Source organism: Microtetraspora sp. NBRC 13810 (genome assembly GCF_030268685.1).
In the GTDB taxonomy this organism is placed as follows: domain Bacteria; phylum Actinomycetota; class Actinomycetes; order Streptosporangiales; family Streptosporangiaceae; genus BSRQ01.
In genome coordinates this window covers 109745-165383 of record NZ_BSRQ01000021.1, presented here as the reverse complement: position 1 = coordinate 165383, position 55639 = coordinate 109745, and the positions used below count along the sequence as shown (strand labels likewise).

57 protein-coding genes and 4 pseudogenes (1 of these 61 only partly in view) are annotated in these 55639 nt (G+C 68.7%); 22 read left to right on the top strand and 39 right to left on the bottom strand.

Annotation, left to right across the window (positions count from 1 at the left end; all coding sequences use genetic code 11):
- The first annotated feature begins 83 nt into the window (after positions 1 to 83).
- From QSK26_RS33135 to QSK26_RS41975, 3 genes and pseudogenes are all read left to right on the top strand, one after another.
- Positions 84 to 368 (top strand): transposase, encoded by a 285-nt coding sequence (locus tag QSK26_RS33135; protein WP_285779255.1) that lies wholly within the window; start codon positions 84 to 86, stop codon positions 366 to 368.
- A gap of 52 nt (positions 369 to 420) precedes the next feature.
- Positions 421 to 657, top strand: coding sequence for a DDE-type integrase/transposase/recombinase (locus QSK26_RS41980; RefSeq protein WP_352244445.1), 237 nt, complete (start codon positions 421 to 423; stop codon positions 655 to 657).
- Positions 582 to 914, top strand: a pseudogene (locus tag QSK26_RS41975) (HD domain-containing protein); the annotation flags it as partial. The gene QSK26_RS41980 and the pseudogene QSK26_RS41975, both read left to right, overlap by 76 nt.
- Positions 915 to 1170: 256 nt before the next feature.
- Here QSK26_RS41975 and QSK26_RS33130 read toward each other — a convergent pair.
- The 5 genes from QSK26_RS33130 to QSK26_RS33110 all read right to left on the bottom strand — a co-directional run bounded on the left by QSK26_RS33130 (position 1171) and on the right by QSK26_RS33110 (position 3513).
- On the bottom strand, positions 1171 to 1524 hold the full coding sequence (locus QSK26_RS33130; protein ID WP_285779254.1) for a DUF3703 domain-containing protein: 354 nt from the start codon (positions 1522 to 1524) through the stop codon (positions 1171 to 1173).
- On the bottom strand, positions 1521 to 1748 hold the full coding sequence (locus QSK26_RS33125) for a hypothetical protein (protein ID WP_285779253.1): 228 nt from the start codon (positions 1746 to 1748) through the stop codon (positions 1521 to 1523). The genes QSK26_RS33130 and QSK26_RS33125 overlap by 4 nt, the downstream gene beginning before the upstream one ends.
- Entirely contained in the window at positions 1741 to 2154 is a 414-nt protein-coding gene (locus QSK26_RS33120) for an ArsR/SmtB family transcription factor (protein ID WP_285779252.1), read from the bottom strand. Before QSK26_RS33120 ends, QSK26_RS33125 begins: the two co-directional genes overlap by 8 nt.
- 65 nt (positions 2155 to 2219) lie before the next feature.
- On the bottom strand, positions 2220 to 2852 hold the full coding sequence (locus tag QSK26_RS33115; protein ID WP_502888772.1) for a vitamin K epoxide reductase family protein: 633 nt from the start codon (positions 2850 to 2852) through the stop codon (positions 2220 to 2222).
- Positions 2833 to 3513, bottom strand: coding sequence for a DsbA family protein (locus QSK26_RS33110; protein ID WP_285779250.1), 681 nt, complete (start codon positions 3511 to 3513; stop codon positions 2833 to 2835). Before QSK26_RS33110 ends, QSK26_RS33115 begins: the two co-directional genes overlap by 20 nt.
- A gap of 222 nt (positions 3514 to 3735) precedes the next feature.
- Between QSK26_RS33110 and QSK26_RS33105 the strand changes: the two genes are divergently transcribed.
- Positions 3736 to 4158, top strand: a complete 423-nt coding sequence (locus QSK26_RS33105) for an ArsR/SmtB family transcription factor (RefSeq protein WP_285779249.1) — start codon at positions 3736 to 3738, stop codon at positions 4156 to 4158.
- Positions 4159 to 4508: 350 nt separating this feature from the next.
- A complete protein-coding gene (locus QSK26_RS33100; protein ID WP_285779248.1) occupies positions 4509 to 5099 on the top strand; it encodes a copper resistance protein CopC in 591 nt (196 codons plus the stop codon).
- Between the two features lies 1 nt (position 5100).
- Here QSK26_RS33100 and QSK26_RS33095 read toward each other — a convergent pair whose 3' ends face one another.
- Complete coding sequence (locus QSK26_RS33095; protein ID WP_285779247.1) at positions 5101 to 7068, bottom strand: bifunctional copper resistance protein CopD/cytochrome c oxidase assembly protein; 1968 nt, start codon at positions 7066 to 7068, stop codon at positions 5101 to 5103.
- A 99-nt stretch (positions 7069 to 7167) separates the two neighbouring features.
- Positions 7168 to 7779: a thioredoxin-like domain-containing protein gene (locus tag QSK26_RS33090; protein WP_285779246.1), complete on the bottom strand. Its 612-nt coding sequence runs from the start codon at positions 7777 to 7779 to the stop codon at positions 7168 to 7170.
- Between the two features lie 172 nt (positions 7780 to 7951).
- Here QSK26_RS33090 and QSK26_RS33085 point away from each other — a divergent pair, with 172 nt between their 5' ends.
- Positions 7952 to 8125, top strand: a complete 174-nt coding sequence (locus QSK26_RS33085) for a hypothetical protein (protein ID WP_285779245.1) — start codon at positions 7952 to 7954, stop codon at positions 8123 to 8125.
- Between the two features lie 312 nt (positions 8126 to 8437).
- A complete protein-coding gene (ccsB, locus tag QSK26_RS33080) occupies positions 8438 to 9376 on the top strand; it encodes a c-type cytochrome biogenesis protein CcsB (protein ID WP_285779244.1) in 939 nt (312 codons plus the stop codon).
- Positions 9377 to 9584: 208 nt separating this feature from the next.
- On the opposite strand, the gene QSK26_RS33075 is transcribed toward ccsB, so the two are convergent.
- The 3 genes from QSK26_RS33075 to QSK26_RS33065 all read right to left on the bottom strand — a co-directional run bounded on the left by QSK26_RS33075 (position 9585) and on the right by QSK26_RS33065 (position 12240).
- Positions 9585 to 10586 (bottom strand): C40 family peptidase, encoded by a 1002-nt coding sequence (locus tag QSK26_RS33075; protein WP_285779243.1) that lies wholly within the window; start codon positions 10584 to 10586, stop codon positions 9585 to 9587.
- Positions 10587 to 10921: 335 nt separating this feature from the next.
- Positions 10922 to 11869, bottom strand: a complete 948-nt coding sequence (locus QSK26_RS33070; RefSeq protein WP_285779242.1) for a M56 family metallopeptidase — start codon at positions 11867 to 11869, stop codon at positions 10922 to 10924.
- Positions 11866 to 12240: a BlaI/MecI/CopY family transcriptional regulator gene (locus QSK26_RS33065; RefSeq protein WP_352244439.1), complete on the bottom strand. Its 375-nt coding sequence runs from the start codon at positions 12238 to 12240 to the stop codon at positions 11866 to 11868. The genes QSK26_RS33070 and QSK26_RS33065 overlap by 4 nt, the downstream gene beginning before the upstream one ends.
- 154 nt (positions 12241 to 12394) lie before the next feature.
- On the opposite strand from QSK26_RS33065, the gene QSK26_RS33060 reads away from it, so the two are divergent.
- Together QSK26_RS33060 and QSK26_RS33055 are read left to right on the top strand one after the other, a co-directional pair.
- The gene (locus QSK26_RS33060) at positions 12395 to 12745 is read left to right on the top strand and encodes a BlaI/MecI/CopY family transcriptional regulator (RefSeq protein ID WP_285779241.1); all 351 of its coding nucleotides are present in this window, start codon (positions 12395 to 12397) and stop codon (positions 12743 to 12745) included.
- 49 nt (positions 12746 to 12794) lie between these two features.
- Positions 12795 to 13769 (top strand): M56 family metallopeptidase, encoded by a 975-nt coding sequence (locus tag QSK26_RS33055; protein WP_285779240.1) that lies wholly within the window; start codon positions 12795 to 12797, stop codon positions 13767 to 13769.
- A gap of 140 nt (positions 13770 to 13909) precedes the next feature.
- On the opposite strand, the pseudogene QSK26_RS33050 reads toward QSK26_RS33055, so the two are convergent.
- A pseudogene (locus QSK26_RS33050) lies at positions 13910 to 14251 on the bottom strand (MmyB family transcriptional regulator); the annotation flags it as partial.
- A gap of 734 nt (positions 14252 to 14985) precedes the next feature.
- Here QSK26_RS33050 and QSK26_RS33045 point away from each other — a divergent pair.
- Both QSK26_RS33045 and QSK26_RS33040 read left to right on the top strand, forming a co-directional pair.
- A complete protein-coding gene (locus QSK26_RS33045; RefSeq protein WP_352244438.1) occupies positions 14986 to 16110 on the top strand; it encodes a sporulation protein in 1125 nt (374 codons plus the stop codon).
- A 322-nt stretch (positions 16111 to 16432) separates the two neighbouring features.
- Positions 16433 to 16723, top strand: coding sequence for a hypothetical protein (locus tag QSK26_RS33040; protein ID WP_285779238.1), 291 nt, complete (start codon positions 16433 to 16435; stop codon positions 16721 to 16723).
- Between the two features lie 393 nt (positions 16724 to 17116).
- Here QSK26_RS33040 and QSK26_RS33035 read toward each other — a convergent pair whose 3' ends face one another.
- A complete protein-coding gene (locus tag QSK26_RS33035) occupies positions 17117 to 17320 on the bottom strand; it encodes a GlsB/YeaQ/YmgE family stress response membrane protein (RefSeq protein WP_502888771.1) in 204 nt (67 codons plus the stop codon).
- A 215-nt stretch (positions 17321 to 17535) separates the two neighbouring features.
- Positions 17536 to 17760, bottom strand: a complete 225-nt coding sequence (locus QSK26_RS33030) for a hypothetical protein (protein ID WP_285779237.1) — start codon at positions 17758 to 17760, stop codon at positions 17536 to 17538.
- 539 nt (positions 17761 to 18299) lie between these two features.
- Here QSK26_RS33030 and QSK26_RS33025 point away from each other — a divergent pair.
- Entirely contained in the window at positions 18300 to 19625 is a 1326-nt protein-coding gene (locus QSK26_RS33025; protein ID WP_285779236.1) for a hemolysin family protein, read from the top strand.
- A gap of 156 nt (positions 19626 to 19781) precedes the next feature.
- On the opposite strand, the gene QSK26_RS33020 is transcribed toward QSK26_RS33025, so the two are convergent.
- Positions 19782 to 19931: a hypothetical protein gene (locus QSK26_RS33020; protein WP_285779235.1), complete on the bottom strand. Its 150-nt coding sequence runs from the start codon at positions 19929 to 19931 to the stop codon at positions 19782 to 19784.
- Positions 19932 to 20043: 112 nt separating this feature from the next.
- Between QSK26_RS33020 and QSK26_RS33015 the strand changes: the two are divergent.
- A pseudogene (locus QSK26_RS33015) lies at positions 20044 to 20532 on the top strand (asparagine synthase-related protein); the annotation flags it as partial.
- 56 nt (positions 20533 to 20588) lie between these two features.
- On the top strand, positions 20589 to 21173 hold the full coding sequence (locus tag QSK26_RS33010; protein WP_285779234.1) for a dihydrofolate reductase family protein: 585 nt from the start codon (positions 20589 to 20591) through the stop codon (positions 21171 to 21173).
- A 310-nt stretch (positions 21174 to 21483) separates the two neighbouring features.
- On the opposite strand, the gene QSK26_RS33005 is transcribed toward QSK26_RS33010, so the two are convergent.
- The 3 genes from QSK26_RS33005 to QSK26_RS32995 form a co-directional block, all read right to left on the bottom strand.
- A complete protein-coding gene (locus tag QSK26_RS33005) occupies positions 21484 to 22491 on the bottom strand; it encodes an RNA polymerase subunit sigma-70 (RefSeq protein WP_285779233.1) in 1008 nt (335 codons plus the stop codon).
- A gap of 226 nt (positions 22492 to 22717) precedes the next feature.
- On the bottom strand, positions 22718 to 23506 hold the full coding sequence (locus tag QSK26_RS33000; RefSeq protein ID WP_285779232.1) for an SDR family NAD(P)-dependent oxidoreductase: 789 nt from the start codon (positions 23504 to 23506) through the stop codon (positions 22718 to 22720).
- 35 nt (positions 23507 to 23541) lie between these two features.
- Positions 23542 to 24180, bottom strand: coding sequence for a GntR family transcriptional regulator (locus QSK26_RS32995; protein ID WP_285779231.1), 639 nt, complete (start codon positions 24178 to 24180; stop codon positions 23542 to 23544).
- A gap of 254 nt (positions 24181 to 24434) precedes the next feature.
- Between QSK26_RS32995 and QSK26_RS32990 the strand changes: the two genes are divergently transcribed.
- Entirely contained in the window at positions 24435 to 25034 is a 600-nt protein-coding gene (locus QSK26_RS32990) for an MFS transporter (RefSeq protein ID WP_285779230.1), read from the top strand.
- Between the two features lie 200 nt (positions 25035 to 25234).
- On the opposite strand, the gene QSK26_RS32985 is transcribed toward QSK26_RS32990, so the two are convergent.
- Both QSK26_RS32985 and QSK26_RS32980 read right to left on the bottom strand, forming a co-directional pair.
- Complete coding sequence (locus QSK26_RS32985; RefSeq protein ID WP_285779229.1) at positions 25235 to 26002, bottom strand: sensor histidine kinase; 768 nt, start codon at positions 26000 to 26002, stop codon at positions 25235 to 25237.
- 122 nt (positions 26003 to 26124) lie between these two features.
- Positions 26125 to 27099, bottom strand: a complete 975-nt coding sequence (locus tag QSK26_RS32980; protein ID WP_285779228.1) for an LLM class flavin-dependent oxidoreductase — start codon at positions 27097 to 27099, stop codon at positions 26125 to 26127.
- Between the two features lie 561 nt (positions 27100 to 27660).
- Here QSK26_RS32980 and QSK26_RS32975 point away from each other — a divergent pair.
- Positions 27661 to 29964 (top strand): ATP-binding protein, encoded by a 2304-nt coding sequence (locus tag QSK26_RS32975; protein WP_285779227.1) that lies wholly within the window; start codon positions 27661 to 27663, stop codon positions 29962 to 29964.
- Between the two features lie 22 nt (positions 29965 to 29986).
- Here QSK26_RS32975 and QSK26_RS32970 read toward each other — a convergent pair whose 3' ends face one another.
- The 3 genes from QSK26_RS32970 to QSK26_RS32960 form a co-directional block, all read right to left on the bottom strand.
- Complete coding sequence (locus QSK26_RS32970; RefSeq protein WP_285779226.1) at positions 29987 to 31075, bottom strand: aromatic ring-hydroxylating oxygenase subunit alpha; 1089 nt, start codon at positions 31073 to 31075, stop codon at positions 29987 to 29989.
- Positions 31076 to 31445: 370 nt separating this feature from the next.
- Entirely contained in the window at positions 31446 to 31910 is a 465-nt protein-coding gene (locus QSK26_RS32965; protein WP_285779225.1) for a hypothetical protein, read from the bottom strand.
- Positions 31846 to 32613: a hypothetical protein gene (locus tag QSK26_RS32960; protein ID WP_285779224.1), complete on the bottom strand. Its 768-nt coding sequence runs from the start codon at positions 32611 to 32613 to the stop codon at positions 31846 to 31848. Before QSK26_RS32960 ends, QSK26_RS32965 begins: the two co-directional genes overlap by 65 nt.
- A 301-nt stretch (positions 32614 to 32914) precedes the next feature.
- On the opposite strand from QSK26_RS32960, the pseudogene QSK26_RS32955 reads away from it, so the two are divergent.
- Positions 32915 to 33013 (top strand): annotated as a pseudogene (locus QSK26_RS32955) (TetR family transcriptional regulator); the annotation flags it as partial.
- A gap of 93 nt (positions 33014 to 33106) precedes the next feature.
- Entirely contained in the window at positions 33107 to 33604 is a 498-nt protein-coding gene (locus QSK26_RS32950) for a TetR-like C-terminal domain-containing protein (protein ID WP_285779268.1), read from the top strand.
- Positions 33605 to 34115: 511 nt separating this feature from the next.
- Here QSK26_RS32950 and QSK26_RS32945 read toward each other — a convergent pair.
- From QSK26_RS32945 to QSK26_RS32915, 7 genes are all read right to left on the bottom strand, one after another.
- Positions 34116 to 34856, bottom strand: a complete 741-nt coding sequence (locus QSK26_RS32945; protein ID WP_285779223.1) for a VOC family protein — start codon at positions 34854 to 34856, stop codon at positions 34116 to 34118.
- 184 nt (positions 34857 to 35040) lie between these two features.
- The gene (locus QSK26_RS32940; RefSeq protein WP_285779222.1) at positions 35041 to 35418 is read right to left on the bottom strand and encodes a GntR family transcriptional regulator; all 378 of its coding nucleotides are present in this window, start codon (positions 35416 to 35418) and stop codon (positions 35041 to 35043) included.
- Positions 35415 to 36230, bottom strand: a complete 816-nt coding sequence (locus QSK26_RS32935) for a hypothetical protein (protein WP_285779221.1) — start codon at positions 36228 to 36230, stop codon at positions 35415 to 35417. Before QSK26_RS32935 ends, QSK26_RS32940 begins: the two co-directional genes overlap by 4 nt.
- A gap of 434 nt (positions 36231 to 36664) precedes the next feature.
- Complete coding sequence (locus tag QSK26_RS32930; protein WP_285779220.1) at positions 36665 to 39835, bottom strand: S8 family serine peptidase; 3171 nt, start codon at positions 39833 to 39835, stop codon at positions 36665 to 36667.
- 106 nt (positions 39836 to 39941) lie between these two features.
- Positions 39942 to 40814 (bottom strand): hypothetical protein, encoded by an 873-nt coding sequence (locus QSK26_RS32925; RefSeq protein ID WP_285779219.1) that lies wholly within the window; start codon positions 40812 to 40814, stop codon positions 39942 to 39944.
- A 97-nt stretch (positions 40815 to 40911) separates the two neighbouring features.
- A complete protein-coding gene (locus tag QSK26_RS32920; protein ID WP_285779218.1) occupies positions 40912 to 41970 on the bottom strand; it encodes a CU044_5270 family protein in 1059 nt (352 codons plus the stop codon).
- On the bottom strand, positions 41970 to 42554 hold the full coding sequence (locus QSK26_RS32915) for an RNA polymerase sigma factor (protein ID WP_285779217.1): 585 nt from the start codon (positions 42552 to 42554) through the stop codon (positions 41970 to 41972). The genes QSK26_RS32920 and QSK26_RS32915 overlap by 1 nt, the downstream gene beginning before the upstream one ends.
- 29 nt (positions 42555 to 42583) lie before the next feature.
- Here QSK26_RS32915 and QSK26_RS32910 point away from each other — a divergent pair, with 29 nt between their 5' ends.
- Positions 42584 to 42886 (top strand): DUF1214 domain-containing protein, encoded by a 303-nt coding sequence (locus QSK26_RS32910; protein WP_285779216.1) that lies wholly within the window; start codon positions 42584 to 42586, stop codon positions 42884 to 42886.
- Positions 42887 to 43029: 143 nt separating this feature from the next.
- Here the strand turns inward: QSK26_RS32910 and QSK26_RS32905 are convergent, their stop codons facing one another.
- The 5 genes from QSK26_RS32905 to merB form a co-directional block, all read right to left on the bottom strand.
- Positions 43030 to 43227 (bottom strand): hypothetical protein, encoded by a 198-nt coding sequence (locus tag QSK26_RS32905; protein WP_285779215.1) that lies wholly within the window; start codon positions 43225 to 43227, stop codon positions 43030 to 43032.
- A gap of 104 nt (positions 43228 to 43331) precedes the next feature.
- Positions 43332 to 44465 carry a PLL family lectin gene (locus tag QSK26_RS32900; RefSeq protein WP_285779214.1) on the bottom strand — a complete coding sequence of 378 codons (1134 nt, stop codon included), beginning with the start codon at positions 44463 to 44465 and terminating at the stop codon, positions 43332 to 43334.
- Between the two features lie 260 nt (positions 44466 to 44725).
- A complete protein-coding gene (locus QSK26_RS32895) occupies positions 44726 to 45748 on the bottom strand; it encodes an AraC-like ligand-binding domain-containing protein (protein WP_285779213.1) in 1023 nt (340 codons plus the stop codon).
- 322 nt (positions 45749 to 46070) lie between these two features.
- Entirely contained in the window at positions 46071 to 46868 is a 798-nt protein-coding gene (locus QSK26_RS32890; protein WP_285779212.1) for an ankyrin repeat domain-containing protein, read from the bottom strand.
- Between the two features lie 264 nt (positions 46869 to 47132).
- A complete protein-coding gene (gene merB / locus QSK26_RS32885; protein ID WP_285779211.1) occupies positions 47133 to 47834 on the bottom strand; it encodes an organomercurial lyase in 702 nt (233 codons plus the stop codon).
- Between the two features lie 57 nt (positions 47835 to 47891).
- Between merB and QSK26_RS41970 the strand changes: the two genes are divergently transcribed.
- The 3 genes from QSK26_RS41970 to QSK26_RS32875 all read left to right on the top strand — a co-directional run bounded on the left by QSK26_RS41970 (position 47892) and on the right by QSK26_RS32875 (position 49792).
- Positions 47892 to 47999 carry a group II intron maturase-specific domain-containing protein gene (locus QSK26_RS41970; protein ID WP_352244443.1) on the top strand — a complete coding sequence of 36 codons (108 nt, stop codon included), beginning with the start codon at positions 47892 to 47894 and terminating at the stop codon, positions 47997 to 47999.
- A gap of 63 nt (positions 48000 to 48062) precedes the next feature.
- Entirely contained in the window at positions 48063 to 48680 is a 618-nt protein-coding gene (locus tag QSK26_RS32880; RefSeq protein WP_285779210.1) for a cysteine hydrolase family protein, read from the top strand.
- Positions 48656 to 49792 carry an MFS transporter gene (locus QSK26_RS32875; RefSeq protein ID WP_352244437.1) on the top strand — a complete coding sequence of 379 codons (1137 nt, stop codon included), beginning with the start codon at positions 48656 to 48658 and terminating at the stop codon, positions 49790 to 49792. Before QSK26_RS32880 ends, QSK26_RS32875 begins: the two co-directional genes overlap by 25 nt.
- Here QSK26_RS32875 and QSK26_RS32870 read toward each other — a convergent pair.
- The 5 genes from QSK26_RS32870 to QSK26_RS32850 form a co-directional block, all read right to left on the bottom strand.
- Positions 49780 to 50745 (bottom strand): LacI family DNA-binding transcriptional regulator, encoded by a 966-nt coding sequence (locus QSK26_RS32870; protein ID WP_285779208.1) that lies wholly within the window; start codon positions 50743 to 50745, stop codon positions 49780 to 49782. The two genes, QSK26_RS32875 and QSK26_RS32870, sit on opposite strands and share 13 nt — an antisense overlap.
- Before the next feature lie 69 nt (positions 50746 to 50814).
- A complete protein-coding gene (locus QSK26_RS32865) occupies positions 50815 to 51741 on the bottom strand; it encodes a nucleoside hydrolase (RefSeq protein ID WP_285779207.1) in 927 nt (308 codons plus the stop codon).
- A gap of 66 nt (positions 51742 to 51807) precedes the next feature.
- Positions 51808 to 53085, bottom strand: coding sequence for an ABC transporter permease (locus QSK26_RS32860; protein ID WP_285779206.1), 1278 nt, complete (start codon positions 53083 to 53085; stop codon positions 51808 to 51810).
- A gap of 5 nt (positions 53086 to 53090) precedes the next feature.
- A complete protein-coding gene (locus tag QSK26_RS32855; RefSeq protein WP_285779205.1) occupies positions 53091 to 54314 on the bottom strand; it encodes an ABC transporter permease in 1224 nt (407 codons plus the stop codon).
- On the bottom strand, positions 54311 to 55639 hold the 3' portion of the coding sequence (locus QSK26_RS32850; protein WP_285779204.1) for an ABC transporter ATP-binding protein. It continues 186 nt past the right edge of the window; 1329 of the gene's 1515 nt are visible here — the last part of the coding sequence; its start codon lies off the right edge, out of view; the stop codon is at positions 54311 to 54313. The genes QSK26_RS32855 and QSK26_RS32850 overlap by 4 nt, the downstream gene beginning before the upstream one ends.

The window sequence follows — 55639 nt, the reverse complement described above, 5'->3', positions numbered from 1 at the left end:
TGCTGCGCATGTGTGATGAGGTGCCCCTGATCTTCCGGACACGGTGCCAAGTAAAGTGCTGAGTGTTCTGGAAGGAAGGGTCCGTGGCGGGCAAGAATTATTCAGAGGAGTTCAAGAGCGAGGTCGTTAAGGCCGTCTTGGACGAGCAGTTGACGATTGGTCAGGCGGCGAAGGACTTTGGAGTCTCCCGGGAGACCGTCCGCAACTGGGTCACCAAGGAGAAGCGCCGCCGGTCGGGTAACACCGAGCAGGCTCGAGATGCTGCGGAGCGGGCGCGAATACGCGAGATGGAGCGCCGCATCGTCGAACTTGAGCAGGAGAACGCCTTCTTGAAAAAATGCGCAGCCTTCTTTGCGAGGGAGCAGTAGCCGGCGAGAAATACTCGCTGATCCACGCGGAGAAGGCTAATTTTCTTTGGACGTGCGCTATCCGGCCGGTTTGGTTTGCGCCGCCCTCGACATGGCTGTCATGCGGATTGATATTCCTAGTGGAGCGATATTTCACTCGGACCGGGGCAGTCAATATACGTCTCGCGAATTTGCTGTCACGTTGAACCGGCATGGAATGAGGCATTTACTCCGGTGTCCAGAAAACGCGGGGCATGTCAGTGGCTCGGCCAGTCGCTGGCCCGGCTGGGCTACAACGCCCGCAGTGTGAACGGCGTCGCCTTTCTGGCAGCTCAATTACTCGGCGGCCATCATGGCCGCTTCTACGCGCGGGATCATCGGGAGTGTCGTGATGCTGCGACAGCGATAGTGCCGGAACTGGGGGAGGGGAAATGGGAACAGCAGCGGAAAGTCCTCTTCGACACCGTCGCCGCCATTGTGGACCCGTCACGCCCTCTCGACGCCATCAGCGGTGAAGCCGCGGCCCTGGTGTGCGGGATCGTCATCCTTGCCGACTGGCTGGTAAGCCAAGACGATCACCTGGCCCAGCGTCTGCCCGCCGTCCCCGCGACCGTGGACGGGCTCCAGGCCCACTACGGGCGGTCCTTGCAGGTGGCACCAGCCCTGATCCAGGAGGCCGGACTGTCCCCGGTACGGCTCGGCAGCGCGAGCTTCGCCGAGGAGTTCCCCTCCATCGCAACACTCAGCACTTTACTTGGCACCGTGTCCGGAAGATCAGGGGCACCTCAGGCGGAAGGAGCAGGGCTTATTACACGCTGTACCGTCAGCTGGTGGCCTGCAGCAGTACGGCAAGGTCATCGGGTAGTGGCATGGGCTTGGTCAGGCCGGCGTGGACACGGCCGGTGTTGCCTTCGGGGTAGCGGCCGAGCGCGGAGCCGGGCGCGGCGACGATGATCCGAACGACCTGGCCGATCGCCTCACGCCGGTCGCGCTGGCGTACGGCAAGGGCGAACATGGCGACGTGGTTGGCGGTGTGCGGCCAGGGCCACGGCTGGGAGAGGATATGCGCCCTTTCCAGGTGCCGCCAGCGCGCCATATCGTCGGTGGCAGCGCGGGCGGCGCGCATTTCGAAGCGGTAGGCGGTGCGTACGGGGGCGGGCATCGGGCGACCGATCATCGAGACTCCTTAGCGGCGGGCGAGCAGCAGCCGTCAGTGCAGTCCCTGGTGCTGCCGCCTCTGATCTTGTCGCGATCGCCCGCGCCGGCGCCGGTCGCGATCGGCAGGAGGGTCCTGTTGGCCGGGGCTTGCGGCGCGCCGACCAGTTGCAGGACCGCTGCGGTCTCGGTGTCCGAGGAGGTGGTGGCGGCGGGGGCGTCGGGGGCGCAGCATGCGTCAGACATGGCCTGCCTTTTCCTCCTGGACCGGGTTGTCGTGCTCGGTGCAGGCGTAGTCGCCGGGCGCGCAGGGCTCGCCGGAGGCAGCGGTTCCGGCCTGGTCGACGAGCAGTACGAGGGAGGCCAGCTCGGCCAGAGCGTGCGCCAGCTTGGCGTCGGCCAGCTCGTAGCGTACGCGGCGGCCCACCGGCACGGTGCGCACCAGCCCGCAGCCGCGCAGGCAGGCCAGGTGGTTGGACACATTGCCGCGGGTCATGCCGAGCCGCTCGGCCAGATCGGCGGGGTAGGCGGGTTCTCGCAGCAGCTCAAGCAGTAGCCGGCGCCGGTTCTCGTCGGCCAGCGCGGTGCCCACCCGGGCCAATGCCTCGGCGTCCACGACCACCGCAAAGGTGGGGGAATCGGTCGTTTCCACACCATCGACGGTACAGTCAATCATGAATCAAGTACAGGCTTGATTCATGATTGACTGTATTGAGGTCAGAGCAGAGTGCTCCAGTAGGACCAGAACCGAATGCCGATCGCCGTGATGACGGCCAAGAACCACAGCGTGAGCGGCACTGCGTGGTATCCGATGACACTGTGGGCCGTTCGCAGCCGGCGAAGACTGTGCAGAGTGACGTACCAGAACAGCGGGATCGTGACCGCCCAGACCACCATGCAGTACGGGCACAGCGCGCCGATGACGTACAGGCTCTGGTAGATCAGCCAGTGCACGAATACGACGCCGAACGTCACGCCGGCCTGCAGGCCCATCCAGAACCAGCGGGGGAGCGCCGCGCCCGCGAGCATCGCGACGCCAACCGTGGTCACGATCGCGAAGCCGGCCACTCCCAGCAGCGGATTAGGGAAACCGAACGCCTCGGCCTGCGGTGTGTTCATCACTGAGCCACAGGACAGGACGGGGTTGAGGCTGCAACTCGGCACGTACGCCGGGTTCTTCAGCAGGGCGATCTTCTCGATCGAGAGCGTGAATGCCGCCGCCAGGCCGACTAGGCCGCCGGTCGTCAGCAGCCGGGGCAGCAGTCGCGGGAACGGGACCGCCTCTTCGTCCTCTGCGGACAGGGGTGCGTCGGCGAGCTCGGGCAAGGGCTCAGCTTGCGAGCGCTGCATCGATGGCCGCCTTGAAGTCGTCCACGGACTGGGGTTCGAGCTTCTGGCCGTTGAGGAAGAATGTCGGCGTACCGCTGACGCCCAGGGCCTGCCCGTCGGCTACGTCCTTTTTGATCCGCTCCAACGTCGCGGGATCGTTGTATGCCTTGTCCCAGGCGGCCAGATCCAGGCCGAGGTCCTTGGCGAAGCCGCGGAACACCTCATCTGCCGGAACCTGCTTCTCGCCCCACTGGCTCTGCGTCTGGTACATGCGCTGGTACATCGCGTCGAATTTGTCCTGCCCTGCGGCGGCCTCGACGGCGCGGGCAGCGCGTTCGGCATTGAAGTGGCCGGGCAGCGGGAAGTACCGGGCGACAAAGGTGACCTTGCCGGCGTACTGCTCACGCAGATCCTCCACGATGGGGAAGGCCGCCCGGCACGCCTCGCACTCGAAGTCGAGGAACTCCACCAGCGTCACCTTGCCATCGGCGGCGACCGATAACTTGTGGCTGTCGGCGCGCACGAAGCGGGACTCGCCGGCCGCTACCTCGGCCGACTCGGAGCCGGAGACCCGGTTGACGACGAACACGGCGGCCAGCACGACCGCGAACACGCCGATCACGGTCAGCGAGATGGTGAGATTCTTGTTGCGCCTGCGGGCGCGCTCCTCCTGCTCACGCATCGCGGAGATCTTGGCCCGGCGCGTCTGGCCGCGGTCTCGGGGGTCCGGCATCTCGCCTCTTCTCATTGTGAATGGTCGGAAAGGTCGGAAAGGTCAGGGCTGGTTGCGGCAACGCCTGGAACATCCTCATGGGCGTTGATATGTCGTCGGAGCCTATCGGCGGTGCGCGCGGGTCCCGGCCCGGGCGCGGATCAGCGCCGAGCGGCCTGTTACGGTGACCCGATGGTCGAAGAGGAGCGGTGCTCGCTGTTGTGCCTGGACCTGCCCCACGCTGAAGCCGTGCGTGCCGACCTGCCCGAGAGTCAGGACATCGCCGTGGCCAGCGGACGGGCCAGGGCCCTGGCTGATGCCTCCCGGCTGCGAATCGCGCTGGCCCTTCGGGCGGGCGGTGAAATGTGCGTGTGCGACCTGGCCTGGGTCTGCGGCCTGACCCAGAACCTCGCCTCCCATCACCTGCGTGTGCTGCGCTCGGCCGAGCTTGCCGTCTCCCGCCGCGTCGGCAAGCTCGTCATCTACTCGCTGACCGACGCCGGCCGGACCATGTTGGCCGCCTTGACCGGTGCGGGCCTCCCCGCGATCCACGCTGATCGCCCTGCGGCCGAAGTCTTGCCGGCCGCAGCAGCGGACGCGTCCTACGAGCGCTGAACGCCAACTGGTTCCATCGTCAACCGTCCTGCGTGAGGTCACGTCACCCACAAGTCTCCGTCCCGGCTCTCGAAGCGGGCTCCCTTGTGGCGCCCGCGCACATCTTCGACATAGTGTAGAAGTATCCAGTGTCAGACTTCTGTGAGGTCGCTTCGTGTTCGACGTTGTATCGGCCCTCCTGCCTCCTCTCGTGGTGGGAGGCGCGGTTGTGACCGGCATCGTGTGGCTAGTGCGTAGCGAGGCGCGCGCGAAGGCGGCCGAATCCGCCGATTCCAGTGCCGACGGCGCTACACCGGCAAGTGAGATCTGACTGTGTAGCCCGACGCCCGTCTCGAAAGCGAGCTCACTGCATGTTGTTCCGCGCGGCCTTCGCGCTGTTCGCGGCCCTCACGGTCGCGCTGTTCCACTCGACCGCAGCGCAGGCACACGACATCCTGAAATCCAGCAAGCCGGCCAAGGATGCCAAGGTCACCACCCTCGAAGAGGTGGAGTTGGAGTTCAACAATCCGGTGACCTTTCCGAGGGTGGTGGTGCTCGACGCCTCAGGAGAGCAAGTCCAGGAGGGCGAAGCACAACTACATGGCAAGAAGGTCGTCCAGAGGCTACGCGCGGTGATCTCACCGGGAAAGTACACGATCGGCTTCCGGGTGATCTCCTCCGACGGCCACCCAAGGAGTGGCGAGGTCCCCTTCACTGTTGCCGCCGCCCCTACGCCGACTTCTAGTGAGTCTCCCTCGGAGCAGGCCGGCGGCAGTGCGCCGGCGCAGGCCCCGCCGAGTATTCAGCCGGTGCAGCCCTCGCTGACCCCACAAGCTGAAGCTCGGAACATACCAGCCGGTGGCGGCTCAACCGCCGTTCTCCTCCTGGGAGCAGGAGTCATCGCTGCGCTGACAGCGGGAGTCTTCGTCTTGGTAGGTCGAAGGCGTCGCCCTGATGCCTGAGTCATCGCTCGCCCCCTCGTTGACCGAGCCGCTTGAGGTAGTCGTTGTAGGCGGCCAGGTCCGCATCGGCACGCAGATCAGAGCGGCGGTCCTCGCGCCGGGCTTCGCGGTGGTCACTGATCCCCCATTGCACCGCGATGGTGATGACGACGATCATGGTTGGGATCTCACCGAACGCCCACGCCATGCCGCCGGCTGTCTGCTGATCTGTCAGGGCGGAGACGCCCCAGGTCCGGCCGAGACCCTCATACCAGGAGGAGGCGATCACGGTACCCATGCTCATCATCGCGATGCCGAAGAAGGCGTGAAAGGGCATCGTCATCATCAGGGCCATGAGCCGGCCTATATACGGGAGACGGCGCGGACCGGGGTCCACACCGATGACGGTCCAGAAGAACAGCAGCCCGGACAACAGGAAGTGGACATTCATGAGGATGTGCCCCACGGGCTGGCGCATCGCTGTCTCGAACAGCGACGTGAAGTACAGCGCGTAGGAACCGCTCACGAAGAGTGCGACGGCGACGGCCGGATGTGTCACCACCGTGGAAAACCGGCTGTGCAGTAAGGTGACGATCCACTCGCGCGGCCCCCGGTCTCCGCGCACCGCAGGCTTGATCGCCCGCAGTGCCAGCGTTACCGGCGCCCCGAGCACCACGAAGATCGGCGCCAGCATCGCCAGCCCCATGTGCTGCATCATGTGCATGCTGAACAGCACGGGCGCGTAGACGGCGATCCCGCTTTGAGTGAAGACCACGATAATGGCGAGCCCGAGAATCCAGGCAACCGATCGGCCGACCGGCCACCGGTCGCCTCGGCGGCGCAGCCGTAGCACGCCGAGCAGGTACAGCACCCCGGCCGTTACGACCGCGAGGGCGAAGAACAGGTCGGGACGCCACATCGTGGCCAGCCGGCCAAGTGTGATCTCAGGTGGGAGTGCGTAGCCGAGCAGGTCGCGAGCCGGGTCGGATGGCAGCACCGTCGTTGGAGGCGCGGTACGGGACAGGGCGACGGCAAGCCCGACGACCGCGGCCATGACCAGTAGCTCACCGACGGCGACTCGCTGGAACGCCCGCGGCCTTCCAGCATCCAGATCGGCCAGGGTCCGGCGCCGGTGCAGCCAGCCGATCAATCCGAGGAGAACGAGCGCGGCGGTCTTGGCCAGGAGCATCAGCCCGTACGGGGAGGAGACCACCTGCCCGAAGTCAGTGAGCCTGGCGGCCGCACTGGCCACCCCGCTCACCGCCACGCCGGCGAAGCACCACAACGCCAGCCTGGAGAACCGCCGTGCGGCGATGGCCGGCTGCGAGCTTCCCATCAGGGCGTGGGCGAGCGTGGCGGCCAGGCCGCCGATCCACAGCGTAAGGGTGACGACGTGCAGGCCGAGCCCGATGATCGCCATCGAGTGATTCGGCGAGGAAGCCGAGTGACCGGTCAGCACGGGAGGCAACAGGGCGACCAGGGCGACGACCAGCAGACCGGCCGTGGAGTTGACCGAGTTCACGCCTCCGGCACACAACGCGACACCCGTTACGAGGATCACCACCAGCGACAACGCCTGGCCCTGCGGGAGGGTACTGATGAAACCGATGATCTCCTCCGGGGCAAGGAGGGGCACCGGGGCGGCGAGAAGGTCGGAGAGCGTGAACAGCAGGGTGAGCGTCGCCGCCGCCACCCAGCCAAGTGCTGCCCACGACGCCCCCTGTACGTACCGGCGAGCCTGCTCCCCAAGTAGCCCTCTGTTCGAGGGAAACAACGCCACCGCCGCTACCAGGCAGCCCACGGTCGCCACCGCGAGGAGATTCGCGAGCACTTTGGCTGCGGGCAGACCCCAGCGAGTGATCGCGCCCGCGTCGGGAATCCCGGCGACTGCCGTGGACTGTGCTGCTCCGCCTGCCAACATGCCGATGGAGAGAGCCACACCTGCCGCGATCAGAGTGGCGAAGAGATAACAAACCAGCCGCACAGACATGAGTTACGGTCCTTCGTCCATTGGAGGTGGGCGACGAGGGTCGCTTCACTGATGTACTGCCGACGGGGGTGTCCCAGCGGAAGCAGGCGCTGGAGGCCATCAAAGAACCGGCTCTCCGACGCCTCCGGTGCAGGCCGCACCCTGCTCGGGAGTACCCGGCCCCTGGATGTAGGCGTTGAGGAAGGCGGGCAACCGCGGATCGTCGAGCGTGGCGAACGTCAGTTGACTGCCCCAGGCGCTCGCCACGACCGGAGAGTCCTGACCCGCGAAGGGCGAGAGGACGACGTAATCACGACTGGAGACGAGTTCACGCAGCCTGTCGATGTCGGCCTGCGGAAGCCCGGGCCGGTAGGTGATCCAGACCGCCCCGTGCTCCAACGCGTGCACGACGTTCTCACCGCGGGGTTGCTCGCTGTAGATCCCGCAGTTCTGCCAGGCAGGGTCGTGGTCGCCACCGATCGGAGGGCTCTGCGGATAGGTGACCGCCTCGGTGGTGTGGTTACGGCTGGAGATGGCCACTGTCTGGACGGCGTCCAACGAAGTACGGCTCAGCTCATTGCGGATCATCACTGTCCCGGCGGCCACCACACTGCCCACTCCCAGCAGCACTGTTCCGGCGATCGTGAACGTGCGGATACGCTCCGCCCTGCGCTGCTTCGCCTGGAGCTTCCCCAACCGCTCTTTGATCGTGGTGTTCGCCTCGTCACCCATCCGGACCCCTTCTTCCTTCTACATAGCGTAGAACTTCTACAGTATGTCGGAGATAGGAGCCGCGAGGACATATCTCCGGCCTGGAGGAGGGGGCCGGATCCCCGCCAACCAGACAGATCCCGCCCGGTCAGCGCGACCGGACGGGAGCTCATGGTGCTTTGTGGGTCAGTTGATGGGCGTATCCGTCTTCTCGGTCAGCGTGATGTCGGCCGTGCGGGCCGATGACCTGGCCGGTCACAGCGCGCCGCCGGAGTTACCCGGGTTGATCGCCGCGTCGGTCTGGATCGCACCGCCGATCGTCGTCGGGGTGCTGTCCGCGCAGGCGCGCCTGTTCCCATGGCCGTAGCGGCGAAGGCTCCTGCCACGCCGCCGACCATCGCCATCGCGGCCAGCGCGAGGCCCGTCAGAAGCTTCTGCCTCGAGGTGAATCTGCGCCGCGGGGCGGGGACGGCCTGGTCGAGCGGTTTCGCGAACACGGCCGTGCCGTCACCTGGGTCGGATCGGTGGGCCAAGCGATCGTGCACTACCTTTCTACTATCGTCCATAGTAGAAGTGCGTGGTAATCAGGAACAACCAAGCCGGACATGGAGATCAGCGCACGGAGCGCCAAAGCCCGGCACCTCGCGTGGACGCGTCACTGCATGACACAGGAGCGGAAATGCCCTATCTCAATACAGGTCTCGCCACTTTGAGCGACCAGCTCGTGCTCGCCTGCATACTCCTCTACGTCTTAGCCATGATCGGTTATGCCCTGCAGCTCGGCTTCGGCCACTTGTCAACGGCCAGACCCGTAGGTGCCCTTCTCGCAAACAGCTCCGCTCCGGCGGGCGGCAGCGGCGCCGATGACCACGCAAACGTTTCCCACCCTCGATGGGCGGCTGTTGCCGGCACCGCAGCCATGCTTCTGTGCTGGCTGGGCTGGACCGCGAATCTCGGGGCGGTCCTGGCCCGGGGGATCGCCGTCGCGCGGTGGCCCTGGGGCAATATGTACGAGTTCATCGTGGCCATGTCGTTCGGTGCCGTGACGGCGTTCCTCTTCATGCAGCTCCGTCACCCAATGCGTTTTCTCGGGCCTTTCGTTTGCGTCGCGGCAACACTCGGGCTCGGGTTCGCGGTCCGCTATCTGCACGTCCAGGCCGGTCCTGTCATGCCCGCGCTCAACACGTACTGGATAGCGATCCACGTGTCGGCAGCGGTTGTGGCGAGCGGGCTGTTCATAGTGGCAGGAGTGACCGGCATCCTCTACCTGGTGAGGAAGAGCTCATCCGTGCGCCTGCCTTCCCGTTCCGAGCTGGAGCTGGTGGCGCATCGGGCCATTGTGATCGCCTTTCCGATCTGGACCTTCGCCGTGATCGCCGGCGCGTTGTGGGCTGACAAGGCCTGGGGCCGATACTGGGGCTGGGATCCCAAGGAGATCTGGGCCTTCATCACCTGGATCACTTACGCCGCCTACTTGCACGCCCGGGTCACGGCCGGCTGGCGAGGTACCTCGGCGACCATCGTCCAGCTCGTGGGCCTGGCTACCCTTCTGTTCAACCTCATAGGCGTGAACATGTTCATCGCCGGCCTCCACTCCTACGCCGGCCTCCCCGGCTGAACGTCGCCTTAGATGAATCTCCGGTGTATGCGGCGCAGGCGGGCCAAGTTCCGCAGGCTGAGGCGCGCTAGGGAACGTCCCTTCGTCCGGCCATGATCCGCCGGGCCGGGCCCCTGAAGGTGACCGGTGCCCGGCGGCACTGCGAGGGCGAGCAGCCGGTGATCGTGATGAGTTCCGTTCCGCCTCTGCCGTAGGTTCCGGCCCGGTGTCACGGGCGCACTGCGCCCAAGAGCCGCCCCCACCAGTAGTCGTCAAGGTCGACCACCTTGACCACGTCGCCGGTTCGTGGGGCATGCACCATCTTGCCGTTCCCGGCGTACATGCCCATGTGGCCGAGGCCCTTGCTGAACAACAGGTCACCAGGTTGGAGCTGATCGAGATCCAACGGGACCCTGCGGCTCGCACCCCAACTCCACTGTTCCCACGTGGTGCGGGGAAGGGTGACGCCGGCCTGCCCCCAGGACGTCTGGGTCAGCCCCGAGCAGTCGTATCCTCCGGGCCCTACGGCCCCAAACTGGTAAGGCTTACCGATCTGCCGATAGGCGAACTCCAGTGCGGTCCGAGCGTTGCCGGAGGCAGGGCCGGTGTAAGGCAATCCAACGCTGTTGGGGTCTCCCTGGCGGAAGGCGCCTAGTCGGCGCAAGAGCTTCGTCTGCTCATCGACCATACGCTTGGCCTTAGCTCGCGCTTCCGCCAGCGTCTCCCTGGCGGTTTCCGCCGTAGCCAGCCCCCGTTTCGCCTTGTCGTGGCGGTCTTGCAGGGAACGGGTGGCCTCGTCGAAGGCGCGGAGGGATTCCACTCGACCGGCCGACATCTGGTCCATCGCGGCAAGACTGCCCAGAACCGCCTCCGGCCTGCTGCCGGTGATCAGCGCCCCGGTGCTGGTCATGTCTCCGTACTGGTAGGCCCCTACGGCCATATCGACCAGCTCACTACGGAGATCATCGACTGTCCTGCGCTGCTGCTTGTAAGCCGTGTCGAGCCGGTCGTAGTCCTTCTTGGCTTTCTTCCACCGTTCGGTGGCCAGGTTGTAGCGATCGACGATTCTGCCTACCTCGTCGTTCAGCTTTTCAAGCCTCGCCTGAGCCTGAGGGATGGTCGGCCGCGGCTCAGCCATTGCCGAATCCGGCGGCAGGAGGAGCAAGGCGACCGCCGTCGCCGTAGCGGAGAGTAACCGCACGGGCCTTGCCAACTTGCCTGCCTTGGTCACTCTCGTGCCCTTCCGTTCGGCCGGATTCAGGGCGCAATGCTACCTAGATCACGCTTGCCTCATTACGGTTTACTCCGTATCTCATGTCTCGACGGCAGTCGATTCGAGGACGTCGGCTTCGGCGAGCCGGAGCATGAAGACGGAGGGGGCGAGAGAAGAAGCAGCTCACGGGCGCACCATCCTGCGATTCCATAGTCGTGGAAGGTGTCGACGATCTACCTAGATCTACTACCATTGCTAGTAGCTACATCGGCCAGCGGGCGGCCCGGCCTCGTTGAGGACCACCCGTTCACGCAGCGCGGAGGTTCTGCCGGTGACCTGCGAGAGGCACGAGATCAGAAGATGAAGGACTCACAGTAGTGGGCGAGAAACGCCCTGACGCCCGGCATGGCGGCCACCGCGGCCGGTCCGGCGAGGAGCACTCCGATGGTGAGGATGCCGACCAGACGCTCCCTCTGGCGTAGCGGCTCCACCGGGTCGAGCAGTCGCCGCACTCGTACGAGAGCCGTCTCCCCGCCCGCCCCCAGCGCGAAATCCGGGACCCGGCCGGTGGCCAACCCGACGAGCGCGGCGGCTATATGCACCCGAGGGTGGCCCCTGGCCGCCACGTCATCAGCCAGCAGTTCGACCAGACGGGCGATCTCGCTCGAAGCGCGGGCGAACAGCGGTGCTCCAGAGAAGGCACGGACAAGCGTCCGAACCGCCGCGAGCACCAGATGATGACGTCCCCGCAGATGGGCGTGCTCGTGGGCGAGCACCGCAGCGGTTTGCGCGGAGGTAAGTGTTCGAAGCGCACCCGTGGTGATCACAGGCAGGCCGTGACGACCCGGCAGGCAGTAGGCCATGCACTCGTCATAGTCCACCACCATGGCACCCAGTCGGCTGTCATGACGGCCGACGATGGCGAGCATCTCCGCGTGGCGTCGTCTCTCCCTCCTGGCACTGAGCAATACACAGGCGGCGCAGTAGGTGATCCGCACCACGAGCACGCCCGCGAGGAGCAGAGCGATGCGGGCACTCGCTGATGTGAAAGGCACCCCGTGCGAGAGAAGGGTTGCGCAGGCCTCGAAGAAATCTGCCAGCCCGTGCCCGAGCACCGAAGCCGGTACCGCGACGGCCAAGGCGGCCAGCAGAGCGGAGACAACCACCGAAGCACATGCTGCCTGCCACATGGCGATAGCCAGACGGGGTGCCCGCTCAAACCAGGCCACCTGGGACAGCAGCCGAGGCAGCGCCACGACGCCGAGAGCCGCGTAGAGCGCCAGGAGCATCGCGACGATCACGGACGGTGCTCTTTCGGCGGGTACACCTGAAGCGCTGCCTGAAGAGCGGCGGCCTCTTCGGGCGTCAGCCGTTCCAGGAAGTGCACGAGAGTGGCCGCCTGGTTGCCGCTGCTGGCCAGGGACTCGCGCATGAGGTCGGCTGTGTACGCCTCCTTGCTCGCCACCGTCTCGTAGAGGTAGGCGCGCCCGGCCAGGTGTCGTTTGAGCAGACCCTTGGTGTGCAGTTTGTCCATCACTGTCATCACCGTCGTGTACGCGATGTCGCGTTCCCGCCGTAGGTCCTCGAGGACGTCTTTGACTGAAGCGGGCCGCCGATGAGCCCACAGCCAATCCATGATTGTGGCTTCCAGGTCGCCCAGTCCGCGCAGCATTCGGCACTCCCCCCTGCCACGGGTCAGAGCAATACTACTGGCGGCCGTAGTCACGCAGCCCGCACTGCACGAAGCCCTTCCGTACCGCCGATGCCCAGAGCGGGTTATCTTCTACTCTCAGTAGAGGGGTGTGGACGGCGATGAGGTGAGACCGATGCGGCTCGGAACCCTGGAACGGGCGATCATGGAAGCCCTCTGGGCCCATCCCGAAGGACTACTCGCCCAAGACCTGGCGAACGCGCTTCCCTCCCAGCCAGCGGTCACCACTGTGCTCACCGTCCTGGTACGGCTGTCACGCAAGGGCATGGTGTCCAGAGAACGGGCCGGACGGGCCCACCTCTACCGGGCCACTGCCGGTAAGGACGCCTTCGTCGCGGAGACCATGCGCGCCGCTCTGGAGGACGCGGGAGATCTCGAAGCGGTGGTCAACCGGTTCATCGGCACCGTCTCCCCGGAGGCCGCCACGGCATTGCGCGACGCGCTGGCCGGGAGGAAGGAACCGTGACCGGCCGGCCGGCAGTCACCGGTGCGGCGCCGGGCGGGAGGCAAAGGCCGTGACCGGCTGGCTGGTGGCCGCCGGTGCCGTTCTGCCGCCCCTCCTGTTTGGCGGGCGGGCGGTCGAGTGGCTGTCCACAGCCGGCTGGACCCGTCGTTCCCCGCGGGCCGCGCTCGCGCTGTGGCAGGCGATCGGCCTGGCAGCCGGCCTGGGAGCCGTGGGGGTTGGCCTGGTGGCAGCGGTCGCGCCGCTGGCGGCGGTCTTCCCGCACGGCGTGCACAGTCTGGCCGGTCAGTTCGCCGCCGGGCGTGGCCTGGAGGGGCTCGGCGTCGTCCATGTCGCGGCGCTGGCGTGGTCACTGGCCCTGACCACGTGGCTGGTCATGCACACGGCCCGGGTCACGGTACGGACCGTCGCCCAGCAGCGGCGTCAACGTCTGCTCGTGGACCTGCTCGCCCCGTACTCTGCCGCACACGACGCCTACGTGCTTCCCGGCGCTCAACCGCTCGCCTACTGCGTCCCCGGCCGCCGGGCGCGGATCGTACTGTCCCAGGGAGCGCTCGACTTGCTCGACCCGGCTGAACTCGACGCCGTACTCGCCCATGAGCGGGCGCACGCCCGGGGGCACCACGCGCTCCTGCTCCTGCCCTTCCTCGCCCTCCACAACGCCTTTCCCTGGCTTCCGGTCGCTCGCGGCGCCCGCCGTACCGTCCCCGTCCTGCTGGAGATGCTCGCTGACGACCGGGCACGCCGGGCACGGGGGGAGTGGCCGCTGGCCCAGGCACTGGTGCGGATGGCGACCGCTCCCCATGATGGCGCGGCAGGCGCTCTCGCGATGGCCGACACAGCGGTTCCGCAGCGCGTGGAGCGGCTGATCGGCGGCGGCGCACGCTCCAGTCGGACGTTGGGCGTGCCTGCCTATGCGATGGCCGCGCTTCTCATCGCCGGGCCGCTCGGAGTCCTGCTCGCGCCCCTCGTGTGCGCCACCGGGCCGGGGCTCGGTCCGGCCTGCACGCTGATCTGGTGCGCGTGAGGCGCTCCAGCAGGTCATGAACGCCGGACTGCGGGTACATCCGTTCCTTGTGCCGCGTCGGGTAGGGCCCTTCGACCACACTGACCTGCAGACGAGACGAAACCTCCTCCGGTGACGAAGGGCGTGATTCTCGCCTTCCGCTACTCGTCGGCGGGCGTCCACAGTGGATACGAGATTCGTGTGGCCAAGGCACTGACGGACTTACTTCCTGGCGCGAGGCGTCGTTCGAGGCTCTGTGCCAGCACGGCGAGTGCATCGGTGTCAGATGAGCCGGGACCCGCATAGAACAGCCCGATCTGCTGGTCATCGTCAGGCAGGGTGACCGTCTCGTTCGCCAGGGTCACTCGCCCGATGACAGGATGGTCGAGTTCCCGCAGAGAGTACGAGCAGGTTTGGACGGGACGCCGCGACCACATTCGCGCGAACTGCGGGTTGTCGACGGCGAGCCGGCCGACGAGCCGTTCGAGCTCCAGGTTGGACGGATGCCGCGCAGCCTACGACGGGCTGAAGGACGTGGCGCAGGCCGCCTCTCTGGGCAAGTTCAAGGGCCGTCTGGCGTTCTTGCGGGACCTGGACGCCCTGGGGGCGCGCGAAGCCCTGGGCCTCGAACAGCAGGCCGGCGGCCACAGCGGCGACGCCGCGGGCCAGGGGGTGGTGGCCGAGCGGGCGGGCCGGTTGGTGCTCAAGGCTCTGGAGCAGGCCGGAGGCGCCGGCGGCCGCGAATTACCGACGCCGCCAACGCCACCGCCGCCGAAGGCCCTCCGGTCGACCCCGACGACCTGGCCACCATCTCCCCCCACATCACCCACACCATCCGCCGGTTCGGCAACTGGACCCTCAACCTCACCCCACCGGTCCAGGAACCCACCACTCATCTCGATCTCGAACCCCGCGTCCTGTTCGCCCCCTGACGCGGGCATCCCCGAGCCGCCGGTTCGGGACTACGACTCCTGGTGTCACATCGGATCGTCCGGCACCCACATCGCCCAGGTCCTGGCCAACCCGGGGTCCGGACTGCCGCAGGGAGCCGAGAGGTATCTGCGCCACACCATGCGACGGCCGGGCCTTGACGCTGAGGTCGCGCACCGCCTGCAGGCCGCGCTGGAGGCCTGGGACGCCCGCCGGTAGACGGCCCGGATCTCTTACCTGCCGATCGGTATGGGCGGCGGGGAACCACCATCCCGTGCTGATCGTTTGCTGGGCGAGTTCATCACGCATGACAGAGAGGAAATTCGTGATCTTCAAACGGGTGCTGGGGACCTTCGGTGTAGGGGCCCCTTCGGTGGACACCGTCCTGGCCTCCCCGCGCGTGCAGCCGGGCGAGCTGCTGCGCGGGGAGGTGCGCGTCAAGGGCGGCGACTTCGACGCCGACATCGAGTACATCACCCTGGGGCTGGTCACCCGGGTCGAGGCTGAGCACGGCGAGGGTGAGCAGGTTGGCCTGGTGGAGTTCCACCGGGCCCAGGTCTCGGGGCCGTTTCGGCTGCGCAGCGGCGAGGACAAGGTCGTGCCCTTCCAGTTCCCCGTGCCGTGGGAGGCGCCGATCACCGAGGTGATCGGCCATCGCCTGCACGGCATGGCCATGGGGGTGCGCACCGAGTTGGCCATCGCCGCCGCCGTCGACAAGGGCGACCTGGACCCGGTCGAGATCGTCCCCCTGGCCTCCCAGGAGGCGGTGCTGCAGGCGTTTTCCCGGCTCGGCTTCGGCTTCAAGAGCGCCGACCTGGAGATGGGCCACATCTACGGCGTCAACCAGCAGCTGCCGTTCTACCAGGAGATCGAGTTCTACCCGCCGCCGGCCTACTCCGGGCAGATCAATGAGGTCGAGCTGACCTTCATCACCAACCCCGGCGGGATGGACATCGTCCTGGAGGCCGACAAGCGCGCTGGCGGCTACAGCTCCGGCGGGGATGCCTTCGGCCGCTGGAGCACCAGCCACTCCGAGGCGCCGCACCGCGACTGGGCCTCAGAGATCAACGGCTGGCTGGCCGCCCTGGCCCAGCGCGGCCACGGCGGCTACGCGGGCGGCCATGGGGTTCACGACCCGTATGCCTCTCACGGCACGACCTACGGCGGCCACCACGACCCCTACGCCCACGGCGGCGGCCACCAGGGCGGCTACGGCGGTCCCAGCCCTTACGGCCCCCAGGGCGGTCACCACGACCCGTACGCCCACGGCGGGCACCAGAGCGGCCACCACGGTCATCACGAGCACCGCGACGGCCCGGGCTGGGGCGCAGTGGCCGCGGCCGGTGCGGCCGGTCTGGTCGGCGGGTTCGTCGCCGCCGAGATCGCCGATGAGATCTTCGACGACGAGGATGAGGGCGGAGACGAGGAGTGAGGTGGCCGAGGCCGGCCCGCTGAACGGCTGCGCCTGCGCCCTGATGCGAATGTGATGACGACGGCCCGTCCCGCGGCGTATACGGGGCGGGCCGTTATCGTTGCAGGTCCGCTGCACAGGCCCGAGGCGATGCCGGGTCACAGCAGCTGAACAGTTACCACCCGCCCAACTGGCGCGGCAAGCTGCTGGTGCTGTTCCTGCTGGGGTTCGTGGCCACCGCCTTCATCGTGACGATCGCTCTGTCGGCCGCCGAGGCCACCGCGCACATCCTGCACAACCCGTTCGTTCCGGAGTTGTAGGCTGGCAGGTCCCGGTCACGCTGGTGCTGATCGCCGCTCTGGGCAGGGTGTTTCTGGCCGGGTTCAGCGAGGCCATCTCGATCGCCGTCGTCCTGGTGGCCGAGGAGTTCGCCGAGGGCGGGGCGGCCAACGGCCGTGCCCTGGCCTATCTGGCCCACGAATTCCTGGGCGGCTGGTTCGGCACTGCCTACGACCTGTCCACGATCGCGATCCTGTGGTTCGCCGGGGCCTCGGCGATGGCCGGTCTGCTCAACATCGTGCCGCGCTACGGCATGGCCCCGGACTGGTCGCGTGCGGACGGCCGATGGTGCTGATCTTCACCGCCATCTCCTTCCTCATCACGCTGGTCTTCGGCGCCGACGTCGAATCCCAGGGCGGGGCGCCACCGGCGTGCTCGCCCTGATCCTGTCGGCCGCCATCGCCGTCACCCTGTCGACGTGGACCGGCCGCCGCACCCACCCCGATAGCGGCCCAGCCTGGAATGGAAGCCCGGCTGCGGGCCTGAGATGACGGCCCGCCCCGTGGCGTATACGGGGCGGGCCGTCATCATCGTGGCTGTTGGTGCCCCCAGCCCCGGCGGCCGAACCCGGCATGTGATCCAATCGGCACCACTTCGATGCCGGGGCGCGGACGTCAGCGGATCTGGCGCTTGCCGTCGGCCTTGACCGCGAGCACCACCCCACCGGCGGCCGGCGCGACCTGGATGATCAGCTCGATCCAGTCGAAACCCCGGGTGTCGGCCACCCCAGCACCCCGGCGACGGCGGTGCCGATCAGCGCCGCGACGACGCCGATCACGATGGTCAGCCAGATCGGGGTGGACTGGCGCCCCGGAACGACCAGCCGGCCCAGTGCGCCGATCACGATGCCGACGATGAGGGCGGAGATGAGACCTGTGATTCCATGCTGCACGCTTCCGCGAGATGACCGCCGGGCCTACCGGCCCCGCGGGCCGATCACTGTGTCCAACGCCGTGCCGCCTGTCCGGGTTCCCCCGGTGGCGCATCGTGTGGCGGGTGCCGCCGGGAGGCGGCGCGTTCGAAGGGTGAGTCCGACGAGGGTGGGCGCGAAGAAGGGGCAGGCGCCCTGTCGGCGCCCGCCCCCTGATACGCGAAAGACCTGCTGGGCTACTTGGCCAGGTCAGCGAGGTCGACGATCGTGACCGCGGCGCGGACGGCCGCCAGACGGCCCAGGTCGCCGATGGTCTTGACGTCGAAGGCCTTCTCCAGCGCCTCGGCGTCGGCCTTGCTCACCCCGGCCAGCCCGGCGACCGGCGCGTCGAGAAGCGCCTGCAGCGAGGACTCCTCGTACGCCTTGTCGAGCAGCTTGTCCAGGTTGGCGGAAACCGCCATTGCGCACCTCCGTGTGCATTCACGATCAGGGTCAAGGGCCCGCTGACGCGGCCCCTTCAGGCATCCTTGCAGAAAAAATCGTGATTGATCATGACATGACCGAAACACTGCGTTGACAGAGGCGGCAAGGCAGCGGCGCCGGGAGCGGCAGGCTCGCGCAGCCCACTGCGGCCCCGGACCGCAGCAGTGCAGTGGCCTGATCAGGCGGGAACGTTCTTTCCCTCTCGGCCGTTGCTTTCCATGTCCTCTGCTCAGCGAGAGATGGAAGAGAGCGGCGAAGTCACCGTGGAGGTCTGCAGTACCGAGCCGGGCACCGGCCCGGCCCCCCTCCTGAACCGCTCATGCCGTCCGTGGCCGCCTGCGCGCCACCGCCATGAGGCCACCCATAAGATCACCGGTTTGACCGGTCGGCTGCCCGACCGCGTCGTGGGTCGATCCATCCCGGTGCCGTCGTATCAGCACCGGCCGGCCACAGCGCCGGCCGGTTTCCGTGTTTCCCCCGGCCCTGAGGCCGGCCCTGTTCGAGGAGTTCTTCTGCCGTGGACGGCTATTGGTTTCAGCTCGCCCTGGTCCTGGTCCTGGTCATCGTCAACGCGGTCTTCGCCGGGAGCGAGCTTGCGCTGATCACCCTGCGGGAAGGGCAGCTGCGCCGTCTGGAACAGCACAGCGCCGGCGGCCGGATCCTGGTACGCCTGGCCCGCGACCCCAGCCAGTTCCTGGCCACCATCCAGCTCGTCATCACCCTGTCGGGCTTTCTGGCCTCGGCCACCGCAGCGGTCACCTTGTCGGAACCGCTGGTACCGCTGCTGGGCTTTCTGGGCGCCGCCGCCGGCCCGGTGGCGATCATCCTGGTGACGATCGTGCTGACCTTCCTGACGCTGGTGTTCGGCGAGCTGGCGCCCAAGCGGGTGGCGATGCAGCGCGCCGAGTCCTGGGCGCTGCTGATGGCCCGGCCGCTGAGCCTGATCGCCACCGCCTCCCGGCCGGTGGTGTGGGCGCTGGCCAAGTCCACCGACCTGGCGGTGCGGCTGATGGGCGGCGACCCGGATCGCCACCGCGAGGAGATCAGCCCGGAGGAGATCCGCGACCTGGTCACCGCGCACCGCGGCTTCACCCCGGAACAGCGCCTGATCATCTCCGGCGCCGTGGAGATCACCGATCGGGTGCTGCGCGAGGTGCTGCTGCCCCGTCGCGAGGTGTTCACCCTGGCGGCCACCACCCCGGCCGCCGATGCGGGCCGGCTGCTGGCCGCCTCCGGGCACTCGCGCGCCCCGGTCGTGCGCAACGGCTCGCTGGATGACACCGTGGGCATCGCCCACCTGCGTGACCTGCTCACCGACGAGGCCGGCCGCACCGCCGCCGACCTGGCGCGTCCTGCGCTGCTGCTGCCCGACAGCCTGCCGGTCTCCGACGCGTTGCGCCGCTTCAAGAGCGAACGCCAGCAGTTCGCCCTGGTGATCGACGAGCACGGCGCAGCCGACGGCATCGTCACCCTGGAAGACCTCCTGGAGGAGGTCGTGGGCGAGATCTACGACGAGACCGACCGCGATGTGCTGGAGATCGTCCGGGAGGCCGACGGCGGCATGCTGCTGCCCGGCGGGTTCCCCCTGCACGACCTGCCCGACCTGGACGTCCACCTGCAGGACCGGTCCGATGGGGACTACACCACCGTCGCCGGCCTGATCCTGGCCCTGCTCGGCCGGGTCCCCACCGCCCCCGGCGAGCACGTCACCGCCGGGGACTGGCAGTTGACGGTGACCGCCGTGGAACGCCACGCCATCACCCAGGTCCACCTGCAGCCCCGCCCGGCCACCCCCGGCCCGCAGGAGCTTGACCCGTCGGTCGACCATCCTGCGGCAAACTGAGCCTGCCCCTGCAGCCCTGCCGACCGTCGTGCGGCCCGGTGCCCCGGGTATCCACATCCGTGCGGACGGTCACACATTAGCTGTTGTCACGCCCTCCGACCGGCCCTATTAGCCCCTTCGAGTTACTTGGTCTGTCCCCTAGTGGTCTGAGCCTTGTCAGGGCACCTTGGGTGTGGGTAAGGGCAGGGGCAGGATCTGGGTGTTCCGCGGCCTGATGAGCAGGTGCGGCAGGGGAGTGTGGCGGCAGCGGCGGCGTTCAGTGAGCACCTGGTCCAGCCAGGCATCGACGTGCGTGACACGGCGCATCAGCGTCCCGCCTCGGCGTGGGGATTGGGACGGCAGGCCGCGCCCGGGATGGTGCGCTCGCTGATCGCCGCGTGGGCCGGGCAGGGCCCAGGCCTCCGCCCGCGAACGCGACACCCGCCTGATCACCATCCGCAGAGAGGTGGACCACCGAGCTCACGACGACGCCGTCTGGGCGACCAAGGCCGCCGCCCACCTCGACGCCGGGCACCTGGTCACCGCCCCCGACGACCTGCCCGCCTGGTTCGCCGGCGTCGCCGAACCCATCGCCGAACCCATCGCCGAACCCATCGCCGGGCTGGACGAGCCGCTGCGCACCGTGAACTTCCTGCACGAGATCCGCGCTGTGGCAGCGCTGCCGGCTCGCCACGGCGCGACCGCGCACCTGACCGGGTACGGCGGAGACGAACTCACTTCGGTCACCGACTGCTACTTGCACGACCTGGCCCGGATCAGGCCGGCAGTGCTGTGGCCGCATCTGCGCCAGTGGTGTGCCCGGCGCCACGGGCCCCTGGCCGTCACCATGGCGGCCCTATCCCGACCGGCCGCCTGCCAGGCCGCACCTGAACCCCCGATCTGCGGACGCAGATCGCGCACCGATTAGGTTTCCGCGCCGCACCCGTCTGTACGTGTGAGATCGACTCACGGAAGGCTGGCACGATGCGGAAACTGATCTTCGGCATGAACGTGACCCTGGACGGCTACATTGCCGCGCCCGGCGACGACATCGGCTGGAGTGGGGGAGACGGGCCGGACTCGTCGCCGAGCGCCGAGCGGTTCCAGTGGTGGTACGACCAGATGCGGGCGAGCGATCTGTCGCTGTACGGGCGCAAGCTGTGGGAGACGATGAGCTCCTACTGGCCGACCGGCGACCAGCGGCCCGACGCTACCCCGGCGGAGATCGAGTTCGCGCGCCTCTGGCGGGACATGCCGAAGGTGGTGTTCTCCTCGACGATCGACAAGGTCGACTGGAACAGCCGCCTGGTCACCGGCGACGCGGTCGCCGAGATCGCCCGGCTCAGGGCCGAGGACGGCGGCCCGATGGACATCGGCGGCGCGACGCTCGCCGGGGCGGCCATGCGGGCCGGGCTGATCGACGAGTACGCGCTGGTCACCTTGCCGGTCCTGGTGGGTGGCGGCACGCCGTTCTTCACCGCGCTGGACAGCTGGGTGAACCTGAAGCTGGTCGAGACGCGGACGTTTCCCGGCGGCGTGGTGCTGACCCGATACGAGACGAGGCGATGAGCACGGGCCAAATGCTCGGCTCGTGAGGCCGGGTCGAAATCCTTCCTGGCGTGCCTCTTCTATGAGGGAACCTTCCCCGGCCCCCTGCGTTCCGAGTGAGCTGTTGACCGGCTCGCTGAAGATGAGGACGACGGCGTCGTTGATCGTGACGATGTCCTTCGGGCATAGGGATGCCCCGCCGGCAACGCCGGCGGGGCGGTGGTGTTCGCGTTGCCGCGTTGGTGTTCAGCTGGTCGGGGTGCTCATTCCGCGGTGACTTCGGTGACGCCGGTCCGTGCGCTGGACTCGTCGACGATGGGGACTTGTCTGATCAGAGCGTCGCGGGCAGGCCCAGCCATGGTTTGTCGGTGGCGTCGAATCCGGTGAGCTCGGCGATCTTCCCGTCGACGATGTGCAGGACCGCGATGGTGAACAAACGGTATTCCGGGTCGCCGGGGGTGCGGAGGTACAGCGCGGCGGCAGGCAGGCGGTTGACCGTCGTGGCGATGCAGCGCCAGTCGTCGTAGCCGCGCTGGAAGAGCCCAGCGGAGACCCAGCCGTCCAGCGCGTCCTTGGCCGTGACGATCAAGGTGCCCGGATCGGGCAGCATCGCGAAGCGCAGGTCGTCGCGCAGCAGGGCCATCAGCCCGTCGAGGTCGTTGCGCTCGTGGGCGTCGATGTACGACTTCACCACGTCGCGCTCGTCATCCGACAGCTCGTGGGTGGCAGGGCGCCGCCAGTCGAGGCGGCGGCCGGGCAGCTGCTCGCGCATCGTCACGCGCGCCCGCTGCAGTGCGCTGGTCACCGATGCGACGGTCAGATCGAGGGCGTCGGCGGCCTTCGGCGCCGGCCAGCCGAGGACGTCGCGCAGGATGAACACCGCCCGCTGCCGCGGCGGCAGGTGCTGCACGGCGACGATGAACGCCAGCTCGATCGTCTCCCGGGCCACCACCGATTCCTGCGGATCCTCCGGGAGCATCCGGTCCGGGTAGGGCTGCAGGTAGTGCACTTCCGAGCCCGCTCCCGGCAGCTCGGCAGGTACGGGTGTGCGGTCGTTGCGCTTCTCCAGGAAGTCGAGGCAGGCGTTCGTCGCGATCCGGTACAGCCAGGTCCGCAGCGCAGCGTGGCCCTTGAACGACTCCCGCTTGTTCCACACCCGCAGGAACGTCTCCTGCGTCATGTCCTGGGCGTCGTCGTAGTTCGCGAGCATCCGGTAGCAGTGCACCTGCAGCTCACGCCGGTAGGGCTCCGTGATGAGCGCGAGCTGTGCTGCGTCATTCGAGCGGGCCGCCGCGATGAACGCGGCCTCGTCGTCGCCTGGCAGTCTGGCGTCGGTCATGGTCGTCAATCCTTCCGCAGGTGGCGAGGGGCTACCAGAACTGACGACGTGGCGGAGTATTTCTGAGCGGTGAAGCCGTTCACACCGGGCCGTTCGTCAGGCCGGATGGGTCGGGTCGATCCAGGGGACATTCTCCGGGTCGGGCACACCCTCGATGTCGAGGTAGGGTCCCCGTCTTCCCGTGCGAGGGATGATCGTTTCCCGAACCGGGGGAGCTCGGTCGGCGTCAGTGGGCGGTCCAGCCGCCGTCGACGGGGAGGATCGCGCCGGTGATGTAGGACGCGGCAGGACCGGCCAGCAGCAGCGCGGCGGCGGTCAGCTCGGCGGGTTGGGCCCACCGGCCCGCGGGCACCTGGTGGTCGAGGAAGTCGCGTACGCGGGGGTCGTCGTCGGCGTCCTCGTTGAGCGGGGTGCGGAACGGGCCGGGCGCGAGTGCGTTGACGCAGATGCCGGTGCCGGCCAGTTCGGCAGCCAGGCTCCGGGTCAGCTGGACGACCGCGCCCTTGCTGGCGGCGTAGCCGGCCCGGCCTGCGGCACCCACGAGGCCGAGCGCGCTGGCCAGGGTGATGATGCGGCCGTATCCCGCGGCTCGCATGAGCGGGACGGCCGCCTGGCAGGCCAGGAAGGTCCCGACGACGTTGACCTCGAGGCAGCGCCGGAGCTGGGCCACGCCGAGCTCGCCGATGTCGCCTCTGGCCTGGATGCCCGCGCTGGTCACCAGGATGTCCAGGCGGCCGAATCGCTCGGCGACCTCACCCACCGCCCGGTGGACGCCGTCTTCGTCACTGACGTCGCACGCCAGCGCCGAGGCCGCCCGACCCGTGAGGGATGTGATCCGTGCTGCGGCGGCCCGCTCGCAGTCCTCCCGCCGCCGGCTGACGAGCGCGACCGTCGAGCCGGCCTCCGCGAGGGCGAGCGCGATGGCGCGGCCCAGACCGGAGGAACCTCCGGTGACGATGGCGACGTGTCCGTTCAGGTCGGTGCCGGTGCGATAGGCCGGAGTCTTTTCGGTCATGGCCTTCCTTTCCGAGCCGCGACCTACCAGGAGGGTCAGCGAGGGTTCTGACCGAGGTAGGCGGCTCCGTTGACCCAGTTCTGAACGAGCCATCGCGCTCCCTCGGTGAGGTCTCCCTCGCGGATCGCGGCGAGGATGCGGCGGTGTTCGTCGATGCTGCGCCGGGCGCGGTCCAAGCCGCCGAAATAGAGCACGTCGTAGCGCTTGAGCAGGGGCTTCGTCTGGGCGATGAGCCGCATGAGGTGGGCGTTGGCGCAGGCCGAGAGCAACAGGGCGTGCCAGCGGTCGTCGAGCGCGGCCAGCTCCTTACCCTGCTCCAGGGCGGCCCGCATCTCGTCGATCTGCTCCTCCAGCCGGTCGGCGAGTCCGAGCAGGTCCTGCGGCGCGGTCCACCGCAGGGCGAGGGCTTCCAACTCGCCCACCAGCGGATACAGCCTGCGGGCCTCGTCGACGTCCAAGGGCGGCACGCGGAAGCCACGCCGCGGCTCGGCGACCAGTAAACCGCGGTCGGTGAGCTCCACGAGCGCCTCCCGCAACGGCGTACGGCTGACCCCCAGCTCGGCCGCGAGGCGGACCTCGTTGACGCGCCCCTCCGCAGGCAGCCGACCGTCCAGGATGCGCGCGGTGACCTGCTCCGCGATGTCGCGCCGCAGCGGAGCCGTGACGTTGTCCATTCACTCCCTCGCTTGCATGCAATACCCAAGTATTGTATTCAGGTTATATGTTCTGTATGCAAGATGCCGCTCTGGGGATGACCAGCGTGTGACCCCTGATGGCCTGGGCCTTCTATGGATGAATTCGGTTGCATCGGGACTGCTGAGCTCGCTGGGGTATCTGCATGAGTGATGCCATTGAGCAGGTTCAACGGGCGAGGACAAGAAGAGACCGTACGATCACGCGACGTCCGGCTCCATGGCACAGGCTGGCGGTGCTCGGCGCTCTGATGCTGGCCGCCCTCACCTTCAACACTGCGGAGACGGCCGGGACCTTGTCCGCCACCGGGGCGTTCACGGGATACACCTACGTCGTGACGTTTCTGGGCGACGTGAGCGGGTTCTCCCCCGATGCGGTCAGCGTCCTGTTCGTGGTTTTCAGTGTCGCGTGTCTGGCCGGGGTGAGCATCACCGGGGCGTTGCTGGACCGCTTTCCGCAGTCCGCGTTGGTCACCGCCGTAGCCACGCAGGCGGTGGGCATGCTTGGCCTGTACGCGTTCGGCGTTCATCCGGTGACGACGGTGATGTTCCTTGTCCTGATGGGCGGTGCCCTCGGGCCGGTGTTCATGACCACGCAAAACGCGATGTTGCACTACGCGCCAGGCCGCACGGACATCGCCCTCGCAGCGAACTCGGGCGCCTACAACGCCGGCATCGCGGCGGGTGCGGCGCTTGGGGGACTGGTTCTGCCGCTCGCCGATGTGCGAAGTACCTTCCTCGCCGGCGGGCTGCTGACCGTCGGGTCGTGCGTGGTCCTACTCGGCGGTCAGCTGCCGCGTGGGCGCCGCCGTTCAGAACGCTCAACACGCCGATGAGGGTCGCCAGCTCCTATCCGCCGGCCATTACAAGGCGGCAGGGTCTCGCCGGGCGCGGCTGGGGTCTGTGTCCAGTCCGGCGCGTCGCGCCGTGATGCCCGCGGCGACGCCTGCCGCCAGTGGACACCGGTACCCGGCCCGACACCCTGACCACGACGCCGGGGCGGCGGGAAACCACGCCGGCGACGGGCGGGCGCCCGCTAAACGCCTTCGGCCAGGGGGAGGCGCAGGACGAAGCGTGCGCCGCCCGTCTCCGACTTGGTCAGTCCGATGGTCCCGTCGCAGGCGCCGGCGACGCCGTGGACGATCGCCAGGCCGAGGCCGGGGCCGCCCTTGTCGCGGCAGCGGGCGGTGTCCAGGCGGGAGAAGCGTTCGAAGACGCGTTCCCTGTCCGCTTCGGCGATGCCGGCGCCGTCGTCGGTCACCACGAGTTCGGCGTATCCCTCGTCGCGGTGCAGCTCCACCGTCACGACGCGTTCCGCATGCCGTTGGGCGTTGTCCAGCAGGTTGGTGAGAGCGCAGACGAGTTGATCGCCGACAGCGTCGATCATCAGGCGAGGACTCAGCCTGAGCCGCACGGGCAGCCTGTCGACACGCTGGGAGACCGTCGAACGGATCAGATGCGACAGGTCCAGCCTCCTCAGCACCGGCGGCCGTCCCTCGTCGATCCTGGCCAGCAGGAGCAGATCGCCGATGATGGCCTGCAAACGGTCCACATCGTCCAGGGCGCGATCGAGTAGATCCTTGAGATCGGTCTCCTCGGGGTGCAGCCGGGCCTCTTCCAGGCGGGCCCGGATGGCCGCCACCGGGGTGAACAACTCGTGCGAGGCATCGGAGACGAACTGCCGCTGACGGGCACTCGCCCGCTCAGCGCAGCCGTGGGCGTCCTCCAGCTCGCACGCCCTCACCTCCGTCCTGCGCAGATCTGAGGTGTACGCGGATGGAGACTGGGTCGAAGGCCGCTTCATGGCATACCTCCCTCTGGCAGATGTTCCCGACTCCACCCAAAATGCCGATCACCCCAATCCGGACAAAGGGGGAAAATACCCGTATCACTACCTACTCCCCGCCCAGCGACCCCTGCCCGGCACTAACCCGTGATGGCGGGAGCCACCTGGGTGGCGAACGTGCGCAGGCACTTCTCGGCGAGTTCGAACGGCACACCCGGGAGCGCCGGCCAGATGACGATCTCATCGAACGGGAAGACCTCCCGAAGCGCGGACAACCGCTCCGCGACCTCGTCCGGCCGCCCGGCGAACACCCGCCTGCGCACCTCGTCCAGATCCCACGACGGCTGCCGGAGGAACGCCGGCAGATCCTCCTCGCCGCCCCCGGCCCACTCGGCATACATGACCTGCTGGTAGCGGAACGCGGCGCCCACGTGCTCGCGCCATTCCCGCTCCCAGTCGTCGGAGGCCCAGACCGTCACGCTCAGCGCAAGGCGGAAGTCGCCGGGCGTGCGACCGTGACGCTCCATGGCCGGAGCGATCCGCTCGTTCCAGAGCTGGGGGACCTCCACCTCGGCGTCTACCAGGCTGTAGGAGAGATGCCCGTCCGCGAGGCGCGCCGCCCGGTCGACGGCCGGCTTGGCCAGCCCTCCCACGATCAGCGGCACCGGCCGCTGGACCGGACCGACACTGATCGGGTACTGCTCGGAGGACGGCTCCCCCGACAGCGCCCGCCGGAGATAGGACAGGCCGTCCTCCATCGACCGCGCCCGATCCTCCAGACGCCGGTGGAATATCCGGAACTCGTGCGGGTTCAGACCGGCACCGACCCCGAGCGTCAGGCGGCCGTTCGAGAGCACGTCCAGGACGCCCGCCTCCTCCGCGACGCGGCGGGGGTCCGTGAGGGTCAGCAGATGGACGCCCGTGCCCAGGCGGATCGTGCTCGTCTCACGGGCGAAAGCGCTGAGCGCGATCAGCGGAGCCGGAAGATATCCGTCGTCCACATGCTGTTCGGTGGCCCACACCGTTCGATATCCGAGCCGCTCGGCCAGGCGTACGAGCCCGATCACCCGATCGTAGTGGGCCGGAGTGGGCGGCAGGCCCGGCGCGGCTCTCATGTCCGTGTACATGCTGTAAGCGATCAACGATCCGTCCAACCACTGATGCGGTGTCGACGCCGAGGTCACCTGGCGGCGGCGACCAGGTCCTCGCGGTCGTACACAGCCTTCCCCGATGCGATGAAGGGACTCCCCGGGAAGAGGTCGTCCCCCGGGTGCCGCCCGTCCGGCACCGGGAGAACCACGGCGCCGGAGCGGGTACATCCGGCTTCTTCAGCCCGGAGATCACCGGGGGACACTGGAGGCCGGGGATTTCTCCCCTGATCTCGCGCCGCCGGGCCGTCCAGACTGTTCGGCGAGCGCGGGGGCTCTGCCATGGGCGCCTTGCGCCGGCATCGAGGGACACACCTCATCGAGACCAGCAGTGCCCGCCGGTACCAGGGAACACCGGGGCACCAGCCGTAGCAAGGGTGGTGCCCCTTCTCGTTCCCTGCCAGACCGCCACAAGACCTGACATCTGGCCCGAACTATGTTGGATGGGTACTCCCCTGACGGTCGTGTCACCGGTCCAGTCGATCAGGAGGTGACGAACCCGTGGCTGACGTTCAACGATCGAGTCTTGTGCTTCCCGCTGAACTGACCCCGTTCATCGGCCGCCGGGAAGAGGTCGCCGACGTCCGCCGCCTGCTGGAGTCGAGCCGGTTGCTGACCCTGACGGGCCCCGGCGGCATCGGCAAGACGCGGCTGGCCACGCATACGGCACGGGCGAAGCACCGGGCGTTTCCCGGCGGTCTCTGGCTGGTCGACCTCAGCACGCTGACGGACCCGAGTCTCCTGCCACAGACGGTGTCCGCGGCGATGGGCCTGCCCGACGTGTCCACCACGTCGCGGACGGAGGCGCTGATCGACCACCTGGCGGACCGGAACGGGCTGCTGATCCTGGACAACTGCGAGCACCTGGTCGACAGCTCCGCGCTTCTCGCCCGCACCCTGCTCCAGGCGTCGGAGAACCTGCGGATCCTCGCCACCAGCCGCCAGGCGCTCGGTGTGGAGGGCGAGCAGATTTTCCAGGTCCCATCGCTCACGGTGCCGCCCGAATCGACGGATGCGGAGCCCCCCGAGATCCTGCTGCGCTACGAATCCGTCAACCTGTTCGTGAGCCGCGCACAGGCGGTCTTTCCCGGTTTCCGGTTGGACGCCGGGACAGGCCCGCCGGTCGCGCGTCTTTGCCGCGATCTGGAGGGGATCCCGCTCGCCATCGAGCTGGCCGCGGTGCGCATGCGGTCCCTGTCCGTGGAGCAGATCGTCGCCCGTCTCGGCGACCGGTTCAAGCTGCTGACCATCGGGCACCGGGGCCGCGAGACCCGGCAGACCTCGCTCACGGCCATGGTCGAGTGGAGCCATGACCTGCTGGATCCGCCCGACCGCACGCTGTGGGCGAGGCTGACCGTCTTCGCCGGCGGCTTCGACCTCGCGGCGACGGAGGCGGTGTGCTGTGACGACGACCTCCCTGCCGAGTCGCTGCTGGACCGCCTGGACAGCCTCGTCGAGAAGTCGATCGTGATCCGGGACGATGACGGCCCGGGTGACCGTTACCGCATGCTCGACACGTTGCGGCAGTTCGGCCGGGCCCGTCTGGAGGAGTCGGGCGAGCTCGAAACGATCAGGGCGCGACACCGCGACTGGTGCGGAGCGCTCGCCGCCCGTGCGGCGATCGGGTGGGCGCAGTCGGAACAGCGGCATTGGAGCCGGCGGCTCCAGTCCGAGCGGCACAACATCCGGGCCGCGATCGAATACTGCCTGACCACCCCGGACAAAGCCATCACCGGCCTGTATCTCGCCACGGACCTCTGGCCCTTCTGGCTGGTCCACGCGGTGAGCGAGGGCAGACGCCATGTGGAGCGCCTGCTGACCGCCCTACCGGAGGGCGCCGAGGCGGACGCGGCCAGAGTCCGCGGGCTGTGGCTGGCGGGCTGGCTCGCGTTCTACCAGGGAGACATTCGAGCCGCCCGCCGCCACGGCCAGGAGAGCCGTGCCCTGGCCGAGCGACTCGGCGACGACCGCAGCCGGGCGTACGCGACCTACGTCCAGGGCCTCACCGCCACCTGCGACCACGACTTCCCCAAGGCCAAGGCCTTGCTGAGCGCGGCACGTGATCACTACGACGCGCTGGGCGATCTACCGGGACGCTGGCTCGTCACCTCGGACCTGGCCGGCGTGCTCGGGGTGCTGGGCGAGATCGACGCGGGCGTGGCACTGTGCGTTTCGGCGATCGAGGAGTGCGTCCGGCGGGGCGCGCGGTGGAACCTGTCGTACCTCATGTGGATCCTCGCCGATCTGCGGCGTATGCAAGGCGATCTCGACGAGGCCACCCGCCTGCTCAAGGAGATCCTTGAGATCAATCGCGAGTTCGACGACCCGACCGTCGTCGGCGCGTGCCTGGAGTCGCTGTCCTGGATAGCGCGCGGGCGGAAGGACGCGGACTCGGTGGCCTGGCTGTTGGGCTCGGCGCATGCCACGTGGGGCAAGGCGGGCATCTCCCTGCTGCAATACGCCGCGTGGGGAGAGGCACATGAGGACGCCCGGGAGTACGCGCGCGCGTCGCTGGGCGAGACGGCGTTCGAGGAGACCTACCAGCGGGGCGCCCGGATGACACCCGACGCCGCGATCGACCACGTCCTCAAGAAGGGAATGAGGGCGGCGCCGTATGACTCGCACCACGCGGCGAACGCCGAGGAGCTCACCCCCCGGGAGCTGGAGATCGCGGAGCTGATCAGCGAGGGTCTGACCAACAAGAAGATCGCGCAACGACTCGTCATCGCCCAGCGCACGGCCGAAGGGCACGTCGAGCGGATCCTGCGGAAGCTCGGCTGCACCTCCCGGGCGCAGGTGGCGGCGTGGTGGATGTCGCGCACCGCGTCGTAGGACCCGCCCACGCGAAGGGCGGCTACCAGGTCGCGGCTTCTTCGGCACCGCCGGCCATGCGGTGGACGTACCAGCGGTGGAAGGCCCACACGGGCAGCTCACGCTGGTTGTAGGGGCCCGGGACATAGTCGCCGGAGTTCATCGACTCCTGTACGGGCCGGGTGCACATCGCATCCTCCCCTTGCACCAGGTCGGCGAAATCCTCCTGCGCCTTCTTGAACCTCGCGTAGTTCGGCGACGCCTTGGCCTCCTGATGGGTCATGTACGCCCAGGTGAACGTCGACTCCTGCGGGCCGTGTGGCAGGGTGATGTAGGTCTGCAGGCCGTCGAGCGTCTGGTTCATGATGAGATTCGGGTGAACGGCCCAGAACACGAACTTCTCCGCGGCCCAGGACGGCAGACCGGGAAGAGCGGGGACGACGGCGTCGGCGGCGAACAGCCCGTCGGCCGCGGGGGCGAACGGAAGATGGATCTCCGCGTAGTTCCGGCCGTCCCCCGGTGCGCCATAGCTGACGCGGGTCGGCAGCGGGTCCTCCAGCGAGGCGCGATGCGTGCCGAGGATGTGGTAGCTCTCGATGCCGTTCTCGTACATGATCTTCCAGTTCCAGGCGCACGGATACGGCCGCTCGTACACGGGTTCCAGGCTCCCGGCGTTCCAGGGTTCGAGGATCGAACTCAGCTCGGACAGCTGCTCGTGCAGGTCGGGCGCGTCCTGCCTGAGGTTGACGAAGACGATGCCCTGCCACACGGCCGTGCGCACCTCGGGGAGCCTGATGCCGCCGTCCCTCAGCTCAGGCATCTCGGGCGCGTGCACGAGCGCGCCCGACAGGTCGTACGCCCACCGGTGGTACCCGCACTGGAACCTCGTCCTGTTGCCCTCGCCCAGGGCGACCTGCATTCCACGATGCCGGCAGACGTTGCTGTAGCACCGGATCTCACCCTCGGAGTCGCGAACGAACAGCAGGGCTTCCCGGTGAGTTCGAAGGCGAGGAAGTCGCCGGGACGGGAAAGCCTGGCCGCGTGGAACACCGCGACCCACTCGCGGCGGAAGATGTTCGCCATCTCCGCGTCGTAGATCGTCTGATCGTGGTAGATGCGACCGGGCAGGCATCGGGCCCGGTCAAGAGGCTGGACCGTCGCCGCGCATCGCGTCACCCCCCCCGATGTAACGGGAGAAATCCCCCGAGGGATACCTGACTCCCCTCACCGTCCGCACCATTTGACGTCGCGGGCCGATGCCCGTCAGCGCCGACGCATCTGCCGACGGCGCACTCGTCGACGTCTCTGTTCGCGACAGGGGGTGTGTCGCGCCGCGCCTCAAGATGAGCGGGGCCGCCTGCACGACGTGCTGACGATGGCTCAGCTCGCGGCATCCCGCACCTCCGGAGATCTGGTGGGCTTCCGTGTCGCCAGGGTGCCCCGCGAGGAAATCGTTTCCCCGCGCGACAGACCGGCGGGCGGCGTGTCCAACGGACGGGTACCTATTCTCCGGAGGCAGAGGATTCAGGGATGGAGGATTGGACGACCCTCGGGTCGTCTACCGGCAGGCAAGCGGCTACGGGACCGTCTGCAACCTTGAAGTCCCACCCGCCCTCCGTATCGACGGAGCCCGCGAAGGTCATCACCAGAGTCTGGCCGGCCCTGATCTGGTCAGCGTGGAGAGTGAAAGAGAGCGCGTCCGAGCTGGATTTCCATGTAGTCAGATTCTTGGTCTCCTCCTGCGGCCGGTACCGGGCGCGTGGCTCTTTGCACGTCTTTCCGGCAGGCAAGAGATCCACCACCGTCGGTACGCCGGAGGCGCGCAGGTCCTCCTCCAGTCTCCTGTTGAAGTCCTTGGTATAGAACCGGTCCCTGAACTCGATGGTGATCGTGCCGTCAGGGTTATTGGTCACGGCGTAGGCGGGCGCTTCGGATCCGATCAGTGTCGGCGCGACCAGGTTCGCCACGACGGCCGTCACCGCCACGGCGCCGCCCAGCGCGAGGAGTCGTCCGCTCAGTCCTGACAGTCCCGGCGTTCGAGCAATCGCCGGGCGCGACCCGTACGGCGTCGAGGTCGCGAGCGGTGCCGGCCTGGTCCATGTGCGCGACCAGGGATCCGTTGCGGCGCACGCAGTCTTGCCCGAGCGTGCGGTTATGGGCGACAAGCTTGTCGAAAGCTGCCTTGCTCTGGGGGAAGTAGCTGATACCGGCGGGCTTCAGCGGTTCCGCGCAGCGGATGGGCGTGCTGTGTCCGACGCCGCGGTTGTCGACGGCGACGAGGTCGAATCGCCGGGGCATCGCCCCACCGATCTGTGTCAAACCTTCCAGGGCGTACCGGAACTGCTCGATCGCCGACAGGCCGCGCCCGTTGTTGATCAGCAGCGTGCCGATGCGGTGTGCGGGGTCGAGCGCGGGCTGGCGGACCAGCGCGAGCGTGAGGTGAGCGCCGCGAGGCTGCGACCAGTCCATGGGAACTCGAATCGTGCCGCACTGCTTGCCGGTGAAAGCGGGATCGGTGCAGGCCTCCCACTTGAGTTGGTGCGTTGGGTGCTGCCGCTCGGCCGGCACCGCGGCCGCGGCCGCGGGTGTCGCCAATGTGGCTGCCACCGCGGCGGCAAGCACCCATTGCCGGCGCCGACGAAGCCGGCTCATCTGATCGTTTCGGAACACTTTCGTTGTCTCCCTTATGGATTTCCCGGCTGACCGTGCCGTCGAATTCCCCGTACGAAATGACGACCGATGCGGTCGGCGTGCGTGGCCCGCGCCGCCGAGCGCTTGGGCATGCTGGAGAACGCCTGGATATGACCGGTCGGTGATGGCGACGCCAGGCTAAGAGCGGCCGCCCTGGCCGTAGCAGTGCTAGATTTTCTTGACACGGTCAAGGAGGAGACGCGGGCCGTGACGAGCCAGCGATCGGTGCGCGAGCGGCGCCGCGCCACGGCGTTGGCCGAGATCCGCGACGGCGCGGCGGCATGTGGCCGCCCAGGGCGCCGCCGCCCTGTCTCTGCGTGCCGTCGCCCGCGAGCTGGGCATGACCGTTCAGGCGCTGTATCACTACTTCCCCAGCAAAGGCCACCTGCTGACGCCGCTGATCGTGGAGGCGTACGAGGGGCTCGCCGCGGCCGCCGAGGCCGGCGCCGGGCACGGCCGGGGATCAACCGCCATGCTCGTCGCCGCCGAGGGCTACCGCGGGTGGGCACTGGAGAACGTCCAGCTGTTCCACCTCATCTACGGGACGCCGCTGCCCAACTACCAGGCTGCCCCGAACGGCCCCACGACGTCCGCGGCGCGACGGATCAGCGCCGTGTTCCACCGCGCCCTGTTCGACGGCTACACCGCCGACCAACTGGCCCGCGCCGACGCGCCCGACCTCAGCCCCGCGCTGCGCCGGCACCTGGAGAGCCTGCCCGGGCAGGAGGAGCTCGGGGTCCTTCCCGCCCCGGCGGCTGCCCTCTTCATCAGCGCGTGGGGGCACATGCACGGCCTGGTGGTGCTCGAGGTCTTCGGCCACCTGTCGTTCGTCGGCGCCGGGCAGTCGGAGATCTTCCACATGGCGATGCGCAATCTCGAAGAAGACATCCGGCGGCGTGTGCCGTCGGAGCGCAAGAGACCTCTCGCTGAGAACGTGCCGCAGGACTCCTTCGTCCAGAAGGACCACTGAGGCACCCGGCGCCCGCGTTGGGACTCGGCGAGGGCGGGAAACGCCACCGTGAAGGCGGCGCCGCGGCCCGGGGACGTACGCAGGTCGAGCCGGCCGCCGTGCGCCGTCACCAGTGAGCGGGCTATGGCGAGGCCGCCTGGCCCGCGAACACCGGCGCGAAGGCGCCGATGCGGGAGGTGGCCGACGCCGTGCGACCGGCTGGCCGGGCGTAGGACAACAAACCCACGCCAGGTCCGCGCGGATGCAGATGACCTGCCGGCAATCAAAAACCCCCGTGGGTCGAACAGCTCAAACAGGCTGTTGGTACCGACAGCGAGATCGCGTGGCTCAAGATCGGGGCAGCCTGCCTGTGGCCACGCTGGCCCGCCAGGACGGCACCCTGTTCACCCGCAACCGCGTCGTCGAGCCGCGGACCTGCCGCGGCTGGGGCGACCCGGACCGGCGGGACTCGACGCCCGCTGAGCCGTTGGCGGCATCATCCGATGGGAGTTCACTTGAGTAGGGCTCCGCGTCAGGCCGGGGCGAGGACGCAGAATTCGTTGCCCTCCGGGTCGGCGAGGACGGTCCATGGCACGTCGCCCTGGCCGAGATCGATGTCGGTGGCGCCGAGAGCCCGCAGCCGGGCCACCTCCGCCGCTTGATCGTCACCGGGGTACGGCAGCAGGTCAAGATGGACGCGCTCCGGCACGGTCTTCTCGCCGGGCGTGCGGACGAACTCCAGATACCGGCCGACACCCTTGGCGGAGCGCAGCACCGCGTGATCGTCGGTCACCTCGTGCAGGGTCCAGTCGATCGCCTCGTCCCAGAACCGGGCCATGGCCCGCGGATCCGCACAGTCGACCACCACCCGGGCGATCGGGCCGGTGTCCCGGTAGATCTCCCGAGGCTCCAGCACGCAGAACTCGTTGCCCTCCGGGTCGGCGAGGACCGTCCACGGCACTTTGCCCTGGCCCACGTGGGCGGGAGTCGCACCGAGAGCCTGGAGGAGCGCGGCCAACTCAGCCTGATGGGCCGCAGAGGTGGTGGCGAGATCGAGGTGCACACGGTTCTTCGTTGTCGCCTTGGGTTCCGGCACGGGAACGATGTCGATGCCGACGGCGACCGGGTCCGGCCAGACGAGGCCGCCGGCGGGTCCGACGTAGGTGGTCGCGCCGGGGCTGTAAGCACACCAGCCGAGCGCCTCCGCCCAGAACCGGCCGACCGCCGAGTGATCAAGAGCCTTGATGTTCACCATAACGGGTCGCAGTGCCATGTCGGCGATCCTATGCACCCGCTCTACAACGGGTGCCATGCTGGCAGGAGTCGTTGATCAAGTGATCTGTACTCGACACCACGTCCCCTGTGGGGGTCACTCGGAGTGGTCGTTGGGGGCGTACCGGTTCCAGGTTCCGCCGGCGTCGCGCGGCCGGCGACGTGACCCCGCGGCCGGGTCGCGGTCATGACGAGGCCGGTGCTGCCGCGCCGGACGTCAGAGCCGCCTGTACGATGCGGATCGCCTCGGCCGTGTCGATGCCGACGCTGGCGATCACGGCCGCGTAGTCGGCGGCGGCCCGGCGGGCCAGCTCCCGGCCCTCCTCGCCGCCGGCCGACACGAACGAGCCCGCCCGCCCGCGCGTCTCGATCAGCCCCGCCTCCTCCAGCTCCCGGTAGGCCCGTCCGACCGTGTTGACGGCCAGGCCGAGGTCGGCCGCGAGGTGGCGGATGGTCGGCAGCCGGGCACCCACGGCCAGCGTGCGTTCCTGGATCTGCCGGGCGAGCTGGGACCGCAGCTGCTCGAACGGCGGCACCGGCGAGGCCGCATCGATGACGATCATCGGACGCTCATGACCCGCCGGGCCACCGTCGCGCTCGACGGCGTCTTGGCATGGAGCGCGACGGTCGTGCCCACGCCCAGGAGCAGGTAGGCGACCGCGGCGGCGCTCCACCAGCCGGGCGCGGTGCCGAACAGCAGCACCATGGGCAGCGACCACTGCACGCTCGGCGTGGTGAGGTCGCGGGCGTCCTCGACGCGCATGATGACGTCGGCGGTGAGGGACTCCTCGTCCTGCGCCACGACCGGGTGCCTGAGCAGGTGGCGCAGTTGCACGGCGGTGATGGCTGTCGCGCCGAGCAGGCCGATCAGCAGGACGACGGCCAGCTGCCGCACGATGGGGTCGGGAACGGCCAGGGCGCTCCCGGCCAGCACCATCGCACCGGCGAACGTGGCGACCGCGAAGATGGCGTACGGCCGGCCGAGTACGGCCCGCCAGCCGGGCTGGATCAGGTGGGCGGCCCTGCGGGACAGGGTCGCGCCCGCCCGCTGGTCGACGCGTCGTACCCACCGGTCGAGCAGCGACTGTGCCAGCAGCAGCCCGGCGACCAGCGCGGTCAGGGCCAGCAGCGCCAGGGGGCGATGCGGCTGGAAGTCGCCGAAGGCGGAAGTGGCGGCGAGCGCGCTCGCGATGATCAGCACGGTCAGGAGGATCTGAGCGGCGAGGCGGGCGCGTCTGCGGGCCGCCGGCCGGCTGGCCAGCAGCGGGGTCGGGCGGGCGCTGGCCAGGTCGTGCCGGCTCAGCCACTCTCCAGCCAGTCGCAGATCGGCCGCACGCGCCGGCGGGCCGGCGTCCGGTAACGGTTCACGGGCCATAGCACCTCCTTTGTCGCAAGCTTTGTAGCAGCACGGTGCGTCATGCCTTGCGACAAAGTCAACGCCTCGTGGGCTCTCTTCGCCCCGGCGGCGCGAGCCCCGCCTCAGCGGCGGCCGCCGCCGCTGGACCATCAAGTGGACGGCGGCCGGCCCCCTCCCCGGACGCCTCCCAGGCCCCGAGCCAGAACGGTCAGGGCGTGCCGCGGCTCCGGCTCCCCCAGGACAGATCCGCCGGCGCGGCCACGCTCGTACCGGGTAGTAGCACCGGGTCGACATCGGAACGGTGGATCGGCCTGGGGATGCGGAGGGCCGTCCTGGCCGACCCCGACTGGGCCACCCTGCTCAAACCCGGGAGTTGGATGCCGGCGAAGCAGGGCGGCTTCACCACGGCGAATGAGGTACGCGCCTTTGGAGAAACCGCCCTGTGGGGGGGGTTATCCGACCGCGTAGGCGCGGTGGATGGTCTGGCTGACGCTGTTGCCCGCGGTATCGGTCGACGTGGCGCGCAAGGACACGAAGTCCGCCGTGCGCGGGTTGGTCAGCTGCGCCGTCCAGCCCGAGCCCTCGGCCCTGACCCGGATGTCGCGCCAGGTTGTTCCGTCATCGACGGACATCTGCAGGTGGATGGACTTCGTGGCCGCCGCGGGAGCGCCGGGATTGCGTTCGATCCAGATCGGCAGCCGGGTGGACGATCCGGGTTTGGCGCGGTTGTACTCGTTCAGTCCCTCCGGGGCGAAGCGGACCGCCGCCAGCGCGAGCGCTTCCCGCCTGGCGGTGCTCGCCGAGCGGAACGTCCATGTCGATTCCACCTTCGTGGACAGCGTGGAGTGCGGTACCTGCCGGCTGGCCGTTGCGCTGAGCGTGTAGGTGGCGGGCTCCGCCGGGAGGCCGGCGGTCAACCGGCAGGAATCGATCTCCCACGGCCCGCACCTGGTGTAGTCGATCGTGGAGACGACCTGATCACCCTTGGCGAGACTGACCGTGCCAGTGGCCGCGCCGTCCATGCCGACCCGGCCGGGCACGCTCTCGGAGAACAGCCGGGCGCCGTCGAACGTCACGGTGTTCCCCTCCCGCCAGGCGCCCAAGGTGGCGAAGGACGGGCCGCTCACCGCGACGCCCCACGTCTGCCGATCGCCGCCGCCGATGGGTCCCGTGGCCCCCGTGACCATGGATTCACCGACGCGCAGAGCGCTGGACCACTTCTGCCCTCGCGTCCGGTATTCCGTCAGCTTGCCCGGCAGCGGCACATCGTTCGTGGGGGTCAGGAATCCGTCAGAGACGCCGTCGATTGCAGTCGCCACGAAGTAGGTGCCCATCGCGGCCGTTCCGGCGCCGCGGAAGGTCGTGGTCACCTTGTCGAGATCCTGCACCCTGGCCGTGTACGTGGGGTCTTCGGGGATGCCGTCATGACGTTCGTCCACCAGGTCGTAGCGGACGGGGGTGGGAGAGGCGTCCCTGTGGTGGAAGTGCATCCTGGTGACGTACTTCAGGCCGGGCTGCTTGGAGGCGAGCACGAAGTACACCGCGCTGGGGTCGGGCCTGCCTCCAGCCCAGCCGAGGTACCACGAACCGTTGATCACCCACATTTCGGTCCACCCGCTGGTGGCAGCCGTGGGCTCATCCAGGGTGAACCTGATCGGTTTGGCCTTGCGCGTGTCCAGGACGATCTCCGTGCCCTGTTCGCCGACCTCTACCGGCAGATGCGTGGTCGTGATGCGCATACCTTCGTAGATGTCCACGTACAGGCTCCACTCGCCTGAGGGGAGCCTGTAGGTTTCCGGCGCGCCGCGAAGGATCATCCGAAGACTCTCGCCCCTGCCGTTGTAGAACTCCCCGATCGCGTCGGCGGGCCGGCCGTCGGTGCCCAGCGCGCTGATCTTCACGTCGTAGGCCTCCGGTTCCACGTACGCGGTGGCGACGGTACGGACGAGCAGGTCACCCGATCGGGCCGTGATGGTGCCCGGGTGATCACCGGGCTCCTTGCCGGTCCCATCGATCGTCACGGTCACCGATGCTGTGCCCTTGGCGGGCACCTCGACCCGCTGTGCCGAGGTGCGCAGCACGTCACCGTCCACGGCGATGTCCAGCGTGACCGGAGAGTCACCGGCGTTGGTGTAGGTGATCTCCTTGGTCGCCTGCCGCTCGCCGGATCCGCCCCAGCGGAAGACCGTGCCGACGTTCGCGGGACTGGCGTACACCTGCTGCCCAACCGCCCGGGCGACGTCGACGCGCCCGGCGCCCTGGTCGAAGTGCGTGGCGTCGGCCTGCGGCGCGGCGCTGCCGATGAGCGCGGCCTTGAGCTGCTCGCCGCTCCAGTCCGGGTGCCGCTGGGCGAGGATCGCCGCCGCGCCCGCGACGTGCGGCGCCGCCATGGAAGTGCCGCTGTGGGCGGCGTACGGGCCGTCCGCCGTTCCCTGCGAGGCCGCCGCCATGATGTCGGCGCCGGGAGCGGTCACGTCGGGCTTGATCGCGTGATCGCCTGTTCTCGGGCCGCGGCTGGAGAATTCGGCCATCCGGCCGGACTTGTCGACCGCGCCGACCGTAAGTGCCGCCTCGGCGCTGCCCGGGCTGCTGACCGAGCCGGGTACGCCGTCGTTGCCCGCCGCTATGACGAACAGCGCGCCCGTGCGTGCCGACAGAGTGTTGACGGCGTGCTCGAGCGGATCGATGCCGGGCGTGTCCGGACCGCCGATGCTCATATTGATGATCTTCGCTTTGACCTCGGCGGAGGCCCATTCCATGCCCGCCAAGAGCGCCGATTCGATGGCGTACTCTCCGCCGACCTTGCCAAGCGCGATCTTCGCCCCCGGCGCGACGCCCCGATACTTCTCCCCGGCTCCCGCCACGATGGAGGCGACATGGGTGCCATGTCCAACGTTGTCAGTGATATCGGTTTCGTCGGAGAAGTTCCGTGACTGTGTGACCACGTCTTTAAGATCGGGGTGGGTGGCGTCGTAACCGGAGTCCAGCACGGCGACCGTGACACCGGCTCCGGTCAGCCCCTGTTGCCACGCCTGCGGGGCCCCGATCTGCTTGACACTCTGGTCAAGGGCGATGGGCCGCTTGCCGTCCAGCCAGATCTTCGACCTGTCCGCGGCCAACGATCGGGCGCCCCCGACCAGGCTCCGCCAGGTCTGGCCCGCCGTCGCCTTGGAGACGCTCATGCCGGCCAGCCCCAGCCCGGCGAACTCCTTCCCCTGCCGCGCTCCGCTGAGCGCCTGCGCCGCCTTCCCCTCGGCGGACTGCACGATCAGCGGTATCTCCGCCTTGTAGGCGTCGCCGTACCGCCAGGTGAGCAACTGCGTGACGTCGAACAACCGCTCATCCAGCAGACCCTCGGCCAGCAGCCGTTTGGCATCCTCGGGAATGACGCGCAGGTGGCCCTGACGGCGCTGGACGTCGAAGCGATGTTCCCTGCCCGGCCCGGGCTCGATCCGGTGACCGTTCGCTGTGACGGTCACCCGGTCACCGGTCAGCAGCGTCACCGAGCCCGACACGCCGGTCACGGGAGCTACCGGCTCGGCCGCCTGCGCGGCGCTCGAAGTGCCGCTTGCGATGACAGATACCGCCACGATCATGGCGAAGGTCGCGTGGCTTGATTTCATCTGCTCTCTCATGGTCGATGTGCGGTGAGTTGACATCACTTCTCGACGCCGCGTGGCGGGAGGGTGATACGGGGGCGGGGCAATGGCCAGATCAGAGGGTGGCCGGTCAGGCGAACCTGCGGTAGATCCGGGACGGGATCGCCTGGGCCGCGCCCTCCCGGCCGAACTCCTGATAGACCCGCGACGTGATCTCCATGGCCTTGGGAGAGTAGGCGGCATAGAAGCCCTTACCGCACTCCAGGTCCTTCAGCGCCGCCTTGATCTCCTTGTCCAAGTACGGCCTGGCCTGCGCGGGCTTCAGGTTCGGCCGGAAGATGACGGTCCTGCCCTTGGGCCGCTCGCCCTGCCACGCCTTCTTGGCGACGTCCGAAGCCTGCCGCACGATCTTCGTGTGGCTCAGACCGTCCAGCGCGGTCGGCTCGGTCCGGCTGACGTCCAGGCACGCGGCGAACTGCTTGCCCAGCTGGACGAGCTGCGTGTCCCGGTCGAGGACGCTCAACGACTTCCGCACCGCCGCTTCGAGCTGGTCGGAGTAGTCCTCCTGGGAGGTGACGGTCTTGCCCAGCACCTCCTTGACCGCCTGGGAGAAGCAGGACTCATCGGTGGCGCGCCACTTCTTCAGCTGGCCGGCCGAGAGCGACATCAGCATCTTGTTGTTCGGGTTCTCCTGCTGGACGGGGTTGACGACGCTGTCCTTGGGATAAACGTTCGGCGCCCAGACGCCGAAGCCGTACTTGGCCCGGTACGCCCGCAGCGCCTCCAGGTCACCCGCGAGCCGCTCCCGCTCCCCGGACTGCCACGTGTACCGAGGCTCCGGCGAGGCTATGTAGTCCAGGCCCTTCTCCGTCATGCAGGCGACGCGCCTGACCTCCAGCCGCGTCTGCTTCTCGTGCGCGGCGGCGTCCCCCGACGGCGGTGAGGTGAGGCCGCCGAATGAGCCGGCGAGCAGGGTGGCCGCGACCGCCTTGGCGATGAACATGAATGTTCTCCTTCTTCCTTGAGGGCATGCCGGATCGATCGAGGGCATGCGAAACAGAGCTCACGGCCGGAAAGGCCGGATCAGGTGGGGAAAAGTCTCAGCAGGGGATCTTCATGCGGGACGCCTTCGGCGACACCTCAGGCAAGCTGGGGGCGAGATCGACGGCGAGCACGGCGGTGCCGTTCACCGTGCCCTTCTTCTCGGTGTACTCGCCGCCGGAGGACACTTTCACCTTGCGGTCCCTGGTGTTCACCGTGCGCTCGCCCAGGTAGCGGTAGGTCTTCCGATCGAAGATCAGCTCGGACCGGGTGCCGTCGCCCTCGTCCATGGCGACGGCCAGGCCGGGGCGGCCGGCGACGTCCACGGCGTCGTGGACGAGCCCGATGCCGTCCAGCCCCGCGGCGGCCTGGTACAGCGCGGCGCTCAAGCTGGGCCGTACCACGGACTCGCGGACCAGGTGCTGGAGGGAGCGCCAGATGCGCAGCGGCTCCTCGCCCGTGTCGGCCACGATCTTCGCGCGTACCTCGGCGGGGTCCGTCGGCCAGGTGCCTAGCCGCGCGAACGCCGGCTGGCCGGGACAGGCTCCCGGCTCGGACACGATGTCCTCGACGCCGTGGTCCCAGTACTTCCGGGGCGCCGGTCCCGTGGCCGACAGGTTCTGGCTGCGGCTCAGCCAGGGCTTGCCCGCGTCGGCGGCCTCCCAGCGCTCCTCGCTGACCAGCACCTTGGTGTAGAGCATCCGGCCCGACTCGCCCTTGGTGTACAAGCTGTGCTGGGCCAGCATCTTGGTGTGCACGTACTGACCGCGGGCCGGAACCGTGTCGGGGCGGCCGGCGGCGGCCCGTGCGGCCAGGGTGAGCAGGGCCTGAGCGTCGGCCGGAGGGGCGGCGATCAGATATCCGGGGGTACGCGGGTCGGAGCCACCCAGGCTCACCTGGGTGACGATGATGCCGCCGGTGAGCATCACCGCCATGGCGCCGACCAGGGCGACGCGCCGGATCGGCGGCGCGGCCGACCACCTGCGGCGCGGACGGCGCGACCGTGACGCCTGTGCCTCGCGGGTCAAACGGAGGAAGCGGTCACGCCCCTTCGCCGCCGCCTCCGGCGTGGGCTCGGGCTCCGTGAACACGGCCTCGATCAGCTTCAGCTCGTCCATCACCACTCTCCGATCGGGTTGACGTCGCCCAGCGCCTTGCGCAGCTTCTTGCGCGCCCTGTTGATCCGGGACCCGACGGTCCCCACCGGTATGTCCAGGGCCGTGGCGATCTCCTCATAGCCCAGCCCACCGAACACCAGCAGGAACACCACGTCGCGATCACCTTTCGCCAGCCCCTTCAGCCCTCGGACGAGCTCCGGCCGGCTGGCCTGCGCCGCGAGCCGCGAGGTTAGCCCGTCCTCGTGTCCGTCGGCGGATTCCTCGGCCGCGACCTTGCTCAGCGCGTTCAGGCGGCGGCCCTCTCTGCGGCGGTGCCGGGCCACGACGTTCGTGGCGATCCCGAATAACCACGACCGTACGGTGCCCCGCCGTGGGTCGAAGCCGCTCCTGCCGTTGAACGCGAGCAGGAAGGCGTCCGCGACCAGATCCTCGGCCTGCTCGCTGCCGAGCCGGGCGGCCAGATAACGGTAGACCTCGGTGAAGTACCGGTCGTACAGGAGGGCGAACAATTCGGGATCGTCCAGCGACCGCTCGACCACAGTGACGTCCTCCAGCACGTCCTTGGCGTCAGGTGGTGCAGTCATGGCGTCCTTCCGAAGGCAACTGTCTCCCAGTGTTCGCCGCTCAACAGGTTTTCTTCACGCCGATTTCCGGCGCGGCCGTCGAAGGCCGGCATCTTCGTCAACGCCCCGGACGAGACCGCCTTCGTCCCCCCATCAACCGCTACTCGCCGGGCACCAAGAACAAGGACCTGCGCCTGAGACCCGACGGCTCCCTCACCCTGCACGTCCACGCGACCCGGCCCAGCGCGTCCGACGCCAACTGGCCACCCGCCCCCGCCGGCGAACCGTTCTCCCTGCACCTGCGCGCCTACTGGCCAGAGGACACCATCCTCGCTCCTTTTCCCCGCCGCTGATGTGCCGGCCGACGCTGATGGCGGCACCGCCCGCCGCGGAGAGAGCGGCCATGGTCTCCTTGGTCGTGCACTCGTGATCACCGAAGACGGCGGTCCACGGGCCACCGTCGCCGATGAGTACCAGGCGCCAGTCCGGTCCCATGTCACCCAGAGGCGCAGCGGGTCCCGTCGCGTTCACCGGGGTCAGCGACGCGGGATCCGCTTGCAGCCGGCGTGCGGTTTTCCGGCACATCGATGCCCCGGCACCAGACCGCATGGAACTCCTGCAACGGCTTCACCGAGTCCGCCTCGTAGCCCAGGAGCAGATCGTAAACGGCCGTACGCCGGTTCATCGTGTTCACGACCTTGTGTGGAGAAGGGGCGGCCCCGCCCGATGTTCTCGGGCGGGGCCGGTCGGCCAGTTCTGTCCGTCGTTTTCGGGAACCGGCCATGGCACAATCTGCGGTCAGCCGGCCTCAAGGTGGGACCAGTTGGACCAGCCGGAGTTCGGTGCCACCTGGTAGATGTGGTGGATCTCGCTTCGCCCGTCCACTATGTGCTGCTGGAAGATCTCCAACCGGCCGTCGGGGTTCGAGGCGATGGCCGGCCGGTTCATCGCGGCGAGCACGCTGCCGACGTTGGACCAGCCGCTCCACCTGCCGTTGGTCTGGTAGTTGTGGACGACCGCCCGGCCTTCGACCGCGACGATCTCGAGGCGGCCGTCGGCGTTGCGGCCGACGATGGGGAAGCCTGCGCCCTCGCCGACGGTTCCCCAGCCGCTCCAGCCGCCGTTGGGCGAGGTCTGCCAGATGTGACGCAGGGTCCCGTCGGTGGAGTTCGCGAAGACCTCCAGCCGGCCGTCGGCGTTGCGGCCGACGGCGGGCCCCTCGTTCGCGCCCGTCACCAGGTCGCCGCCCATGCTGTACCAGCCGCTCCAGCCGCTCGTACCGTTGACGGCAAGCTGGAAGTTCCGGGAGAGGCGGCCGTTGGTCCCGATGACGAACAGTTCGAGCCGGCCGTCGGCGTTCACGCCCACGACGGGCCAGGTCTCGGCATGCAGGCTCCCGCCGAGGTTGGCCCAGCCGCTCCAGCCGCCGCCGGGGTTCTGCCATCGGTGCACCAACTGGCCGTCTCGGACGGCGAACACCTCCAACCGTCCGTCCTTGTTGCCGGCGACGGCCACGTTGGCCCAGCCGAAACCGCTGCCCAGGCTTTCCCAGTTGCTCCAGCCGCCCCCGGGATTCTGCCAGATATGGTAAAGGTGGCCGTTGTCGGCGACCGCGAACACTTCCAGCCGGCCGTCCTTGTTACGCGCCACAGCCGGACGCTTCGGCCCGAAGGCTCCCGCCCCCGACGGCATTCGGAGATTGTCCCATTCGCTCCAGCCGCCGCCGGGATTCTGCCAGATGTGCCAGATCACGCCCACGTCGCTGGTGACGAACGCCTCAAGACGTCCGTCACTGTTGACACCGACGGCGGCGCCGGTCTTCACAATGGGCCGATAGGCCGCCTGCGCCGGGCTCGACAAAACGGTGGTCCCGGCAAGGGCGACGCAGATCGCCACCAGAACCATCGCGGTTCTGCGTATTACTCTCCTCATTCGCTCTCCCTGTCTCAGAGTGGCCCGTCTACCTTTCCCGCAGGGTTCTCCCGACGCGCATGCGCCTGCGAAAGAAGGTGCTCCACCCGTGGAGAACGCCCGTACCGGCCAGATCGCCGGCCGTGCCCCCGTTCCCCGATCTGTGAGCCCTTTTCCGAACGATTTGCTCGCTCGACCCCGTGGAATCCGATCTCGTTCGAATGAACGATCGCATACCCGGATCCCCGGCTCCTTGCGCATACGCGCACGGCCATTGCCGATCAGCGCACGAGTGCCGCTTCCCTGGATTCCTGCAGGTGACGCCGGTAAGCGGCCGGGGGAACGCCGTGAACCGCGCGGAAGGCACGGTTGAAATGGGCGTCGTTCGTGAAGCCCCATCGAGCGGCGATCGCCCGGACGGAGCGGCCGTCCTCGCCGGGATCGGCCAAATCGCGCCGGCAGCGTTCGAGCCGGCGCCGCCGGATCCAGCTCGCCACGCTCAGCCCCTGCTGTTCGAACAGCTTCTGCAGATGCCTGATGGAGACGTGGTGAGCCGCGGCGATCATCTCCGAAGTGAGGTCCACGTCCGCCAACCGCTGCTCGATGAACGCCTTCACCCTTAGCAGCAGGACGCCGCGCGGGTCGTTGAGCAGGGCGTCCGGAGCGGTGCCGCCCTCGCGGCTCAGCAGGGCAGTGACAAGGTCGAGGATGGACGTGGACACCCGGATCGCCTCGACCGGCGAGAACTGGTCATACTGCTGCATCGCCTGGCGAAGCATGCCGCGAAGCAGCGCGGCGACGCCTTTTCTCCCGGAAAGCCGCACGGCCAGCAGCCGTTCGACCGACGACGCGGGAAGCGGCAGGAGATCACGCGAGAACTGCAGGATGAAACCGTCGGACGGCACCTTAGGAGGTCGCTTCGACATCTCCGCCGTGTCGTCGGCCATGGACGAAGCGTGAAAAGGGCGGGACGTGTCGTACAACACCAGATCCGTCGACCTCAAAGTCGCCTCACGGTATTCCTGCCGCACTCTGGACCGGCCGCGCAGGATCAGCGACAACTGGTACTGCCCCGTATCGGACTGGCGGATCCGCCGTTGGGTGCGACGGGCGTCGAACGATGAGGTCCGCACCCGGGACAACTGCGTCGTGCCGAGGTCGAGAGTGCGCATCTCGGCCCAGAAGCTCGTGGAGTTGACACTGGAGGCGTCCACCGACACCACCGACTGCGCCACGGTCTCCCACCAGAAGTCGAATCGCTTACCCACAGGAATATCGTCAAGTTTGATCAAGGTGTAGGACATGAAGGTCACCTGCCCGATGTGCGATAGGCAGCCGACGCGGAATCCGCGCGTCGGCCTCGATGGGTTCGTCTGCCATACTTTGGCAGTCGCCCACAGGGGCTGAACAGAATCCCCGCGTGCACATCTCGCGACAGAGCGTCAACCGCACGCGCGGACGTGACGTATCTCGAAAGCGGCGACTCGAAGCGGGTCGTCAAAGCCGGCCTCCGGTCTTTTCCTCACCGTCTCATGCGCCCATCCGCCGCATACAGGTCCGCGCCTCTGCCGAGACCCGCGCGCCTCGCCCGCCGTACGGCCTCGGGCACGGCTTGGCCGTACAGCCTCAGCGATCTCCTTCGGGCAGCCGCAACCACAGATCCGGCGGGCCGGCGACGGCCCGCGCGTCGGGCAGTCGCAGTCCCGCCGCGGCGCAGCAGTAGGGCACGGCCTCGCCCTGGTAGAGGTACTCGACGAGAATCTCCTCGGCCGGCAGGTGCCCACCGGGGGCGCCGCCGCCGGGAGATGTGTCCGAGTCCTCCATCACTCCATCCCGGCTCACGGCCCCCTGGCCGCCGCTCTTGGGATTGGCGAACACGCTGTAGCAGACCGCCTCCACCGACAGCGGCAGCATCACCTCGGGGGTGGAGGGGGCGTATCCCCATGGCTGGATGACGACGCAGCCGCCGGGAACGTCGGTGACGCCGACGATCCCCAGATTGCCGTCGGGGTCGGCCCACGGATCAGCCAGGACCGCCTCGACGTCGGCGCCGTCGGCCGGCCGGGCCGCCAGCCGCCGGGCGGCCTCGGCCGCCGTGACACCCGCCACGCACGCCACACCCATGTAGTCTTCGCCGGCCTCCTCCAGCGCGGCGATCAGCCGTCGCGCCTCCGCGACCGTCGCGGCCTCGGCGGAGGTCAGGCCGGGGTGCCCCGCCGGGATCGGGAACAGGTCAGGCGCCGGACCGGCGAGGGCGAGCCGCCCAGGAGACCAGCCGGCCATCATCGGCCGCCACGGGTCCGCTCCGGCGGCGGCCAGGACGCGGGCGTTGTCCGGGCGGTGGGCGCAGACAGCCACCCACAGGGCGGTCCGGTCGTCGAACTCCGCGTCGACGTCGTCCACACGGCGGGCCAACTCGGCCACCACCTCGAGACTTGATCCGACGCCTTTCGCGCGCTGCCACGATGCCCTGCTCCACTACGGCTCGTTTCAGGCGTGCCGTCGGGTGGGTGGCGGTCATCCGCTCCGAAGTGGTCGCTTATCCACCGAAAGCTACGCCGTTCGAGGTCGCCCCTTGCTGGTACGTCTTCCGGCGGATGGAGGAGGTGGCCGCGGAATACTCCGGCTGCCGTTCCTTGGTCGGCCCGCCGTCGGAAGTTGTGTCGTAGTGGCCTCAGAGCTGTGGGTTCAGTCGGAGAGCCCCCAGAAGGCTCCGTGCAGTCCGACCTCGGTGAAGTAGGACGCGGCTGAGACGGGGTCGCGGCGGATGTATCCCCGTTCCATACGGCCTGCGTACCAGCCGCGGGCCAGGCGCCACAGGGTGGCCAGATCCATGACGTAGCCGCGTTTGTGTCCCGTGTCGTGCAGCCAGGCGTCGACGCAGTCGATTGAGCAGAAGAGGCGTTGGTTGGCGCAGGTGTGGACGACGTCGTCCCAGATGCGGTGAGCGGGGGTGAGGAAATGGGCCACCTGTTCGCCTTCCGGTGGGGCTGCCCGGCCCACGACCCATGCGTGCGGGGTGTCGCAGGCCGGGCAGCGTGTGGCGACCAGAACGTCCTGCTCCGTGGCCACGAGGTGGGGGATGGCGAAGGAGTCCCAGGCGCAGCCGCCCCACCACAGCGTGCTCGTTCCCATGACGGAGAAGCCGAGTGGGATCGAGGCGAACGGATGGGCCATCACGATCCGGTCGCGGTTGTGGCTGTCGAGCACCAGATCATGGCGCGCGTGCAGGGTTTCCAGTGCCTGGCGTGCTTCGCCCGCAGTGGCATCAAGTGCGCGGGCCAAGTCCTGCGGGGTAGGGGCATCGCCGGTGCGGGCGAAGTGCGAGTAGACCGCGAGTCGGACCGATTCCGTACGGGCTGTCTGTGACGGGTCGACAGAACCGCTCATCTTCCCTGCTCCTCCGATAGGTCCTGGTGAGTGTACGCGGAGTACGAACCGCACGACATGCTGATCAGTAAGCTCAATCCGATCATCAGGGGCTGGGCGACGTACTACCGGATCGGGGTCTCCGAGCGGGCGTTCAACGCAATCGGACACATCCGCCCCCGTTGACAAGGCCCTGGGCCGACGGTACCGTCCCACTGTCTCTCATCTAATCGATTAGAAAGACGGCTCATGACCCGACCCCGTGCCGAAGCTCTTCTGGTCGTCGACGTGCAGCACTACTTCGCCCGGCCCGAGTTTCTGAGGAGTCACGGCGTCTCGATGGAAGCCGTGGCTCGCGTTCAGGCGGCCGTCGGGCAGATCGCCGGGCTCGTGGACGACGCGCGATCGATGGATGTCCCGATCTACTGGATCCAGAACACGACTCGGCCCGATTCACCTTGGGAGGCGAACAGGAAGCTGCGTGGTTCGCCTGCCGCGTTCGGTTTCGACGCGTGCGTGGAAGGCACCGAGCTCGCCGAGTTCTACGGGGTCCAGCCGTTCGGGGAAGAGACCGTGGTCCGCAAGGAAAAGTACAGCGCGTTCATCGACACGCCGCTCGAGTCCATGCTGCGACAGGCCGGAGCCGATCGGGTCACCGTGACAGGGCTCACCACCGAGTGCTGTGTCGCGTCCACGGCGAACGACGCCTTCCAGCGTGGGTGGGACGTTCAGGTGCCCGCCGACTGCTGTGCGTCCTACCAGGAGGACATGCACCACGCGGCGCTGGCCACGATCGCGCTGAACATCGGCGACGTGACGGTTCGGGAACAGGTGGCCGCCGGGTGGTGCCGGGCCGGCGGCGCGTGAGGTTCGTCGTCGTCGTTCTCGGTATCACGGCCGCCGGGATGAGCACCTTCCTCCCGGAGGGGCTGGCCGACGCGGTGGCACGGGATCTCGGCACGGACGTCGACCGGATCCACATCGCCACCGTTGTCTACTCGGTCGCGTACGCGGTCTGCGTGCCGTTCACACCGGTCCTCGGCCACAGGCTCTCGTGGCGCGGCGTCATCTCGATCGGCGCGGCACTGGTCGTCGTGGCCGGCGTGCTCGGCGCGCTGGCATCGACCCACGGCGCTTTCGTCGCCTCCCGGGCGATCGCCGCCGTCGGCGCGGCGACGCTCGTCCCGGTCCTCCTCTCCGCGGCCGGAGCCGCACGACGATCGGGCACGGCGACGGGGGTCGCATTCGCCGTCCTGGCGGGGGCGACCTCATTCACGCCCGACATGGCCAGGGCATTCGTCAACCGAATCCCCTGGCAACTGCTCCTGATGGCGCCTGCCCTGATCAGCGTCGCCGCCGTGCTCGTGGCGTTCGCGGTGCGCGGCGCGACGACGGATCGGGCACACCGGCCGGAGCCGGCCCGATATCTCGGCACTCTGGCGACCTGCGGATTCTGGCTCCTACTCACAGCGATCTCGATGGCATCGGCCTACACGGTGTTCGGCCGATCGGACGAGCTCGCGACCGACGTCGGGTCGGACGTGGCCGGGCCGGCTGTCTTCGGAGCCGGAGGCGTCGCGGCCACCCTGCTGGTCGGCCTTGTGCTCCAGAACCGGAACCCGGAACGCCTGCTTGTCGGGACGCTCACGGTGCTGTGCCTGGTGTTCCTGGGATTCGTCGCCCTGACGCACGTCGAGGTGGGCTGGGCGGCGAGCGCCGGTTTGCTCTTCGGTGTGTGGGGTGCGGCCACCTGGTCGATCAGCCCCGTCATCCAGCAGTCGCTGCTGCGTGCCGCGGGGTTGGATGGCGCGATCGCGGTCGGCCTCAACGCCTCTGCGCTCTACATCGGGATCGGTGCCGGGACGATGCTCGGCGCGCTAAGCCCGACGATCACGGTTGGGCTGTTGCTCGCCGTCCTGCTGTCGGCTCTCGCCGCGCTGACCGTCCTCATCCGGTCGCGGATCGTTCAGCTCCCGTAGTCACAGCCGCAGCTCGCACGGATGGTCAAGGTCCCGAGCGGCTCGCGATCGTCGGGATGTCCGGTCAGCAGACCGACCGCCCGGGCGGCCATCGACTCCACCGGCTGCCGCACGACCGTCAACGGCGGAGAGGTGAACGCCGTCTCCGCGGAGCCGTCGAGGCTGATGACGGCGAGGTCGTCCGGGATCCGCACCCCCAGTTGGTAGGCGGCGGACAGGATCCCGAGTGCCTGGACGTCGGAGGCGACCACCAGCGACCTCGCCAGTGTGCCCAGCCGGTGCTGTCGCCGGAACTCGGCGGACGCTTCCTCGCTGCTGTAGCCGGACCGGTAGAGCGATCCGCCGCCGCCGGTGAGCGCGGCCCATTCGCGGGTCCGCTCGCCGGTGGGGCCGACGTCGTCGGGGCCTCCCCAGAATGCCGGCGTACCGTGACCGTGGCCTCGGAGGTGCCCTACCGCCTCTTGGACGCTGTGCGTATTGTCGCTCTCGACAAGCAGGCCCTCGACCCCTTCGGGTTTGTGGTGGACGTAGACGACCGGGACGTCGATTTCGACAGAAAGCTCCTGGTCTGGCCAGAATGCCGTGATCAGTAGCCCGTCGATCTGGGCGGAGAGCAGCGCTTCGATGGCCTGGCGCTCGGATCGGCCGGCCACCGCGGCGTGGCTCACGAGCGCGAACCGGTCGGTGTCGCCGAGGGCCCGCACGATCGCCCGAGTGAGCTCGCCGAAGTAGGGAATGGTCGCGTCGGGTGTCAGAACCCCGACGAGCCCCGTCCGGCCGGAACGCAGGGCTCGCGCGATCCGGTGCTGCCGATAACCGAGCTCTGAGGCTGCGGTGAGCACGCGCTCCTTGGTGGCGGGCGCGACGTTGCGCGGCCCGTCGTTCAGCACATAGCTCACCACGGCGGTCGACGTGCCCGCCCGCTTGGCGATGTCGGCGTACGTGACCACCATGGTCGACATTCTACTGCCGCGTGGGGCGGCGCCGGTCGAAGGACCTGACCGGCGCCGCCCCGGGCCGCGTCAGAGGGTCAGGGCGGCCCGCAGCGTGTCGAGGAAGACCTGGCCGTCGACACGCGTCACGACGCGGGTGTTCACCGGTCGCGGAGGGGTGCGACGGTCGGCGTAGGTGTGCCCACGGGTCGTCGCGTCGGTCGCCACCTGAAGGTGGAGGTCCTCGGCGTCGACGATCAGGCCGGGATCGATGGCGATCGCCATGGCGATGGGGTCGGGGAGGTCATAGCCGGCCAACCCGGTCTCCTCGACCGCGAACACGTGCACGTCGCGGTTGATGTCGGCGGCGAACCGCCCGAGTTTCCCGAGGTCGCGCAGGCGACGATCCTCATCCGGATCGATCACCGCGTACTTGCGGGAGATGTCCCAGCCGACCATGGTCTTCTCACCCGGCGCCCGGAGCACGATCTGCGCCGCCTCGGGGTCGGCCCAGGCGTTGTACTCGCCGATCGCGGACACGTTGCCGTTGCCGTCGCTGGTGCCCAGCATCATGTAGGTGTGTTCGAACCTCGTGAGGAACTCGGGGTCGATCGTGATGGCGGCCGCGATGTTCGTCAGCGGTCCCAGCGTCACGAGCGTATGCCGCCCGGGCTCGTCACGGGCGATGTCGAGAAGCGCGAGCACGGCGTGGCCGTCCTGCGTCGCCATCCGCGGCTCGGGCAGCGGCGTTCCGCTCATCCCGTCGGAGCCGTGCACGTTCTGCGCGGTCCCGAGATCGCGGATGAGCGGAGCGGGGCATCCCGCCCACACCGGCACGTCGGACGCTCCCACCAGTTCGAGGGTGGCCTTCGCGTTACGGACGCCCTGCACGAGGGGCACGTTCCCGGCGACGACCGTTACGGCGCGGATCTCCGATCGTGGATCGCGCGCGGCCATCAACAGGGCGACGGCGTCGTCGGACGCGGTGTCGGTGTCGATGACGAGACTCTGCGGCACGGGTGATCTTCTCCTTGTTTCGGTGAACTCGGGGTTTCTGTGAACTCGGCACTTGGTGGAGGACTCTCAGGACTTGAGGTAAGGCTTTCCGGCCGCCGCGGGCGCGCGGGACCGCCCGGCCAGGCCGGCGACCGCGAACACCGTGACGGCGTAGGGCAGCATGAGCATGAACTCGCTCGGCACGGGGGAGCCGATGATGCCCAGCATGCTCTGCAGGTTCGTGGCGAATCCGAACAGCAGCGCCGCGAACGCGGCCCGGATCGGATGCCATCGGCCGAAGATGACGGCCGCGAGGGCGATGAAGCCCATGCCGTTCGTCATCTCCTTGTTGAACGCGCCGACGGAGTCAAGTGTGAAGTAGGCGCCGCCGACGCCGGCGACCGCGCCGGCCAGGGCGACGTTCCGGAACCGGGTGCGGTTGACGTCGATGCCGACCGTGTCGGCCGCGGCCGGGTACTCGCCGACCGCACGGACCCGCAGACCCCAGCGGGTCTTGAACAGGCCGAACCACACCGCGAACACCGCGATGTACATGAGGTACACGATGATCGTCTGCCGGAAGACCACCGGCCCGATGATCGGGATGGCCGACAGCCCGGGAATCGGCAGCACGGGGAAACGGTCGGGCGCGTTGAACAGTTCGACGTCGGACTTCAGCACTTTCGCGTACAGGAAGCCCGTCAGCCCGATCACGAGCACGTTCAACACGACGCCGACGATGACCTGGTCGACGATGTACCGGATCGCGAAAACGGCAAGCACGAGAGCGACGAGGATGCCGGCGGCCATCGCCGCGACGAGCCCGAGGACGGGTTGACGGGTGACCGACCCGACGACGGCGGCCGAGAACGCACCGAGCAGCAGTTGGCCCTCGATCGCGACGTTCACGACGCCCGCGCGTTCGCCGATGACCCCGCCGAGGGCGCCGAAGATCAGCGGGGTGCCGAGCGCGAGGCTGCCGATCAGCAGCCCGGGGACGGGGACGGTCCGTCCCGCCGACGCCCAGGTCAGGAACGCGACGAGGAACACGACCGCGAACCCCGCGATGAGCCAGATCGGCACCCGCCGGGCGGCGCCGAACAGCACGTACACGTGGGCCGCGACCGCGAGCCCGGCGAGCACGAGGGCGAGCGCGGTGACGGTGCCGCCCGTGGGGACCGCCAGCGGGGGCAGCGCGACGAGGTCGCCTCGCGTCGCGAGGCCGAAGGTGCTCGTTCCGGTACGGGGGACCGCGAAGCCGAGTACGAGGGCGATGACGGCGAACGTGTCGAGCACGATCGGCGCCTTCCGGTCGCGGCTCACGGCCTTTCGGGCGCCGACGGTCTTCGTCGCGGTGTCGCTCACGCCGCTCACCTGTTCACCGCCTTCGGGGCGCGGTGCGGCAGGGTGGTGGCGGCCGGGGCGGGCAGCCGGAACACGGCGCGTACGAGGGGCGGCGCCGCGATCAGCAGGACGATCACGGACTGCACGACGAGGACGAGGTCGATCGGGACCGCCTGGGCCGCCTGCATCGCGTACCCGCCCGTCTTGAGCGCGCCGAACATGAGGCCGCTGGCGAAGACGCCCCACGGACGCGAGCGTCCGAGCAGGGCGATCGTGATGGCGTCGAAGCCGATGCCCGCGTCGATCCCCGAACCGAAGCCCGTGGTCGTCGTGCCGAGCACCTGCGAAGCACCGGCGAGGCCGATGAGCCCGCCGGACATCATCATCGCGACCAGGTACACGCGCTTCACATCGATCCCGGCGACCCGGGCCGCATTCGGGTTCTCGCCGACCACCCGGAACCGGAAGCCCACGCCGGAACGGTTCAGCACCCACCAGATGAGGATCGTGGCCGCGACCACCAGGATGAACCCGGCGTGCAGGCGGAAGGAACCTACGCCGAGCAGATCCGACAGCGTCGGCATCACCGCCGTGTCGAGCGCCGCCGGCGACTTCGGATTGGCCGAGCCGGGCGCCTGCAGCGCCCCGGGAGTCCGCAGCAGGAACGACACCAGGTAGAAGGCGACGTAGTTGAGCATGATCGTGACGATCACCTCGTGCGCGCCGGTCCGGGCCTTGAGCACACCCGCGAGGCCGCCCCAGAGCGCGCCGCCGACCATCGCGCCGAGCACGCAGACGAGCATGTGCAGCAGGTGCGGCATCGGGAACGACCAGCTGATCCAGCCGGCGACGGCGGCCGCGATGAGCATCTGCCCTCGGCCTCCGATGTTGAACATGCCGGCCCGGAACGCGACAGAGACACCGAGACCGGCCGCGATGAGCGGGGTCGCGACGGTGAGCGTCTCGGTGAGCGGCTTGATCTGGTTCGCCCAGCCCGCGCGCGTCCCGTTGAAGACGGCCCCCTGGAACAGCGCCGAGCATGCGCCGCCGATGGCGTCGCCGACCGCCCGGACGGTGTCGGCGGGACGCGCGAACAGGTATCCGGATGCCGCCTGCACCTCGGGATCGGTGAACACGACGAGGATGCTGCCGACCAGCAGGGCGAGCCCGATCGCGAGGACGGAGACGACGGCGTTGCCGCCGAGGATCTCCCTGAGGACCCGATGGGAGCGGAGTGTGTCCTGTCTCACGTCGCCACCGCCTGGGGTGTGACGCCGGCCATCATGGCGCCGAGCACGTCGCGTGGGGTGTCACCGGGCACGACGCCGACGATCCCCCCGCGGTACATCACGGCGATGCGGTCGGCGAGCGCGACGACCTCGTCGAGCTCGGTCGACACGACGATCACGGGCACCCCCGCGTCGCGGGTCCGAACGATCCGCTTGTGGATGAACTCGATCGAGCCGACGTCGACGCCGCGGGTGGGCTGGGCGGCGACGAACAGCCGCAGCTCGCGATTCAGCTCCCGGGCGAGCACGACCTTCTGCTGATTGCCGCCGGACAGGCGGCCGACGTGGGTGTCGATCCCCTGCGCGCGGATGTCGAATTCGCTGATCGCGGCACGGGCGAACATCTCGATCGCGTCGAGCTGAAGCGCGCCCGCCCGGACGAACGGAGCGCCGTTCGTGCGGTCGAGCATGAGGTTCTCGGCGATGGTGAACTCGGCGACGAAGCCGTCCACCGTGCGGTCCTCCGGCACGAACCCGACGCCCGCGTCGAGGATCTGCCGCGGCGTGCGACCGACAAGCTCGACTCCGTCGAGCGTGATCGAGCCCTCGACTCGCGGCTGCAGCCCGAGGATCGACTCCGTCAGCTCGGTCTGGCCGTTGCCCTGCACACCCGCGATCGCGAGAATCTCCCCGCGCCGGACCACCAGGTCGACGTGTGACACGACGTACTGGCCGCGCGCGTCGATCACGGACAGGTCGCGCAGGGCGAGCGCGGCATCCCCGAGCCTGGCCGGCGCCTTCTGCACGGTCAGCTCGACCGCGCGGCCCACCATCATCGACGCGAGCTCGGCGTCGCCGGCCGTGGGCGGGGCCTCGCCGACCACCTTGCCGAGACGCACCACCGTGATGCGGTCGGCGACCTCGCGCACCTCACGCAGCTTGTGGGTGATGAACACGATCGCGGTGCCGCGCTCCCTGAGCCGGCGCATGACCGCCATCAGCTCGTCGATCTCCGGGGGCGTGAGCACGGCGGTGGGCTCGTCGAAGACCAGTATCCGGGCGTCACGGGAGAGGGCCTTGACGATCTCGACGCGCTGCTGCACGCCGACCGGGAGATCCCCCACGACCGCGTCGGGGTCGATGTCGAATCCGAAGCGCTCCGAGATCTCCCGAACGCGGCCCCGGGCGGCGTCGAGGTCGAGAACGCCACCGCCACGTGTGGGCTCGTCGCCGAGCATCATGTTCTCGGCGACTGTGAACACGGGGATGAGCATGAAGTGCTGGTGCACCATACCGATCCCGGCGTTCATCGCATCGCCGGGGCCGGCGAACCGTTGTGCCACGCC

What these genes read in the sequence shown, in the direction of transcription:
- QSK26_RS33130 (WP_285779254.1), bottom strand. Translation starts at nt 1,524, where the DNA reads ATGATCGGTCGCCCGATGCCCGCCCCCGTACGCACCGCCTACCGCTTC.
- QSK26_RS33125 (WP_285779253.1), bottom strand. Translation starts at nt 1,748, where the DNA reads ATGTCTGACGCATGCTGCGCCCCCGACGCCCCCGCCGCCACCACCTCC.
- QSK26_RS33115 (WP_502888772.1), bottom strand. Translation starts at nt 2,852, where the DNA reads ATGCAGCGCTCGCAAGCTGAGCCCTTGCCCGAGCTCGCCGACGCACCC.
- QSK26_RS33110 (WP_285779250.1), bottom strand. Translation starts at nt 3,513, where the DNA reads ATGCGTGAGCAGGAGGAGCGCGCCCGCAGGCGCAACAAGAATCTCACC.
- QSK26_RS33105 (WP_285779249.1), top strand. Translation starts at nt 3,736, where the DNA reads ATGGTCGAAGAGGAGCGGTGCTCGCTGTTGTGCCTGGACCTGCCCCAC.
- QSK26_RS33100 (WP_285779248.1), top strand. Translation starts at nt 4,509, where the DNA reads ATGTTGTTCCGCGCGGCCTTCGCGCTGTTCGCGGCCCTCACGGTCGCG.
- QSK26_RS33095 (WP_285779247.1), bottom strand. Translation starts at nt 7,068, where the DNA reads ATGTCTGTGCGGCTGGTTTGTTATCTCTTCGCCACTCTGATCGCGGCA.
- QSK26_RS33090 (WP_285779246.1), bottom strand. Translation starts at nt 7,779, where the DNA reads ATGGGTGACGAGGCGAACACCACGATCAAAGAGCGGTTGGGGAAGCTC.
- QSK26_RS33085 (WP_285779245.1), top strand. Translation starts at nt 7,952, where the DNA reads ATGGGCGTATCCGTCTTCTCGGTCAGCGTGATGTCGGCCGTGCGGGCC.
- ccsB (WP_285779244.1), top strand. Translation starts at nt 8,438, where the DNA reads ATGCCCTATCTCAATACAGGTCTCGCCACTTTGAGCGACCAGCTCGTG.
- QSK26_RS33065 (WP_352244439.1), bottom strand. Translation starts at nt 12,240, where the DNA reads ATGCTGCGCGGACTGGGCGACCTGGAAGCCACAATCATGGATTGGCTG.
- QSK26_RS33060 (WP_285779241.1), top strand. Translation starts at nt 12,395, where the DNA reads ATGCGGCTCGGAACCCTGGAACGGGCGATCATGGAAGCCCTCTGGGCC.
- QSK26_RS33045 (WP_352244438.1), top strand. Translation starts at nt 14,986, where the DNA reads ATGACAGAGAGGAAATTCGTGATCTTCAAACGGGTGCTGGGGACCTTC.
- QSK26_RS33030 (WP_285779237.1), bottom strand. Translation starts at nt 17,760, where the DNA reads ATGGCGGTTTCCGCCAACCTGGACAAGCTGCTCGACAAGGCGTACGAG.
- QSK26_RS33020 (WP_285779235.1), bottom strand. Translation starts at nt 19,931, where the DNA reads ATGCGCCGTGTCACGCACGTCGATGCCTGGCTGGACCAGGTGCTCACT.
- QSK26_RS33010 (WP_285779234.1), top strand. Translation starts at nt 20,589, where the DNA reads ATGCGGAAACTGATCTTCGGCATGAACGTGACCCTGGACGGCTACATT.
- QSK26_RS33005 (WP_285779233.1), bottom strand. Translation starts at nt 22,491, where the DNA reads ATGACCGACGCCAGACTGCCAGGCGACGACGAGGCCGCGTTCATCGCG.
- QSK26_RS33000 (WP_285779232.1), bottom strand. Translation starts at nt 23,506, where the DNA reads ATGACCGAAAAGACTCCGGCCTATCGCACCGGCACCGACCTGAACGGA.
- QSK26_RS32995 (WP_285779231.1), bottom strand. Translation starts at nt 24,180, where the DNA reads ATGGACAACGTCACGGCTCCGCTGCGGCGCGACATCGCGGAGCAGGTC.
- QSK26_RS32985 (WP_285779229.1), bottom strand. Translation starts at nt 26,002, where the DNA reads ATGAAGCGGCCTTCGACCCAGTCTCCATCCGCGTACACCTCAGATCTG.
- QSK26_RS32980 (WP_285779228.1), bottom strand. Translation starts at nt 27,099, where the DNA reads ATGAGAGCCGCGCCGGGCCTGCCGCCCACTCCGGCCCACTACGATCGG.
- QSK26_RS32970 (WP_285779226.1), bottom strand. Translation starts at nt 31,075, where the DNA reads ATGCCTGCCCGGTCGCATCTACCACGATCAGACGATCTACGACGCGGA.
- QSK26_RS32950 (WP_285779268.1), top strand. Translation starts at nt 33,107, where the DNA reads ATGCTCGTCGCCGCCGAGGGCTACCGCGGGTGGGCACTGGAGAACGTC.
- QSK26_RS32945 (WP_285779223.1), bottom strand. Translation starts at nt 34,856, where the DNA reads ATGGCACTGCGACCCGTTATGGTGAACATCAAGGCTCTTGATCACTCG.
- QSK26_RS32940 (WP_285779222.1), bottom strand. Translation starts at nt 35,418, where the DNA reads ATGATCGTCATCGATGCGGCCTCGCCGGTGCCGCCGTTCGAGCAGCTG.
- QSK26_RS32935 (WP_285779221.1), bottom strand. Translation starts at nt 36,230, where the DNA reads ATGGCCCGTGAACCGTTACCGGACGCCGGCCCGCCGGCGCGTGCGGCC.
- QSK26_RS32930 (WP_285779220.1), bottom strand. Translation starts at nt 39,835, where the DNA reads ATGAAATCAAGCCACGCGACCTTCGCCATGATCGTGGCGGTATCTGTC.
- QSK26_RS32925 (WP_285779219.1), bottom strand. Translation starts at nt 40,814, where the DNA reads ATGTTCATCGCCAAGGCGGTCGCGGCCACCCTGCTCGCCGGCTCATTC.
- QSK26_RS32920 (WP_285779218.1), bottom strand. Translation starts at nt 41,970, where the DNA reads ATGGACGAGCTGAAGCTGATCGAGGCCGTGTTCACGGAGCCCGAGCCC.
- QSK26_RS32915 (WP_285779217.1), bottom strand. Translation starts at nt 42,554, where the DNA reads ATGACTGCACCACCTGACGCCAAGGACGTGCTGGAGGACGTCACTGTG.
- QSK26_RS32900 (WP_285779214.1), bottom strand. Translation starts at nt 44,465, where the DNA reads ATGAGGAGAGTAATACGCAGAACCGCGATGGTTCTGGTGGCGATCTGC.
- QSK26_RS32895 (WP_285779213.1), bottom strand. Translation starts at nt 45,748, where the DNA reads ATGTCCTACACCTTGATCAAACTTGACGATATTCCTGTGGGTAAGCGA.
- merB (WP_285779211.1), bottom strand. Translation starts at nt 47,834, where the DNA reads ATGAGCGGTTCTGTCGACCCGTCACAGACAGCCCGTACGGAATCGGTC.
- QSK26_RS41970 (WP_352244443.1), top strand. Translation starts at nt 47,892, where the DNA reads ATGCTGATCAGTAAGCTCAATCCGATCATCAGGGGCTGGGCGACGTAC.
- QSK26_RS32880 (WP_285779210.1), top strand. Translation starts at nt 48,063, where the DNA reads ATGACCCGACCCCGTGCCGAAGCTCTTCTGGTCGTCGACGTGCAGCAC.
- QSK26_RS32870 (WP_285779208.1), bottom strand. Translation starts at nt 50,745, where the DNA reads ATGGTGGTCACGTACGCCGACATCGCCAAGCGGGCGGGCACGTCGACC.